54 protein-coding genes and 2 pseudogenes (2 of these 56 running past the window's edge) are annotated in these 55,333 nt (G+C 62.7%); 19 read left to right on the top strand and 37 right to left on the bottom strand.

Annotation, left to right across the window (positions count from 1 at the left end; translation table 11 throughout):
• The 4 genes from BCCGELA001_RS15595 to BCCGELA001_RS38835 all read right to left on the bottom strand — a co-directional run.
• On the bottom strand, positions 1-715 hold the 5' portion of the coding sequence (locus BCCGELA001_RS15595; RefSeq protein ID WP_008552950.1) for an HlyD family secretion protein. 395 nt of this gene lie to the left of the window's left edge; only the first 715 of its 1,110 coding nucleotides appear in the window; the start codon lies at positions 713-715; the stop codon falls past the left edge of the window.
• Between the two features lie 80 nt (positions 716-795).
• Entirely contained in the window at positions 796-2,226 is a 1,431-nt protein-coding gene (locus BCCGELA001_RS15590; protein WP_060735725.1) for a DUF1254 domain-containing protein, read from the bottom strand.
• Positions 2,227-2,341: 115 nt separating this feature from the next.
• A complete protein-coding gene (locus BCCGELA001_RS15585; RefSeq protein WP_236840873.1) occupies positions 2,342-3,010 on the bottom strand; it encodes a hypothetical protein in 669 nt (222 codons plus the stop codon).
• A gap of 238 nt (positions 3,011-3,248) precedes the next feature.
• On the bottom strand, positions 3,249-3,494 hold the full coding sequence (locus BCCGELA001_RS38835; RefSeq protein ID WP_236840898.1) for a helix-turn-helix domain-containing protein: 246 nt from the start codon (positions 3,492-3,494) through the stop codon (positions 3,249-3,251).
• A 411-nt stretch (positions 3,495-3,905) separates the two neighbouring features.
• Here BCCGELA001_RS38835 and BCCGELA001_RS15575 point away from each other — a divergent pair, with 411 nt between their 5' ends.
• A complete protein-coding gene (locus BCCGELA001_RS15575; RefSeq protein ID WP_008552957.1) occupies positions 3,906-4,907 on the top strand; it encodes a helix-turn-helix transcriptional regulator in 1,002 nt (333 codons plus the stop codon).
• Between the two features lie 75 nt (positions 4,908-4,982).
• On the opposite strand, the pseudogene BCCGELA001_RS39440 reads toward BCCGELA001_RS15575, so the two are convergent.
• From BCCGELA001_RS39440 to BCCGELA001_RS15555, 5 genes and pseudogenes are all read right to left on the bottom strand, one after another.
• Positions 4,983-5,077 (bottom strand): annotated as a pseudogene (locus tag BCCGELA001_RS39440) (YunG family protein); the annotation flags it as partial.
• A gap of 374 nt (positions 5,078-5,451) precedes the next feature.
• Complete coding sequence (locus BCCGELA001_RS15570) at positions 5,452-6,540, bottom strand: TRAP transporter substrate-binding protein (RefSeq protein WP_060735723.1); 1,089 nt, start codon at positions 6,538-6,540, stop codon at positions 5,452-5,454.
• 164 nt (positions 6,541-6,704) lie between these two features.
• On the bottom strand, positions 6,705-7,793 hold the full coding sequence (locus BCCGELA001_RS15565; protein ID WP_060735722.1) for a TRAP transporter substrate-binding protein: 1,089 nt from the start codon (positions 7,791-7,793) through the stop codon (positions 6,705-6,707).
• A gap of 206 nt (positions 7,794-7,999) precedes the next feature.
• The gene (locus BCCGELA001_RS15560; protein ID WP_060735721.1) at positions 8,000-9,136 is read right to left on the bottom strand and encodes an Mrp/NBP35 family ATP-binding protein; all 1,137 of its coding nucleotides are present in this window, start codon (positions 9,134-9,136) and stop codon (positions 8,000-8,002) included.
• Between the two features lie 53 nt (positions 9,137-9,189).
• Complete coding sequence (locus BCCGELA001_RS15555) at positions 9,190-9,627, bottom strand: VOC family protein (protein ID WP_060737667.1); 438 nt, start codon at positions 9,625-9,627, stop codon at positions 9,190-9,192.
• Between the two features lie 198 nt (positions 9,628-9,825).
• Between BCCGELA001_RS15555 and BCCGELA001_RS15550 the strand changes: the two genes are divergently transcribed.
• The 5 genes from BCCGELA001_RS15550 to BCCGELA001_RS15530 all read left to right on the top strand — a co-directional run bounded on the left by BCCGELA001_RS15550 (position 9,826) and on the right by BCCGELA001_RS15530 (position 14,862).
• Positions 9,826-10,698: an NAD(P)-dependent oxidoreductase gene (locus BCCGELA001_RS15550; protein WP_060735720.1), complete on the top strand. Its 873-nt coding sequence runs from the start codon at positions 9,826-9,828 to the stop codon at positions 10,696-10,698.
• Positions 10,699-10,798: 100 nt separating this feature from the next.
• On the top strand, positions 10,799-12,274 hold the full coding sequence (locus BCCGELA001_RS15545) for a sodium:proton antiporter (RefSeq protein ID WP_083543349.1): 1,476 nt from the start codon (positions 10,799-10,801) through the stop codon (positions 12,272-12,274).
• Between the two features lie 161 nt (positions 12,275-12,435).
• Positions 12,436-14,031, top strand: coding sequence for a sensor histidine kinase (locus tag BCCGELA001_RS15540; protein WP_060735719.1), 1,596 nt, complete (start codon positions 12,436-12,438; stop codon positions 14,029-14,031).
• Between the two features lie 44 nt (positions 14,032-14,075).
• Positions 14,076-14,279, top strand: coding sequence for a DUF1289 domain-containing protein (locus BCCGELA001_RS15535; protein ID WP_060735718.1), 204 nt, complete (start codon positions 14,076-14,078; stop codon positions 14,277-14,279).
• Positions 14,280-14,307: 28 nt separating this feature from the next.
• The gene (locus BCCGELA001_RS15530) at positions 14,308-14,862 is read left to right on the top strand and encodes a TIGR02281 family clan AA aspartic protease (protein WP_008553000.1); all 555 of its coding nucleotides are present in this window, start codon (positions 14,308-14,310) and stop codon (positions 14,860-14,862) included.
• Between the two features lie 6 nt (positions 14,863-14,868).
• Here BCCGELA001_RS15530 and dusA read toward each other — a convergent pair whose 3' ends face one another.
• From dusA to BCCGELA001_RS15490, 8 genes are all read right to left on the bottom strand, one after another.
• On the bottom strand, positions 14,869-15,828 hold the full coding sequence (dusA, locus tag BCCGELA001_RS15525) for a tRNA dihydrouridine(20/20a) synthase DusA (RefSeq protein WP_060735717.1): 960 nt from the start codon (positions 15,826-15,828) through the stop codon (positions 14,869-14,871).
• A 335-nt stretch (positions 15,829-16,163) separates the two neighbouring features.
• Complete coding sequence (locus tag BCCGELA001_RS15520; protein ID WP_060735716.1) at positions 16,164-16,628, bottom strand: hypothetical protein; 465 nt, start codon at positions 16,626-16,628, stop codon at positions 16,164-16,166.
• Entirely contained in the window at positions 16,612-17,529 is a 918-nt protein-coding gene (locus tag BCCGELA001_RS15515) for a DUF2950 domain-containing protein (protein ID WP_060735715.1), read from the bottom strand. The genes BCCGELA001_RS15520 and BCCGELA001_RS15515 overlap by 17 nt, the downstream gene beginning before the upstream one ends.
• Positions 17,526-19,205 carry a DUF3300 domain-containing protein gene (locus BCCGELA001_RS15510; RefSeq protein ID WP_060735714.1) on the bottom strand — a complete coding sequence of 560 codons (1,680 nt, stop codon included), beginning with the start codon at positions 19,203-19,205 and terminating at the stop codon, positions 17,526-17,528. Before BCCGELA001_RS15510 ends, BCCGELA001_RS15515 begins: the two co-directional genes overlap by 4 nt.
• Positions 19,206-19,423: 218 nt before the next feature.
• Positions 19,424-21,358 carry a sensor histidine kinase gene (locus BCCGELA001_RS15505; RefSeq protein WP_236840872.1) on the bottom strand — a complete coding sequence of 645 codons (1,935 nt, stop codon included), beginning with the start codon at positions 21,356-21,358 and terminating at the stop codon, positions 19,424-19,426.
• A 79-nt stretch (positions 21,359-21,437) separates the two neighbouring features.
• Positions 21,438-21,815, bottom strand: a complete 378-nt coding sequence (locus BCCGELA001_RS15500; RefSeq protein WP_008553019.1) for a hypothetical protein — start codon at positions 21,813-21,815, stop codon at positions 21,438-21,440.
• A gap of 56 nt (positions 21,816-21,871) precedes the next feature.
• Entirely contained in the window at positions 21,872-23,107 is a 1,236-nt protein-coding gene (locus BCCGELA001_RS15495) for an HlyD family secretion protein (RefSeq protein WP_060735711.1), read from the bottom strand.
• On the bottom strand, positions 23,100-23,525 hold the full coding sequence (locus BCCGELA001_RS15490) for a hypothetical protein (RefSeq protein WP_008553022.1): 426 nt from the start codon (positions 23,523-23,525) through the stop codon (positions 23,100-23,102). The genes BCCGELA001_RS15495 and BCCGELA001_RS15490 overlap by 8 nt, the downstream gene beginning before the upstream one ends.
• A 164-nt stretch (positions 23,526-23,689) precedes the next feature.
• Between BCCGELA001_RS15490 and BCCGELA001_RS15485 the strand changes: the two genes are divergently transcribed.
• Both BCCGELA001_RS15485 and ppk2 read left to right on the top strand, forming a co-directional pair.
• Positions 23,690-24,142, top strand: a complete 453-nt coding sequence (locus BCCGELA001_RS15485) for a hypothetical protein (protein WP_008553024.1) — start codon at positions 23,690-23,692, stop codon at positions 24,140-24,142.
• A gap of 21 nt (positions 24,143-24,163) precedes the next feature.
• The gene (ppk2, locus tag BCCGELA001_RS15480; RefSeq protein WP_008553025.1) at positions 24,164-24,964 is read left to right on the top strand and encodes a polyphosphate kinase 2; all 801 of its coding nucleotides are present in this window, start codon (positions 24,164-24,166) and stop codon (positions 24,962-24,964) included.
• Between the two features lie 43 nt (positions 24,965-25,007).
• On the opposite strand, the gene BCCGELA001_RS15475 is transcribed toward ppk2, so the two are convergent.
• The 5 genes from BCCGELA001_RS15475 to BCCGELA001_RS15455 form a co-directional block, all read right to left on the bottom strand.
• A complete protein-coding gene (locus BCCGELA001_RS15475) occupies positions 25,008-25,442 on the bottom strand; it encodes a hypothetical protein (protein WP_060735710.1) in 435 nt (144 codons plus the stop codon).
• 23 nt (positions 25,443-25,465) lie between these two features.
• Positions 25,466-27,166 (bottom strand): aspartate:alanine exchanger family transporter, encoded by a 1,701-nt coding sequence (locus tag BCCGELA001_RS15470; RefSeq protein WP_008553034.1) that lies wholly within the window; start codon positions 27,164-27,166, stop codon positions 25,466-25,468.
• An 18-nt stretch (positions 27,167-27,184) separates the two neighbouring features.
• A complete protein-coding gene (locus BCCGELA001_RS15465; RefSeq protein ID WP_060735709.1) occupies positions 27,185-29,938 on the bottom strand; it encodes a decarboxylase in 2,754 nt (917 codons plus the stop codon).
• Positions 29,939-30,074: 136 nt separating this feature from the next.
• Positions 30,075-31,778, bottom strand: a complete 1,704-nt coding sequence (locus BCCGELA001_RS15460; protein WP_008553045.1) for a SulP family inorganic anion transporter — start codon at positions 31,776-31,778, stop codon at positions 30,075-30,077.
• A complete protein-coding gene (locus BCCGELA001_RS15455) occupies positions 31,775-32,455 on the bottom strand; it encodes a YoaK family protein (protein WP_008553047.1) in 681 nt (226 codons plus the stop codon). Before BCCGELA001_RS15455 ends, BCCGELA001_RS15460 begins: the two co-directional genes overlap by 4 nt.
• A gap of 132 nt (positions 32,456-32,587) precedes the next feature.
• Here BCCGELA001_RS15455 and BCCGELA001_RS15450 point away from each other — a divergent pair, with 132 nt between their 5' ends.
• From BCCGELA001_RS15450 to BCCGELA001_RS37095, 3 genes are read left to right on the top strand one after another with little or no spacing between them, the layout of a single operon-like run.
• The gene (locus BCCGELA001_RS15450) at positions 32,588-34,276 is read left to right on the top strand and encodes an aspartate:alanine exchanger family transporter (protein WP_008553050.1); all 1,689 of its coding nucleotides are present in this window, start codon (positions 32,588-32,590) and stop codon (positions 34,274-34,276) included.
• Between the two features lie 10 nt (positions 34,277-34,286).
• On the top strand, positions 34,287-35,174 hold the full coding sequence (locus tag BCCGELA001_RS37100) for an alpha/beta hydrolase family protein (protein ID WP_060735708.1): 888 nt from the start codon (positions 34,287-34,289) through the stop codon (positions 35,172-35,174).
• 23 nt (positions 35,175-35,197) lie between these two features.
• Positions 35,198-35,779, top strand: coding sequence for an invasion associated locus B family protein (locus tag BCCGELA001_RS37095; RefSeq protein WP_008553054.1), 582 nt, complete (start codon positions 35,198-35,200; stop codon positions 35,777-35,779).
• Positions 35,780-35,792: 13 nt separating this feature from the next.
• Here the strand turns inward: BCCGELA001_RS37095 and BCCGELA001_RS15435 are convergent, their stop codons facing one another.
• Both BCCGELA001_RS15435 and BCCGELA001_RS15430 read right to left on the bottom strand, forming a co-directional pair.
• Entirely contained in the window at positions 35,793-36,161 is a 369-nt protein-coding gene (locus BCCGELA001_RS15435; RefSeq protein ID WP_008553055.1) for a response regulator transcription factor, read from the bottom strand.
• A 179-nt stretch (positions 36,162-36,340) separates the two neighbouring features.
• Positions 36,341-36,964, bottom strand: a complete 624-nt coding sequence (locus BCCGELA001_RS15430) for a response regulator transcription factor (RefSeq protein ID WP_008553056.1) — start codon at positions 36,962-36,964, stop codon at positions 36,341-36,343.
• A 306-nt stretch (positions 36,965-37,270) separates the two neighbouring features.
• On the opposite strand from BCCGELA001_RS15430, the gene BCCGELA001_RS15425 reads away from it, so the two are divergent.
• Positions 37,271-37,954: a helix-turn-helix domain-containing protein gene (locus BCCGELA001_RS15425; RefSeq protein WP_060735707.1), complete on the top strand. Its 684-nt coding sequence runs from the start codon at positions 37,271-37,273 to the stop codon at positions 37,952-37,954.
• Positions 37,955-38,213: 259 nt separating this feature from the next.
• On the opposite strand, the gene BCCGELA001_RS15420 is transcribed toward BCCGELA001_RS15425, so the two are convergent.
• A complete protein-coding gene (locus tag BCCGELA001_RS15420; RefSeq protein WP_060735706.1) occupies positions 38,214-38,663 on the bottom strand; it encodes a potassium channel family protein in 450 nt (149 codons plus the stop codon).
• A 427-nt stretch (positions 38,664-39,090) separates the two neighbouring features.
• Between BCCGELA001_RS15420 and BCCGELA001_RS15415 the strand changes: the two genes are divergently transcribed.
• Positions 39,091-39,951, top strand: coding sequence for an alpha/beta hydrolase (locus BCCGELA001_RS15415; RefSeq protein WP_060735705.1), 861 nt, complete (start codon positions 39,091-39,093; stop codon positions 39,949-39,951).
• 201 nt (positions 39,952-40,152) lie between these two features.
• On the opposite strand, the pseudogene BCCGELA001_RS15410 reads toward BCCGELA001_RS15415, so the two are convergent.
• Positions 40,153-40,302: pseudogene (locus BCCGELA001_RS15410) on the bottom strand (ABC transporter ATP-binding protein); the annotation flags it as partial.
• Between the two features lie 62 nt (positions 40,303-40,364).
• Between BCCGELA001_RS15410 and BCCGELA001_RS15405 the strand changes: the two are divergent.
• On the top strand, positions 40,365-40,568 hold the full coding sequence (locus BCCGELA001_RS15405) for a hypothetical protein (RefSeq protein ID WP_063921151.1): 204 nt from the start codon (positions 40,365-40,367) through the stop codon (positions 40,566-40,568).
• Between the two features lie 31 nt (positions 40,569-40,599).
• Here BCCGELA001_RS15405 and BCCGELA001_RS15400 read toward each other — a convergent pair whose 3' ends face one another.
• The 10 genes from BCCGELA001_RS15400 to BCCGELA001_RS15355 form a co-directional block, all read right to left on the bottom strand.
• A complete protein-coding gene (locus BCCGELA001_RS15400) occupies positions 40,600-41,601 on the bottom strand; it encodes a formate dehydrogenase subunit gamma (protein ID WP_008553074.1) in 1,002 nt (333 codons plus the stop codon).
• A 39-nt stretch (positions 41,602-41,640) separates the two neighbouring features.
• Positions 41,641-42,237 (bottom strand): formate dehydrogenase FDH3 subunit beta, encoded by a 597-nt coding sequence (gene fdh3B, locus BCCGELA001_RS15395; protein WP_008553076.1) that lies wholly within the window; start codon positions 42,235-42,237, stop codon positions 41,641-41,643.
• 13 nt (positions 42,238-42,250) lie between these two features.
• Positions 42,251-45,193: a formate dehydrogenase subunit alpha gene (locus BCCGELA001_RS37930; protein WP_060735704.1), complete on the bottom strand. Its 2,943-nt coding sequence runs from the start codon at positions 45,191-45,193 to the stop codon at positions 42,251-42,253.
• 13 nt (positions 45,194-45,206) lie between these two features.
• Complete coding sequence (locus tag BCCGELA001_RS15385; protein WP_008553089.1) at positions 45,207-45,416, bottom strand: twin-arginine translocation signal domain-containing protein; 210 nt, start codon at positions 45,414-45,416, stop codon at positions 45,207-45,209.
• A gap of 30 nt (positions 45,417-45,446) precedes the next feature.
• Complete coding sequence (locus tag BCCGELA001_RS15380) at positions 45,447-46,223, bottom strand: molecular chaperone TorD family protein (RefSeq protein WP_008553091.1); 777 nt, start codon at positions 46,221-46,223, stop codon at positions 45,447-45,449.
• Between the two features lie 150 nt (positions 46,224-46,373).
• Complete coding sequence (locus BCCGELA001_RS15375) at positions 46,374-46,985, bottom strand: DUF3306 domain-containing protein (protein WP_008553093.1); 612 nt, start codon at positions 46,983-46,985, stop codon at positions 46,374-46,376.
• Entirely contained in the window at positions 46,982-47,497 is a 516-nt protein-coding gene (locus BCCGELA001_RS15370; RefSeq protein WP_008553095.1) for a DUF3305 domain-containing protein, read from the bottom strand. Before BCCGELA001_RS15370 ends, BCCGELA001_RS15375 begins: the two co-directional genes overlap by 4 nt.
• Entirely contained in the window at positions 47,494-48,501 is a 1,008-nt protein-coding gene (locus BCCGELA001_RS15365) for a DUF6352 family protein (RefSeq protein ID WP_008553097.1), read from the bottom strand. The genes BCCGELA001_RS15370 and BCCGELA001_RS15365 overlap by 4 nt, the downstream gene beginning before the upstream one ends.
• On the bottom strand, positions 48,498-49,037 hold the full coding sequence (locus BCCGELA001_RS15360) for a DUF6505 family protein (protein ID WP_008553098.1): 540 nt from the start codon (positions 49,035-49,037) through the stop codon (positions 48,498-48,500). Before BCCGELA001_RS15360 ends, BCCGELA001_RS15365 begins: the two co-directional genes overlap by 4 nt.
• Positions 49,034-49,765 carry a biotin/lipoate--protein ligase family protein gene (locus BCCGELA001_RS15355; RefSeq protein WP_008553100.1) on the bottom strand — a complete coding sequence of 244 codons (732 nt, stop codon included), beginning with the start codon at positions 49,763-49,765 and terminating at the stop codon, positions 49,034-49,036. Before BCCGELA001_RS15355 ends, BCCGELA001_RS15360 begins: the two co-directional genes overlap by 4 nt.
• A gap of 173 nt (positions 49,766-49,938) precedes the next feature.
• Between BCCGELA001_RS15355 and BCCGELA001_RS15350 the strand changes: the two genes are divergently transcribed.
• Positions 49,939-51,918, top strand: coding sequence for a 4Fe-4S binding protein (locus BCCGELA001_RS15350; RefSeq protein WP_060735703.1), 1,980 nt, complete (start codon positions 49,939-49,941; stop codon positions 51,916-51,918).
• A 36-nt stretch (positions 51,919-51,954) separates the two neighbouring features.
• Positions 51,955-52,254 (top strand): hypothetical protein, encoded by a 300-nt coding sequence (locus tag BCCGELA001_RS15345; protein WP_236840871.1) that lies wholly within the window; start codon positions 51,955-51,957, stop codon positions 52,252-52,254.
• A gap of 7 nt (positions 52,255-52,261) precedes the next feature.
• Here the strand turns inward: BCCGELA001_RS15345 and BCCGELA001_RS15340 are convergent, their stop codons facing one another.
• Entirely contained in the window at positions 52,262-53,548 is a 1,287-nt protein-coding gene (locus BCCGELA001_RS15340) for a c-type cytochrome (RefSeq protein WP_060735701.1), read from the bottom strand.
• A 463-nt stretch (positions 53,549-54,011) separates the two neighbouring features.
• Here BCCGELA001_RS15340 and BCCGELA001_RS37925 point away from each other — a divergent pair, with 463 nt between their 5' ends.
• From BCCGELA001_RS37925 to coxB, 3 genes are all read left to right on the top strand, one after another.
• Positions 54,012-54,266, top strand: coding sequence for a hypothetical protein (locus tag BCCGELA001_RS37925; RefSeq protein WP_008553106.1), 255 nt, complete (start codon positions 54,012-54,014; stop codon positions 54,264-54,266).
• Positions 54,267-54,752: 486 nt separating this feature from the next.
• Positions 54,753-54,875: a hypothetical protein gene (locus BCCGELA001_RS39280; protein ID WP_257721962.1), complete on the top strand. Its 123-nt coding sequence runs from the start codon at positions 54,753-54,755 to the stop codon at positions 54,873-54,875.
• A 100-nt stretch (positions 54,876-54,975) separates the two neighbouring features.
• Positions 54,976-55,333: the start of a cytochrome c oxidase subunit II gene (gene coxB, locus BCCGELA001_RS15330; protein ID WP_236840870.1), read on the top strand. Its footprint extends 641 nt past the window's final position; 358 of the gene's 999 nt are visible here — the first part of the coding sequence; its start codon is at positions 54,976-54,978; the stop codon falls past the right edge of the window.

Here is a 55,333-nt window from a genome sequence, read left to right as displayed (position 1 = left end):
CTGCACGGTCACCGACGGACAGTGCCATGACGGCGACATAGCCATCGCCTGGGGCGCGAATGGTCGTCTGGTCGAGCTCCCACCTGGCCTGGTCGAGCTGGGCCTGGATTTGTGCCACCGTGGTATTGACGCCGCCGATTTCGGCATCCATCGCGAGTTTGGCGCTCTGCTGCGCTGCCTTGGATGCCAGTAGTTGCGCGCTGACGGTCTCCTGCTGCACCTGCGTGTCTTGCAGCCGAAATTCACTCTGAGCGCCATCACCTGCCATCTGCACGTAATCGGCGAGCCGCTTGTCGTGATAGGCGAGCTGCTTGGTCAGCCCCTCGACGTTGGCGCTCGCTTGGGCGTAGCTGGCCTTGAGTTGCAGCACCTGCTGCTTGGCTCCGGCGAGCGACGCCTCCAGCTGGTTGACCTTGAACCTGAATGGTGCCGGATCAATCCGGAACAACATGGTCCCGGCCTTCACCGGCACGTTCGGCTTGACCGCTATCTCTGACACCTCACCTGAAACATTGGGCGTAACCTCGACGACGCGCGAGATCACCACGAAGCTGCCTGACGGAGTGAGGTAGTTGAACATCGCCAGGAACGTCGCAAGAATGAATCCGCCGAAGAGCGCAGCGACAGTGCCGGACCCCCACCCCCATTTTACCAGCTTCAGCTTGGAGAAGATGAGCCACACCAAGACGAGATAAAGGGTCAGGATGATAAACATGAAAGAACCCCCAGCACCCAAGGTCCCTTGCCGGCGGTTTGGTCAATCGAGGATCGGACCGCCGGCAAGGACTCTTATTCTCAGGCCCCGGCTTTCTTGACCGGTGGAATCGTCCATGTGCCGTTAATAATGGAGGGGTCCGTTTCCTGCGGCCAATACATGCGCAGCATGAGAATGAACTCTCCCTCGGGCGCGGGAAGCCAGTTCGACTCTTTGTCTTTACCTGGAGAATCCTTCTGAATGTACAGATCGGTCGAGCCGTCCGCGTTTTCCTTCAGATCTTCGCGGGCGCTGATCGAGTAGCGGTCGATCGGGTTCTTCACGAAGAAGTAGCCGCTGTCGTACATGGTCAGCGACCAAAATCCATCGGCAGGAGGCAGATGGCCTTTCGGGAACCTCATAACGTATTTGTTTGCACCATTGTACTTGTGGCCTTCTCCATCCTTTTGCGAGACCGGATAAATTGCATCTTGCGGCCGGTTGCAGCCAAGTCCGATAGCAGTAATCAAAGCCCGCATCAGATAGTCGGTGCCATAGATGCCGCCTTTGGTCGTGTAGGCAAAACCATTCTCGTCCTTCATGGCCTTATTGATTTTAAACTGAAGCATGATCCTGTCGAAAGACAGCTCCGGCACGCGCTTCAGGAAGTCCGCTTTGAGTTTACTCTCGTCAAAATCCTGCCCTGGGACGATGCCGATCCGGGCAAATTTGGCAAGCTGATGCTTGTCTGCTTCATATGGCGGATTGGCCTTCATCAGCTCACACAACAGCTTGAAATACGACACCGCGTCCATGCGATTGACCTGCTCGCGGACCGCCGTTTTCATGTCGACCGACGGATCGACTTTTCCTGGTGCCGGCGTGTACGCCTTGCCATAGGCGCTAAGCGGGACGAGCTTGCACTCATCCTGCAGCTTGTGCACGGCGGCGTAATCCTCAGGCGTGCCCATGCAATAGATGCGGCCGAGCAGCCAGACGATGTTAGTTTGCGATTTATATTCCTTCACGCCGGCCGGCAGCGTGCCTTTCCATCCGGGGCCGGTGATCGCGTAGGTCTGCGCACCAGTGCCGGTGGTGCGCTTTCCCGGTACCTGAAACACGGTCGTCCAGCCGTCCAGCATTGGCATTAGGAAGTAGCGACCTTTCATATCCGGAATGCTGAGCACCCAAGGCTCCTTGCCGACGTCGAAGAAGGAACTCGTGTACAGCGTGTCGGCGTTCGGGGCCGTGACATCTCGGTACGAAGCGTCCGGGTATTGGCGCATCTTAATCATCTGACCCATTGGCGCTCGCGTCCCGACGGGGTCGGCAACGTTGGAAATGACGCGGCGCGTCATCTCCATTGTCACGAGTGGATAGCCGAAGATGTAGGCGTCGCTCGCGAGCCAGAAGTCCTCCAGGCCTTCTCCCACTCCGAGAAAGGAATCTTGCGCAAGTGCCGACCTTGTGGCAGCGGCTCCGGCGAGCAGCCCCATTCCAGCAACTGCGAGGGATCGACGGGTGATGTTCATCGTTATCTCCTTCCTGATACAAGACGAATGACGGTTCAATTTGCGGCTCACGTCTTTTAGGAGGAGCCGTTCAGAGCATTGCGGCAGTAGGTGGCTGCGGCGCCGCCGATGGTCGTCAATAGCAAGGCGGATATGGGTAATATCCGCATCGCGGAGCGTAATAAGGATACGCCGCAGCGCCGGCCACAGCTGCCGCTCCTGCGAAGGCTGCGCCGCGATAGAACGCTCCGCGCCACGCTGTCCGGCGGGCGACGCCGGCAAACGACATTGGCGTGAATGGCCGACCAATGATGTCAATAAACACCGATGCTGGTCCATCCGCTCCTGCGAGGTCGCCTTCGAGTACGTCTACGTCGAAGGTCAACTTGTCGCCCTCAAGCTTGGGCGATTTCAGCACAACGACGGCGTCGACTACCGATGATCCATCCTTCTTGAATCCGGACACCGTGGCGTTGGGAGGATCTTTCGCGAAGTTGTCGCTGCCATTGCCCCAATCCTCGACAATTCGTGACGTCAAATCGTGCCCGGCGGCGCGAACCGGTCGATCGGCAAACACGATCGCGTTCGGTGAAATTCCCGTCAGCACCAACTTACCTTCCTTCAGGCTGGCGCCGCGCGAGTTGAGGACAAAAAGCGACGGAACAACTTCAGGCTTCGCTTGGCCTATGGATTTCTCGAGCGGAATATGCGGCTTATTCTCTGCCACGGACTGAGCAGAAAGCTGCTGCGAGAAAGCCACTACAGCAGCTGCGCAAAACGCGATTCGGGAGAGACGAACGATCATAAAATCTTCTCCTTCAGGTATGGCTATCGGAATTGGATTTGCTTAATGCTCGCTTAGATAGAAGAGCGCACTGGCGAATACCGGCCACACTTTTCAACTCTCGCAACGTCGCCATTGATTTGGATCAACGGTAAGCGCCTCTTCCGCTTCCATGCGCCTTCACCGCCGCAGCGCTCTCCGCATTTCGCGCCAATTCAAGTCGCGCGTCTTGCCATTTCGCGCCAATCGTCTGGGATGCTCAGAGCTCAATCGGGTGAGAACGTCGGCGAGGGTGCAACCGATCATGCTCGCGGCCCCGTTGCTGCCGCCGATAAGCGACAGGTTGAATTTTCATCAAACGCGCAAAGGAGCGGCTGAAGCTGCTCGCGTTGGCGTAACCGAGGAATTTCGCGATTTCTTCCAAGCGCTTATTCGAATCGGCGAGCAAGCGGCAGGCGATCTCCAACCGGACTGCGGCCAGCATTTTGCTGTGGCTTGTGCCCATACGTTCGAGATGACGCTGCAGTGTGCGGCGACTGATTTTCAGCGCATCGGCAGCGCTATCAAGGGTTGCGTCACCCTGCCGCAGTGACGCAAAAATGGCGGCGTGGACCGCCCTGGATGAAGGCAAGCGGACGGCTCTCATCGGTTGACGTGAGGCGCGAAGCCCATGCTCCCTCAAAGGAATTCGGTCAGGACACTACGACCACCAAGGAAGGTGCATCTGGCCATCAGACGCCAAAATTCTCGTCAAATGGAATTGATGAGACCTGCAATCTCTGCGGGACGATCATCCGCGGCAAAAAAATACAGCAAGGAATCTCCCTGAACTGGTAGTCTGGGCCCGAGCAGGGAGCAGCATCCTGCACCTAGCGAACTCGTGTTAGTACGCTTTCAGGCTTGTCGCGGTGCTTCAATGCCGAAGATTCATTTGACGCGTTGTCAGCACCTTAGTCCTTTCGCGAACATTTTGAACGATGTCGGCGCGCCGACTGCTTCGCTGCTGGAAAAGTTTCGGCTACCCGCTTCGTTGGAGGAAAAGTCCGATCACTACATCCCGATTTTACCTGCGATAGAATTTGCAGAGTTCGCCAGCAACTCGCAGGGCATCGAGGATTTCGGATTCCACGCTGCCCGAACGCTGCATTTCGGGCACCTCAGTGAAAAGATCCGAAATCTAATCAGTCATTCTCCGACGTTGCTTGTCGCGCTCGAACAGGCATGCAAATGGGCATCGCTCGAAGACTCAAACCTGAGTAATTGGCTTGAGCACCACGGCGATCATGTTCGCTATTGCAGCAGGCTTGCGGGCACCAAGGGACTTCAGCATCTCGAGCATTCACAGTGGCTTCAGAACGTTTTTCCGATCTATATCGTTCGCCAGTTCGCTGGATCGGGTTGGGCTCCGGCGACTATCGCCTTTGAAGCTCGGTACACGCCAGGTCCAGCATGTCAGTCTTCCTGGCCCACGTCTCAATTCCTGTCCGGTCAGGAAGCATCGTGGATTGACGTACCTGTTGCGCTCCTGGGCCTCCCTAACCGGGCGAGCGAAAGTCCTCCTAATCTCTATGGCGACCACCTCGAATGTTCGAATGTTGACTTCGTACAAACACTGAAGCTGATGCTTCCATCATATCTCGACGAGCGGCTTCCGGTGCTCGCCGAAATCGCGGAAATGGCAGGCGTGAGTGCGCGCAGTCTTCAACGCAAGCTCTCTCGCGTTGGCGTTACGTATTCGGGGCTGCTGGATGCCGTAAGGTTCGAGAACGCCAGGAAGCTCTTGCGAGACACGGACTCCAAGATCATCGAGGTTGCGTTCGCTTCGGGCTACGCAGATCCAGCCCATTTTACCCGTGCCTTCCGCAGGGTTGCCGGCATCACACCAGGGCAGTTTCGCGAGCAGTGGAGGCCTCGATAGCAGAATATGAACCCCTGCGTCGGCCTGGTTGGCGGGCAAATCCATATAAGCTACCGGCTGGTCGAACTGGCTCGCCGTGAAGTCGTACCTCACGCCTGCGATCCGATTATAGAAATGGTCTCCGGCCGGCAGTGGGGTCTTCAGCAAATCGCACCGAAGAGCTCGTGAATGAGCAGCGAGGTGACGTTGCATTGCCCTGCCGCCGGGTTGCTCGCCGTCCATTAGCTGGCCGTCGACGCCGACCATGCTTTGCGAAGTGCCGTTTGAACTTCATCGGGATCGAAGTGCATCGGGGCCCTTATGGCTTGTGGCACGATTTCGGATTAGGCGATGATCCATGTCTACCCCTGTTTTGCCCGACGGGTCAATAAACTCGGGATTTCAGCGGGCACTGATAGTGACAGTGGCAAGTCCTTGATAATGCTGACGCCGTTTACTGTGCATGGGGTTGTTTTCGAGGTTTGTTTCGACACCCTCGCGAATGCTGCAACGACAACGCCCCGGAGCCTTCGCTCCGGGGCGGTGCATGCGAGAGGTGGCGTGATCAGCTTTGCGAGCGCCGCGCCATGAAGATGTCGTAGCCGACCTCGGCGACCTGGAACCAGGCGTAGCCGTCGCTCGTGAACTTGGCGAGGGAGTCGTGGACCTTCTTGAAGTTGGCGTTACTCGCGCCGACTTCGGCATGCAGCTCCTTGGCGGCCTTGTAGCAGGCATCCATGATCGCCGGCGAAAAGGCGTGCAGCTTGGCGCCGCCTGCGAGCAGCTTCTTCAGCGCCAGCGGATTGGCGGCGTCATAGCGCGCCATCATGTAGTTGTTGGCGTAATGGCCGGCCTGCTCGAGCACGCTCTGGTAATATTTCGGCAGCGCGTTCCACTTGTCGAGGTTGACGAAGGCCATCAGCATCGGCCCGCCCTCCCACCAGCCGGGATAGTAGTAATGCGGCGCGATCTTGTAGAAGCCGAGCTTCTCGTCGTCATAGGGGCCGACCCATTCGGCGGCGTCGATGGTGCCCTTCTCCAGCGCCGGATAGATGTCGCCGCCTGCAAGCTGCTGCGGCACCACGCCGACCTTCTGGAGCACGCGGCCGGCGAAGCCGCCGACGCGGATCTTCATCCCCTTGAGATCGTCGGGCGTGTTGACCTCTTTCCTGAACCAGCCGCCCATCTGGCAGCCTGTGTTGCCGGCGAGCAGTGAGATGACGTTGTAGCTCTTGTAGAACTCGTTGAGCACCTCTCGCCCGCCGCCCTGCATGTACCAGGCCTGGTTGATGCGCATGTTGGGACCGAACGGCACCGCCGAGCCGAAGGTGAATGTCGGGTCCTTGCCGAAATAATAGTAGGACGCGGTGTGGCCGATCTCGCAGGTGCCGTTCTGCACGGCGTCGAGCACCTGTAGACCCGGCACGATCTCGCCGGCCGCGAAGATCTGGATCTGGAATTTGTTGTCGGTCGCTTCCGCGACCATCTTGCACATCGTCTCCGCGCCGCCAAACAGCGTGTCGAGCGATTTCGGCCAGCTGGTCGGCATGCGCCATTTGATTTCCGGCATCGACTGCGCGATCGCGGGCGCCGCGAGCGTGGCGGCACCGGCCGCACCAAGTCCTGTGACCTTGATGAAGTCTCTTCTCTTCATGATTTCCTGCCCTGATGGATCTGATTGTGGAGCCTTCTTGCCGAGGCTTGAGGGCAGCATGGAACATCACGGGACAGAACGCCATCCCGATCGCACCGCAGTCAAAGAAAAAGCCCGGCCTCCCTGGGGAGGCCGGGCTGAAGGTCTTCCGACCTGAGCATCAATCAGCCGCGGGTGCGGGACCGGATCATGAAGCTGTCGTAGGTATATTCGGCGACCTGCCACCACAGATACTCATCCGAGCGATAGGCCTGCATGGCGTCGATCGACTTCTTGAAGTCGGCGTTCTTGCCGGAGATCTCGGCCCACAGCTCGTTGGTCGACTTGAGGCAGGCTTCCAGTACTTCGTTGGTGAACGGACGAAGCTGGGTGCCGCCCGCGACCAGACGCTTCAACGCCGCCGGGTTCTGCATGTCGTAGCGCGCGGCCATCCAGGTGTTGGCATGGGCCGTCGCGTTGGTGAGGACCGCCTGATAGTTCTTCGGCAGCGCATTCCACTTGTCCAGATTGGTGAAGGCGTGGACGGTCGGACCGCCCTCCCAGAAGCCCGGATAATAGTAGTACTTGGCGACCTTGGCGAAGCCCAGCTTCTCGTCGTCATAGGGGCCGACCCACTCGGCGGCATCGATGGTGCCCTTCTCCAGCGCCGGATAGATGTCGCCGCCGGCGAGCTGCTGCGGCACCACGCCGACCTTCTGGAGCACCTGGCCGGCGATGCCGCCGATGCGCATCTTCAAGCCGGAGAGATCGGCAACGGTCTTGATCTCCTTGCGGAACCAGCCGCCCATCTGGGTGCCGGTGTTGCCGCAGGGGAAGCCGACCACGTTCGACTTCTTGAAGAACTCGTTGGCGAGCTCGTTGCCCCCGCCCTGATAGAGCCACGAATTCTGCTGGCGCGCATTGAGGCCGAACGGCACCGAGGCGAAGATCGCGAAGGTCGGGTCTTTGCCGACATAGTAGTACGAGACGGTGTGGCACATCTCGACCGTACCGTTCGAGGTCGCGTCGAGCGCCTGCAGGCCGGGGACGATTTCGCCGGCCGCGAACACCTGGATCTGGAACTTGTTGTCGGTCATCTCGGCGACGTACTTCGCCACCTGCTCGGCGCCGCCATAGATGGTGTCGAGCGACTTCGGGAAGCTCGAAGTCAGGCGCCACTTGATCTCGGGCGAGGACTGCGCGATCGCCGGCGAGGCCACCGCGGTTGCCGCCGCGCCTGCGGCCGACACTTTAAGAAAGTCACGACGCTTCATCTTCAGGTCTCTCCTTGCTGGGGCGTTTTCCCCTTAACTTCTCTTCTTGCCGCCGCACATTCCGGCGACGCGTTAGGCGCGCCGAACCGAAGGGGGCTTGACTGCCGTGGGCGTTTAACACGGAAGCCCCGCTTGCGGAACGCGACAATGGCATGACGGGGCTCTACGAAAGTCGCATGTCCCGAGCGCTTGCCGCGCCGACCGCTTCAAGCCGTGGCGAGGGCACCCTTAAGCTGGTCCCGGACCTGGCCTGCAATGGCGCGGTAGATCGCCGCATGAGGGCCGTCCGGCTCGCTGTCGACGACCGGATTGCCGGCGTCCGAGGTGGCGCGAATCGCCATGTGCAGGGGGATCTCGCCCAGGAACGGTACTCCGAGCTTCTCGGCCTCGTGCCGCGCCCCGCCATGGCCGAAAATATCCGACTTGGTGCCGCAATGCGGGCACTGAAAGTAGCTCATGTTCTCGACGATGCCGAGCACCGGCACGTTGACCTTCTTGAACATGGCAAGCCCCCGCCTGGCGTCGATCAGGGAGAGGTCCTGCGGCGTCGAGACGATCACCGCGCCCTTCAGCGGCACGTTCTGCGCCAGCGTGAGCTGGGCATCGCCGGTGCCCGGCGGCATGTCGACCACCAGCACGTCGAGCTTGCCCCATTCCACGTCGCGCAGCATCTGCGTCACCGCCGACATCACCATGGGACCGCGCCAGATCATCGCGGTCTCCTCCTCGACCAAGAAGCCGATCGACATGATGGCGAGGCCGAAGCGCCGAAGCGGAATCATCTTGCGCTCGTCGTTCAGCTCCGGCTTGTCGTGCAGACCGGTCAGCCGCGGCACCGAGGGGCCATAGATGTCGGCATCGAGCAGCCCGACCTTGAGGCCGAGATCGCGCAGGCCGAGCGCCAGGTTGAGCGCGGTGGTCGACTTGCCCACCCCGCCCTTGCCCGAAGCAACCGCGATCACCGCGGCAACGCCTGGAATTTCCGACTGCCGCGCCATCGGCGACCCGCCGCCCTGCGGCGGCTTGTGGGCGTGGGCCGGCTGCACGCCGGGCGTGCCGCGGCTCGGCTGCGGGGGTGGCGGCGGCGTAGAGCCCGGCTTGCGCTCGGCGGTCAGCGCCACCATCACGGTGGTGACGCCTGGAATGGCACGGACGGCAGCCTCGGCTTCGGCCCGGATGGGCTCCCAGGCCCGCGCCTCGGTGGCATCGACGTTGATCGAGAAGAACACCTTGCCGTCGGAGGCGCTGACCGCGCTCAGCACATTGGCGTTGGTGAGCGCGACCCCGCGGGGCGACTTGATCCTGGCGAGGCTGTCGAGAACCTGTTGCTGCGTCACGCTCAAAGCGCATCTCCTAGAGTTGAGGATGCCCCATTAGAGCGGAAACGCCCAAAAGGCTACTGCCTGCCGATATCGTCGGCCATCTCCGCGGGCGCTGCCCCCTGCTCCCTGACCGCCTCGTAATTCAGCTCGATCATGACCCCGTTGGGGTCGTGCACGAAGATCTGCCAGAGGTCGCCGCCGGGCACCTGGCGGGAGTCGAACTTCATCCCCTTCGACGTCAGGCGCTGCTTCATGGCCTCGAAGCCCCGGCTGACGAAGGCGACATGGTGGACAACGCCGGAATCCGGCTTTTGTGGCTCGGCGGTCGGCGAAATATCGACCAGGTGCACCACCGGCCTGCCCTCGCTGTACATCCAGGCGCCCGGGAAGGCGAAATTCGGCCGGGCGCCATTTTCCAGGCCCAGAACGTCCTCGTAGAAGCGGACCGTCTCGGCCAGCTTCCGGGTCCGGATGTTGAAATGATCGAGCACGCCCACGCTCACGCCGCCCAAATCCACACCCATGCCTTCGCTCCCATTTTTTGAGGTTCTTGAGGTCCGCAATCTTAGCACAGGGGAGCGCTAAACGAAGCCGTTGCCCTCCGGCCTTAAGGGTTTATGGTGCGGCCCAATCCGTCTCCAAGGCGGAACCAGGCGCCCTGCTCGCCCGGGCAAGAACCGTAAACCCAAACTACGGACAAGGTACCATACATGGCTAAAGTCGCTTTCCTCGGTCTCGGCGTCATGGGCTTCCCGATGGCCGGACACCTCGTGAAAAAAGGGGGCCATGAGGTCACCGTCTACAACCGCACCGCGGCCAAGGCGAAGGAGTGGGCGGACAAGTTCGGCGGCAAGACCGCACCGACCCCGAAGGCCGCGGCCGAAGGCCAGGATTTCGTGATGTGCTGTGTCGGCAACGACAACGATCTGCGCGCGGTCACGATCGGCCCCGACGGCGCGTTTGCCGGCATGAAGAAGGGCGCGACCTTCGTCGACCACACCACCGCCTCGGCCGAAGTCGCCCGCGAGCTCGATGCGGCCGCGACCAAGACCGGCTTCAAGTTCGTCGACGCGCCCGTTTCCGGCGGCCAGGCCGGCGCAGAGAACGGCGTGCTGACCGTGATGTGCGGCGGTGCGCAGGATGCCTATGCCGGCGCCGAGCCGATCATCACCGGCGCCTATGCGCGGATGTGCAAGCTGCTCGGCCCCGCCGGAAGCGGCCAGCTGACCAAGATGGTCAATCAGATCTGCATCGCGGGCCTCGTGCAGGGTCTCTCAGAGGGTATCCACTTCGCCAAGAAGAGCGGCCTCGACGTCGCCGCAGTGATCGAGACCATCTCCAAGGGCGCGGCGCAGTCCTGGCAGATGGAGAACCGCTACAAGACCATGAACGAGGACAAGTACGATTTCGGCTTCGCGGTGGAATGGATGCGCAAGGACCTCTCGATCTCGCTGGCCGAAGCCCGCCGCAACGGCGCCAACCTGCCGGTGACTGCACTGGTCGACCAGTTCTACTCCGAAGTGGAGAAGATGGGCGGCAAGCGCTGGGATACGTCGAGCCTGCTTGCGCGCCTGCAGCGCTGATCTATCGGCGCTCGCAGCATCAAACTTCGTCGCGACTTCGGCCGCGACGAAGTTCTAAGCGGGCGTAACAACCATAGCATTCGGGGGAGTCTTGCTTAGCATGATCGCTGCTATCCTTGTCGTTGCTTTTGTCGGTGTCACCGGACATAGGGTCTTTCAGCGGCGCTCTCTCTTCCTCACGAGCCTAGTCTGCCTTGCTATTCTGATCCTGGTTGCGTCGCCTTCGCCGGCGCTAGCCGCATCGCTCGACGGCGCCAGCATCGGCCCGCAATGGGCGCTCCCATTCGCCGGCATGCTCCTGTCGATCGCGATATTTCCGCTCGCAGCACCGCACTTCTGGGAACAACATCAGGGCAAGATCGCCGCGATGTGGGCTGCTCTCATCGTGTTGCCGTTCGCAATCTGGTATGGCCCGCTTCCGACCATCCAAGCGCTCGTTCATACCGCGCTGCTGGAATATATTCCCTTCATTCTGCTGCTCCTTGCGTTGTTCACCGTGGCCGGCGGAATCGTGGTGCGTGGCAATCTTCACGGCTCTCCGCTGCTGAACACGCTCCTGCTCGCATTGGGCACGCTGCTCGCAAGTGTCATCGGCACGACCGGCGCGTCGATGGTCATGATCCGGCCGGTGATCCGCGCCAATGACGACCGGCGGCACAACGCGCACGTCGTCATCTTCTTCATCTTCCTGGTGTCCAACATCGGCGGCTCGCTCTCACCTTTGGGAGATCCACCCTTGTTTCTGGGATTCCTGCGCGGCGTGGACTTCTTCTGGACGACGACGCACCTGTTCCCTCAGACCACGTCCGCGGCCTGGATCCTGCTCGCTTTGTTCTTTTGCATCGACGCTTATCTTTATCGCAAGGAAGGCCGCGTCAAACCCGACCCTACTCCGGATAATCCCTTGCGGATCAACGGCGGCCTCAACTTCGCTCTCATGGGGGTCATCATTGCCGCGATCCTCGTGAGTGCCAAGCTAGACCTCGGCGGGTTTGACGTCCTCGGCACGCATCTCCAGGTGCAGAATCTTCTGCGCGATGCCGTGATGATCGGCGTCGTGTTCGCATCCCTTGCGGTCACGTCGAAGGAGGACCACGACGCGAACGGCTTCTCTTGGGGCCCAATGATCGAAGTGGCAAAGCTGTTCGCCGCCATCTTCATCACCATCATTCCCGTGCTTGCGATTCTCAACGCCGGCCGATCCGGTGCGTTTGCTCCCGTCGTCAACATGGTCACCAATGCCGACGGCACACCGAACAATGCGGCCTATTTCTGGTTGACGGGCCTGCTCTCATCTTTTCTCGACAATGCACCGACCTATCTGGTCTTCTTCGAGCTTGCCGGGGGCGATGCCAATCATCTGATGACGAACGGCGCCCTGACCCTTGCCGCGATTTCGGCCGGTGCCGTGTTCATGGGCGCAAACTCCTATATTGGCAACGCCCCCAACTTCATGGTCTACGCAATTGCGCGAGCAGGTGGCGTCGCAATGCCAGGCTTCTTCGGATACATGGTTTGGAGCTCCCTCCTGCTGCTGCCGGTCTTCGCGTTGGTCACGCTCGTTTTCTTCAGGTGAAGGGCCGCGGGTCCACCGACCGCGGCGGCCCGGACGGAACATCAATTAACGCCGGGTTAACGTAATTCTTTAGCTCCTTAAGGCACCTCTTAAGGATTTCTTGCCAGAGATAGACAATGCAGAAGGCCCGCGTCCGGCGTGGGCAGGAATCGTGTTGCTTGATGAGTAACCCCGCTGAAAAGCCCGAGGTTGTGCAGCTTCCGGCGGAGCCGGTGAGCGCTCCATCGGCGAGCAGCCGAAGGGCTGCGGCGCAGCGGGTGCGCGAGGCGCGCGACAGGTTAACGTCGACCAGCGGAACCCGGCCGGCCTTCGACGCCGAGATGCTGCGTCAATACGCCCAGACACGGCTGTCAGCCTCCTATGTCGTGATGCTGCTGGTCGTCGCAACCGGCGTGCTGTTCGGGCTCTGGATGCAGCCGATCCCGGCCGCGGCCTGGACAGCAGGCATGCTCTGCTTCCATGCCGCCATGATCCGCAGCTGCCGGCGGTTCCTGACCGAACCCGCCTCTCCTGCCGCGACGCGGGCGTGGCGGACACGTTTCGTCGTGCTCGACCTGCTTTATGGCCTGTGCTGGATGGCAATCCTGATCCATCCCGTGCTCGACATGGTCACGGAAACGCTGATGATGTTCCTGATGCTGCTGGTGATCGCAGTATCGAGCATGCTGGCCGCCAATCTGCCGATCGCCGCCGTTGCCGCCACCATGCCGGTCGCTGTCGCGATGGCACTGAGCTTCGTGATGACGGGCTCGCTGGACAATTACATCCTGGCGGCGCTCGCGGTCGCGGCCGAGGGCTATTTCGTGCTGCTGGCCCACCGCCTGCACTCCTCGACCTTCGCCACGCTCGAGGCGCGCGCCGAGAAGGACGCGCTGATCGGCGAGCTCGAACAGGCCAAGGCAATCTCGGACGAAGCACGCCACCGCGCCGAATCCGCCAACGTCGCCAAGTCGCGCTTCCTCGCGCAGATGAGCCACGAGCTGCGCACGCCACTGAACGCCATCCTCGGTTTTTCCGAGGTGATGAAGAGCGAGATTTTCGGCGCACATGCGGTTCCGGTGTACAAGGAATATTCCGCCGACATTCATAATTCCGGCGTACACCTGCTCAATCTCATCAACGAGATCCTCGATCTATCCCGGATCGAAGCCGGCCGCTACGAACTCAACGAGGAAGCGGTGTCCCTGGTCGGCATCGTGGCCGACTGCCACCATTTGATGAAGCTGCGCGCGTCCAGCCGCGGCATCACCATCCACGAAGTGTTCGAGCAAGCGATGCCGCGGCTCTGGGCCGACGAGCGCGCGATCCGCCAGGTCGTGCTCAATCTGCTCTCCAATTCGATCAAGTTCACTCCGCAAGGCGGCGAGATCTGGCTCAAGGCGGGATGGACCGCTTCGGGCGGACAATATCTCTCGGTGAGGGATTCCGGCTCCGGCATCCCCGAGGACGAGATTCCGGTCGTGCTGGCCTCGTTCGGCCAGGGCTCGAACTCGATCAAGTCGGCGGAACAAGGCGCGGGCCTGGGCCTGCCCATCGCCAAGAATCTGATCGACCTGCATGGCGGCACGTTCACACTGAAATCGAAGCTACGCATCGGCACCGAGGTGATCGTCACCTTCCCGCCGGAGCGCGTGATGAGTGCGCTGGCACCGCTGTCGGACGATTCCCCGCCGCTCCAGCCGGAGAGTTCGCTCGTTCCCGATGAGAAGCGCCGGCCGCGCCACAAGCCGATCATGAGCGCAGGCACGGGCTCTTAACGAGATGCTTGCAGACATGCCCGACCATCCCCCACTATGTCCGTATGAGCAAAGAAACGCCGTGCGTGGCCGTCTGCATCATCGATCCCAAGACCAAGCTGTGCTTCGGCTGCGGCCGGACCTTGCCGGAGATCGCGCGCTGGCACGCCATGGACAGCGCGGAACGGCTGGCCGTCATGGCGCTATTGCCGGCCCGGATGAATCAGGCTGGCCTCACGCCGATCGCGGCATCGCCAAGGCGCACCTGATGGGCACGCGCACGCGCGGAGGCGTGCGATGATCCGCTTCCTGCTCGTTCTCGTCATGCTCGCAGGCACCGCAGGTGCGGTCGTCGCCTATGGCGATCCCGACCAGATCGCGCGGGCCAGCCACAAGGTCTCGCACATCTTCCGCGCGCCGACCGCCGCGCCGGCTCCCGCCGTGCATATCCCGCGTGGCCAGGGCGGCGAGTTCGCATTGCGCGCCAAGATCAACGGCGTGGCTGCACCGATGGTGATCGATACCGGCGCGACCTCGGTGGTGCTGACCTGGGAAACCGCAAAGGCGATCGGGTTGCCGCTCGATATGCTCGAATACGACGTCGACCTGGAGACCGCCGGCGGCCACACCAAGGCCGCCCGGCTCACGCTCGACCGTCTCGCCGTCGGCAAGCTGGTGGAGAAGTCGGTCCCGGCCCTTGTCGTGCAGCGCGGCCAGATGAAGACCAATCTGCTCGGGATGAGCTTCCTCGACCGTCTGGAAAGCTGGGGCGTGCGCGCGGACACGCTGATGTTGACGGGGTATCCGGAGCTCCAGCGCAGCTCCCGTCGCACACGCGCGGCGGTCAACTAGACCAACCTAGGCCGCCGCCTCCGCAGGGGCACGTGCACCGACACGCGCGATCGCGTCGCGCAGCACGGCGAGACCGGCGCCCGGCTTCACCCCCTGCTCGGCGAGATGCCGCCGGAATGCGCGCGCCCCCGGCACGGCGTGGAATGCGCCAACGAAATGCCGCGTAATCGCGTGCAGCCGGGTGCCACGCGCCAGTTGCTCTTCGATGTAGGGCATCATCGCCTCGAGCGCCTCCTGCATGGAGGTGTGCGGTGCCGTCTCGCCGAAGATGTCGTCATCGACGCCGAGCAACCGCCACGGCTCCTGGTAGGCCGCGCGGCCGAGCATCACGCCGTCAACGTGCTCGAGATGCGCCTTCGCCTCTTCGATGCTCCGGATGCCGCCATTGATGATGACGGGCACATCAGGCATCGCGTGCTTGAGACGATAGACGCGTTCATAGTCGAGCGGCGGGATGTCGCGGTTCTCCTTCGGCGACAGGCCGTTGAGCCAGGCCTTGCGCGCGTGCACGATCAGCGCATCGCAGCCGGACGCCACCACCGCACGCGCCAGCGTATCGAGCGCGACCTCGGGATCCTGGTCGTCGATGCCGATGCGGCACTTCACGGTGACGGGAACGGCGACCGCAGCCTTCATCTCCTCGACGCATCGCGCCACCAGTTCCGGCTCGGCCATGAGGCAGGCGCCGAAGCGGCCATCCTTCACGCGGTCGGACGGGCAGCCGACATTGAGATTGATCTCGTCATAACCAAACGCTTCGCCGATCCGCGCGGCCTGCGCGAGTTCGTGCGGATTCGAGCCGCCAAGCTGAAGCGCCACCGGATGCTCGCATGCGTCGAATCCAAGCAGCCGCTCCCGGTCGCCATGAATGATGGCGCCCGTGGTCAGCATCTCCGTATAAAGCAGCGCCCGTCGCGTCAGGTGACGGTGGAACACCCGGCAATGCCGGTCAGTCCAATCCATCATGGGCGCAACGGAAAAACGATTATGTCGAAATCTCAATGACTTACCTGTGATAAGAAGCTGCGGCTTGAGCATTGTTACCCGCACCTCCTAGCGCTTTGTAACACCGTCCTCAAGATCGCTTTTCCTGCGCCATCGGTTCATAGATGTCAGGCATCAGGGTGGACAATATCGATGACAGATGCTGCAGTCAGAAGAAGCTCGCACTGCCGCTCTGGCGCGGCTGCTCGTCCATGCGGTGCGTGTTCGCAAAGTTGGATTTCAAGCTCGCGAGAAGTGAAGATCCAAGGACAGTGCTCTCGACTCTCACGCTTCGGTCCGCGCACCCCTCCTGAGCCTCACTTCAAGGCGATCGTGATCTGACTGATGTTGGCCGCCAGCTCGAGCCCCGCCTTGGGGCCTTGCAGCACGATCGTCACACCCTTCTCGTTGCGGAGACGGACGCCGTTGACGCCGCCAACCAGAGCAAAACCGCCGCCGACCGAGCTGTAGGTGCCGGCGAAGTCGCCGACCTCGCGGATGCCCGAGGCCCAGCCATCGAGCCGGCCGACCGTCGCGCCGACCGTGATGCCGAAGCTCAGGCCGCTAATCTTGAACGGGTAAGACTTGCCGCGGTAGGTCAACACGCCACTGCCAGCGCCGCCGCCAACCACAAGGCCGGCCTTGACGATCTTGGCCCTGACCTGGCCGGACGCCTGCGCAAAGGATGGTGTTGCCGGCGCAGCCAACCCAAGCGCCAGCAACAGGAGCATCATCAGCCGAAGTGCGCGGTGGCGCCCGCGCCGCTCAGGGTTTTGCAGCATCGACCTTCTTCCAGGTCTCATCGGGATCGAACAGCGTGGTCCGCTCGGCGACGAATGCCGTGCGCTTGCCAAGGTCTTTCTGGTAGACGGTGCCGGCGTGATTGACCAGGAAGGTCATGATGCCTGAATTGCCATACTCCGCCGGCCAGGCGATCAGGGCAAAGCCGCCGATCATCTTGCCCTTCACGATGTAATTGAGCGCACCGCCAGGCGCATCCCGACCCTGCCCCTTGAGGATGCGGAAATAATAGCCGTGATAGGGCGCAGGACCGACGTCGCCGGCGCGATAGCCTTCCTTCGAGGCCTCGGCCGCCAGCGCGCCAAGCGGGCTCGGATCGTTGTCGTCACGCCAGAACAGGCCGTCCTTCTTGCCGGGCGAGGAGACGATGCGCTGTGCGTAGATGCCAGCGCCCTCGCCGCGGTCCTTGTCGGCATATTCATTCTGCGCGTCGACGAAGGCGAGCGCGGTCTGGATCGCGTCGAGCTCGTTGCGGCCGATGCGACGGCGCAGCACCTCGATGCGTCCCTCGGCGGTGTCGAATTCCCAGCCGCTCTTGGTGTTGACCAGCGGAATCGGGAACGCGAAATCGTCCGGCCCGAGCATCAGGGTCGCGGTCTTGTTGCCCTCGGCCTTGATGGCGTGCTTGGCGTCATACATCGAAGTGAAGCGCTGGCGGATGTCGTTGTCGGCGATCTCGTCGCCGGAGGAGACGATGTCGTCCGCGGCCCTGCCCAGCACTTTCAGGATGTCATCCGGTCCGCTCTTGACCGCCGCCGCGAGCGCGGCGGCCGCGTCCTCCGGCGTCTTGAAGGACTGCTGCGCCTGTGACGCAGAGCCGAGCAACGCCAGCGCCACGATACCCGGCAACATTGCGCGACGGAATGATTTCAAGCCGGTCATGGCGTCGCCTCCGCAGGGATCTTCGCGCCGCCGGCGAGCCAGTCGCCATAGCTGCGGAATGTCAGGCCGAGCTTTTCGTAATAGACGCGCAGATATCCATCGCTGCCGCGGGTTACTGCGGCTGGCATCACCTGCTCGACCTCCTGCGCCATGACGCCGACATAGGCCTTGTCGCTGCCGATATAGCTGAAGCGATAATAGCCGAGGCCGTTTGAGAGTTGACCGAGCAGGACGACGTCATGCTTGAGCGCCATATCGGAACGCCGGCCACCGCCGCCACCACCCCGGAAGCCACCACCGCCGCCTCCACGCATTGCCATTCCGCCACCGCCGCCGCGGCCGGCAAAGCTCGGTCCACCGCCGCCACCGCGTGGCATGCTGGCCATGCTGGCGCGACCACGCGCGGACGCTGCGGCTGCCGAGCGGCCGGAGGAGACATTCATGGCACCGCCGCGATTGCCGCCGCCGCGGTTGGCCGCAGCACCGCCGCCGGCGCGGTTGGCGGCCTTGGCGCGATCTCCGCCGCCTTTGTTTGCAGCCTTGGCCCGGTCACCACCACCCTTGGCACGATCGCTGGACCCAGCGCGATCGCCGCCGCCGGGCCGATCGCCCCGGTTGCCGGCACGATCACCCGCGCGATCTCCTGCGCGGTCACCGGGACCACCACGATCACCAGCGCGGTCACCGGCGCGATCGCCTGCCCGATCTCCTGCACCTTGATTTGGACGCAACACCTGGTTGCCGTCACGGCCGCGGAAATCCATCCGATCCGACACGCCGGCCTTCAAATTGTTGTTGCCGAAACGCTGCTGAACATTGCTGTTGTTATAGCGCACGCCACCACGATGCGCCGGATTGTGCTGCCAGCCGTTGCCGATGTTGGTGGTACGGTGATTGACGTAAACGTTGCGATTGCCCCAGTTGCAGCCGCCGCCCCAGTAATTGCCCCAGCGTCCGATCGCCCAGGCCGTGCCGAACGCCAGGCCGGCCGCGACCATGCCGGCACCGATATAGGACGGGTAGCCCCAATAATAAGGCGGATATTCCGCATAGGGCCAGCTGCCGTAGACGGTCGCTGGATCGTAATACGGCACATACATTTCCGCAGGATTGGCCTGCTGGATCACGACGACCTGCTTGCCCTCCTGAGACTGGACGCTGACCTTCTGCTGCTTGGTGGTGACCAGCTTCTTGTTGTCATAGGCCTTGTTGCGCAGGCGCTGGATCGCATCCATCACGTCGGGCTGCTGAGCCAGAAAGGCGTCGCCCAGCTTTTTGGTCCAGTCGAGCTGATCGCTCATCATGGTCAGAACATCGGCAGTGCTGGCCAGCGCCTTGATGCTGTCATCCCAGGTCTGCTTGTCCACCTCCGTCTTCAGCGCGTCACCCTTGAGAGTCTTGCGCTCCTTCAGCCAACGATCAGCCTGCACCACCTCAAGCGGATAGGTCGAGGCCGCCAGAACGTTCGCAAGGAGTTCGTCCGGATAGAGCGCGATCGGCGCCACGAGAGCCTCGAGCTGCTCAGGCTTCAGAAGCTCTGCCGACGGCGCGGGCGGGCTCGCCGGCTGCGCCTGCGGAATCGGGGCCGCAGGCGGCGTTGGGGTCTGCGCCGTCGCAGCGACCGAAGTCGCCATTATGAACGCAAGCGCCATCAGGATCTTGCCGCAGCGAAACATCACATCCTCCTTCGGACTTTCAGCTTCGGAAGATCGAGCCGGATCGGACGCGTTCGTTGATCAAGATCAACGAAACGAAGTCGTCGAGACTGCTGCAGCGCGAGAGCAGAGCATCATTCGATCAGTTCCGCATCTATCAGGAGCTGACATCATGCAACTGCGAAAGAGAGACGATCGCGGCCATCGAGAGGCTTGATCAAGATCAAGGTACCGCCCGTTCAGCGCGCGATCGGAAGCCGGATCGTGAACAGGGCCCCGCCCGCGGCATGGTTTGCCGCGGCGATATCGCCCTGATGGGCCTCGATGATGGTCTTGACGATCGCAAGTCCCATTCCCATGCCTTGCGGCTTGGTTGTGAAGAACGGATCGAAGACTTTGGCAAGGTCGGTCGCGGCTATTCCAGGTCCGGTATCGGTGATCCTGATCTCGGCGTGATTGCCGGCACGAACGGTTGAGACGCTGACTTCGCGCTTATCGGCATTTGCATCGGATACCGCATCCATTGCGTTCATGATCAGGTTGAGGATGACTTGCTGGAGCTGGACCGGATCCCCCTTGACATCAAGGTCAACCAGGACAGGCGTGTAGATCAATGCGATGCGGCGCCCATCCGCCACGGCTTTCACGAGCCCGATCGCTTCGCGGACGGTGTCGTTGAGCTCGATCTCCTTGACCTCGAAAGGCGTCTTTTTCAAAACGGAGCGCAGCCTGCGGATCACCTCGCTGGCCCGTTGATCGTCGCGCCTGATGTCGGCGAGAATCTGACGAACCTCGCTGATGTCGGGTGAGTTGGCGCGCAGCATGAGCTCCGCCGTTTCGGCATTGGTCAGAATCGAGCCAAGCGGCTGGTTCAGCTCGTGGGCGATCGACGTGGTCAACTCGCCGACGGCGGAGTAGCGATTGGCGTGAGCGAGTTCGGCGAGGCGCTGGCGCGACTCAACCTCGACAAACCGCCGCCGCCGCCGCTCGTGCAGCAGCCCGCTGATGAGACCGGCCTGCACCAAAAATACGGCCGCGATCATCAACATCTGCCAGCGATAACGTTGCCAGATGTTCGGCTCCCGAAACAGGATGGCGCTGCCGGGAGGCAAACGGCTCTCGCTGATGCCCCAGCGCTGCAATTCCCGCCAGTCGTATCGGGGCGCAGCAAAGCCGATAGGCTCATAATTGATGCTTCCCGGCGTCGCGCCGCCGAGGATACCGATCGCGGCGCTAACGGTCCTTGAACTCGTTTCTGTAATCAACTGCATCGGTCCGCCGACGGTGCTGTCACCGAAAAACGGCTCCGCATAGGAAAAGATCGGAGCATTCGCGACTGCATGCAGACTTCGCAGAGCGATGTCGCTCTCGTGAACGATCCCAGCCGCATCGATCGACATCAGCCCCCAGAATATCGCGGTGTGTGCGGGGAGCTTTGCTGCGCGCTTCAGTATGTCCTCGAATGACAGATCCGAATACCAGACCAACTCGACCCGCGCGTCGAGAGGCTTCAACTCCCGTTTCACCTCTTCCAGCCAGAACTTCTCCAGGGGCGAGGCTCCGATCACCACTGCAACCGATTTGGTGTCCGGCAGAAGCTGCAGGATGTGCTCGAATGCGATCAGGAAATCGTTGCGGATCGCCACGATCACGTCGTTGTCGCCGATATCGGCGCGGTTGACCAGGCGATGTTCGACTGCGGCAAGAATGAGCGGTGTGCCGGGAAACAGTTGTGCGCGGTACTTCTGCGCAAACCGTGCCGCAGGCGCGCCGATGCTCAACACGATGTCGGGCAATGCGCCCTGATACAGCGAGTGCAGATACTCGACGAACGGCGTCTCGGGACCGGGATTATTGAATCGCGCCGTAAGCAACGCGTGCTCCTGGATATCGAGGGGCCATGGCGATTGCCGCTCGAGTTCGGTCTTGATGTCGCGCGCATACTCGCTCCAGGGCCGGAACTCGCGGCCGAAGGAGTGCAGGATCAGTACCCGTTTGAGATCGCCGCGACGGCTTCGCTCGACGGCGTCGGCGCGCACAGGTGGCAGGCACACGGCGACGAAGAGACCGAGGCACAACAGCGCGGCCGCGGCTCGCCACGATCTGCCTGAACCAGTGCACATACGCCCGCTCGACCTCCATTCCCGCAGCTTCGACGACTGCTTCCAGGGCATTCTAGCGGGAATCACGACACGCCGACAGTCCGCAACCCGACACATGTTGAACATGTGTCAAGACCAGCGCATCTTCCCGCTACTGAGCCGGGCAACGGTGATAGCGGATTTCCATATCTTCCATGCCGGGGAACTGCCGAACGAGGCTGTTTGCATCGAGCTCTTTCAGGCTGAATTGGACGCTGGAGAGCATCATATCCGTGGCGCAGGCGGCGATCAGGTTGACGTTCGGACCGCTGTCCTTCCTCGCCTTGATCCGGCAGCGTGCGAATTTTCCGATGATCTGATCACCATCGACAATGAAGCCGCCGCCGTAGACATCCGACATGTCGGTGAAGCCGAGCTGGGCTCCCTTGCGCGCGAACACCTTGGGACAATTGTCGGCGCCGGTTGCCCATGCGCCGTTGAGATCGAGCGCATTTGCGCTGACGACCGTGACGAGGAGCGCAATCAACATCGCAGCAAACGTAACCCATCTCCTCGAACCCATCTGGTCCGTCCTTCCTTTGCCGTTCAATGCCCGCTGAGCACGAGCGTCTTGATCGGCAGCAGCAACGCCTGGATGCGCAGCAGCAGCGCGTGGACGAGGCCGACGCCGTCCACGACATGGAGCGCGATCTTCCGACTGGTGGACGTGTCCTTGGCTGAGATCTCCTCGTGATTGCTGGTATAGGCGTTGACCATGCAGCTGCTGCCGGGCGTGACGCCGTTGAGCCCGCCCTTGTAGAGCGGCTCCAGGAACACCAGGATGGTGCCAGGCCTCACCGCATTCTGGGCTTCGAGCAATTGCTGCCCACCCTGGAACTGACCGGCAGCGATGTAGTCCTGCACCGTCGTGATCACCATCGGAATAATAACCCACGGCTTGGAGATGCAGGTTGCCTCCGCGACCATACCCGGTTTCATCACCTGAGATTCGATTTGACCGAAGCCGGCCTGCAGAACGTTTCTGCCGGCACCATCCGGGATGAGAACTCCTGCCGGCCGCAACAGCTGATTGACGACGTCGCCGGTACGCAGCAGGAACTGTTCGACCCGCCCGTCAACACCGGCGCGGATGACGGTCTGGTCCAGATTAACCTGCGCCTCGGCCAGCGCGGCCTCGGCACTCGCCTTCTCGGCGGGCAAGAGCGTTGAGACCCGCAAGACCGCCGATTCCTTGCTCGCATTTGCGGCGTCCACGCCGGATTGCCGCTGGTCTACGAGCACCTGCAATTTGTCGATGTCTCGTTGCGGCACAATGCCGGGATTGCGGCGCTGCAACTCGCTCTTGACGTCCAACTCGTCCTTGGCCTGCTGAAGGTTAGCTTTGGCCTCGCCGATTTGCGCCTCGGCCTTCGCGACGTCTGCCTTCGCTGCCATTATCGAAGCATCGACCTCGGCGATCTTTCGCTTGGCCGTCTCGACGGCAGCCTCCTGCTTGGCGCTATCCAGCTTGAACAATACGTCTCCTTGCTTCACCGCTGCGCTGAAGCCGACGTTCACTTCGGCCACGCGGCCAGCGACTCCGACCGGCATGACCGGGACCGTGCGGTAATAGAGGGTTGCGCTCGAGCTCGAAGGGTGGAAGTAGAAGATCATGGTGATCAGCGACACCGTCAGCATCAGGCAGGCGGTGATGCCCCAACGCAACTCGTACCAGATCGAAAAGAAGTTGATCTCCTTGCCGAGGCGCTTGCCCTGGACATAGCGGCGGTAGAGATAGTCCGGCAGGATCGTAACCAGGGAGCAGATCAGGAGCTCAAGCATGGCTGGGCTCCTTCTCCTTTGTCGGACCCGACTTGTCCGTCGGAGGCGGTGCGGTCACGGCCTCGATCCGAACCCGGTCATCCTCGGCGGCCGGCGTCGCCTCCGCGATCTTCTCTACGGAGCCGGCAATGCTGCGCAGCGGGGTGCCGAAATCGGGCAGATCGATCATCGCGAGCAGCAGCCCGGCAATCCAGAAGATGTGCATGTGCGTGAACAGCGAGATCAGGCCGAGCACCGCGACGAGCTCGAATTGCAGCTTCTGCGACTTGTGCGCCATCCGCTCGGGCAGGCTGTGCAGCTTCCAATAGAGCGTACCGACCCAAAGTATGGTGCCAATCAGGAAAAACCCCATCACGACCATCAGCGTGTCGGTGCCGCTACCCGGCGCGAGATAGAACGGCAGATGGTGCGGAGCCATTGGATGAAGCTGGTCGCTCAAACGTCTCTCCCGATCAGCGAAAATGCACTTTTGGTACTCTGTTCGGGCAGTCTCGCTGTTTGCTTGATTTGAATCAAGAGAACGCCTCGTGCCCGACCTAGCGTTTTCCCTTGCTAAATGGATAATCATCAGGAGCCGCAAGCATGCCGGGCCTCGACGATCTCATCCCCAACGCCGCACAGATTCGAAAGGAAGCTGCCCTCAAGGAGGCTGAAAAAGCGGACGAATATGTCCGCCTCGCAGCAGCGGCCGACGCCGAGAAGCGCGCGCTCATCGAGCGCCTGAGCAAGCCGTCCGGCAAGAGCGAGGAGGAGAAGATCAAGCTCGCCTCAACTATCATTCAGCGTGCCGTGCGAAACGGCCTGACGGAAGTGCTGGTCTATCGCTTCCCCAACTCGCTTTGCACCGACAAGGGACGGGCCATCAATCAAATGGAAAAGGGCTGGGAGAACACTCTGACCGGAATCCCCAAGGAGATCTTCCAGCTCTGGACCGATTATCTGAAACCGCGCGGCTATCGCATTTCCTACCAGGTGATCGAATTTCCCGGCGGTGTGCCCGGCGATATCGGCGTGACCATCTCCTGGGACGAATGAAGCGCGACAGGAGCGAATGGCATGGCCAAGGACGCGCCTGCGGAGCGGATGAAGCGAAAGGACTACGAGAAGGAGCTTGGAAAGCTTCAGGTCGAGCTCTGTCATCTCCAGGATTACGTGCGAGAGAACAAACTGCGCGTCATCGTCCTGTTCGAGGGCCGGGACGCGGCCGGCAAGGGCGGCACGATCAAAGCGATCACCGAGAAGGTCAGCCCGCGCGTGTTTCGCGTGGTCGCCCTACCCGCACCATCGGATCGCGAGAAGACTCAGCTGTTCTTCCAGCGCTACATGGAGAAATTTCCCGCCGCCGGCGAGATCGTGATCTTCGACCGGAGCTGGTACAACCGTGCCGGCGTCGAATATGTCATGAACTTCTGCACTCCCGCGGAACACGAACGCTTCCTCAACCTCTGTCCGCAGATGGAGAAATACGTCATCGACGGCGGCATCATCCTGATCAAGATCTGGCTCGAAGTCGGCATGGACGAGCAGGAACGCCGCTTCAAGGCCCGGATCGACGACCCTGTCCGGCAGTGGAAGCTCAGCCCGATGGACCTGGAATCATTCCGGCGTTGGTATGATTATTCACGGGCGCGCGACCTCATGCTGAAGAAGACGAGCACGAAGGACGCGCCCTGGTACATCATCCGGTCCGACGACAAGCGCAAGGCGCGGCTGAACTGCATCGCCCACCTTCTCGGCGCCATTCCCTACAAGCGCATCAAGAAGGACAAAATCAAGCTGCCCAAACGATCCGACAAGGGTCGCTACGACGACCAGGCTGGCCTGAAGGACATGAATTTCGTGGCAGAGCGCTATTGAGACGCAGACGGGCTGCGGTCACGCAGCCCGTCGCTCCTTCGGTTCACTTGAGTCGGATCGTAACGCCGCCGACCGCAGCCGATACTTCCGCGCCGACCCTGGGGCCGCTGAGCTGAAGGATCACACCATTGCCGTTCTGCAGCTGAACGGCACCGGCCCCCGCGGCGATCGCCCCACCGGCTCCGCCTACCGCATAGGAGCCTTCGATAGATGCCGGCCCCTTCAGATTGAGCGCCCGACCGACGAACTTCGTCGTTGACGCCCCGATGGTGAGACCCACGCTCATGCCCGAGACCGTGAACGGGTATTTCTTGCCGCGGTAGAGCAGAACGCCCTCTCCGCCACCGGCCCCGACGATGAAGCCACCCTTGGTGAAGACGACCGCAACCTGGCCGGTATCGGCACGCGCCTGCGTGCTGATACCGAGAGTTGCCGTCGTCAAGGCAATCAGGACGGCACCGATGGCAACTTTCCTCATGATGTTTCTTTCCCCTTTTGTGGTCATTGCGCCAGGATCATCGCGAAGTAGCCGAAGATCGTCAGGAGGATGCCCGAGACGGCATAGCCGACCGGGAATCCGATCCAGGGCACCGAGCTCTGAATCTCGACTGCGGCTTCGCGGCACGGGCCGGAATGCGACCGCGCGCCGGCGACGCCGCCCATCAGCACGGCGGGATTGATCTTGAAGACGTGGAAGCCGATCGCCCAGACGATGAACGGTGGGATCGTGCAGGCGATGAAGCCGACGATGAATATCTTCAAGGCGATGGCCCCAGTAAGCTGCGACAGCAGTCCTGCGCCGGCATTGACGCCAACGATGGCGACGAAGACGACGAGGCCGAGATCCTCCAGCACGTTCCGCGCCGCGTTGGGCGTGTTGCCGAAGAAGCGCAGCCGCGACACGATCGAGGACACGATCACGCCCGACAGCAGGAGGCCGCCGGCATTGCCGAGACCGATCTTGGCGCCGAATGCCGGAAACTCGATCATGCCGATCAGGAAGCCGATGATCATGCCGACGGATAGAGTCAGAAGATCAGTCGACGTATTGGCGCGCGCAATCCGGCCCCACTTCTCGCCGAGCTCGTTGACTGCTGATTTCAGGCCGACCACGGAGACGATGTCCATCCGCTCCAGTTTGGTCTTGAGGCCGGCCGGAATCTGGACGCCACCGCGCTCAACCTTGGTGACCTGCAACTGGCCCGCGATCGCCGTGTCGCGGAAGGACTCGAATGTCCGCCCCACCATCTCCTTGTTGGTGACGAGGATATCCGCCTGGTCCATGGGAATGCCCAAGGTCTTGGCATCCGCAACCTCCGGGCCAATAAGACCCATCTTCTCGGTGAGATGCTCGGTCGAGCCGCCGAGCGCGACGACGTCGCCCTTCTGCAGCACCAGGTCGGCATCGGCTCCTTGAGGCTCACCGTTCCGTCCCACATTGACGATCCGGTACTCGGGATTGATTGCCCGGAATTTCGCGATGCTCATCCCCACGGTGGCCGGGTTCTCCAGCCGGTACGCTCGCAGGCCGAACTGACGATAGCCGGTCAGGCCGCCGCCTTCGAGATCCTTGACGCCATATTCCCGCTCATACTGCTTCGCGGCAGCCTTGGCGTCGACGCCCCACCAGCGCGGCAGGTATTTGCAGATCAGGATGATGCCGACGGTGCCCCAGATGTAGGTGATGCCGTAGGAGAGCGCGATCATGCCGGAGGCTTCCTCGGGCTTCATGCCCTCCGGCAGCTTCACGACACCTGAGGTGACCGCCTGCTCTGCCGAGCCGATCGCCGCCGACATGGTCTGCGATCCCGCGAGCATGCCGCCGGCAGCACCTGGCGGCAGGGCGAAGAGCTTTGCACCGAGCACCACCAGTGTCAGGCCCACAACGCTGGACACGACTGCGAGGAACACGAACTTGATGCCATCGCCTCGCAGGCTGTTGATGAAGGACGGACCTACGCGCAAGCCCACGCCGTACATAAAGAGGTAATAGAACAGGCTCTTGACGAAATTGTTCAGCTCGAGCTTCACACCGTAACTGGATGCCCAGACCGAGAGGCCTGCTCCCACCACGATGGCGCCGGCAACCATGCCGAGGCCATAACCCTTGACGTTGGCCCGGCCGATATAGACGGCGAGACCGACGACGAAAAACAGCAGCAGATACGGATACTGCCGCAAAAACTCGAAGAATGCCTGCATGTTAGTCCCCTCCAAGCCTTAGGATGCGGCCTTGAGCTTCGGCTTCGCGTCGGTCTTCGGTCGGCCGAGTTTCGCCAAAGCTTCCGTGCGCACGAGCTTCAGGCCTTCCTTGGCGTCGTAGCCATGGATTTCCTTCACATCCAGCTTGCGCATGAAGTCGATGGTCTCCTGCGTGATGACCTGGCCCGGCACCATGATCGGGAAGCCCGGCGGATAGGGAATCACGAAGTTCGCCGAGACGAGCTCGGGGCCGGCCTTTAGCCGCTGATCGATCTCGGGATCGTTGAGGCGGATGTGCTCGCATCCGGCAACGTCATAGGCCGCGTAGAAGCCGCTGCGGATGTCGCCTTCATTGGTCTTGGTGCCAGCATCGCCACGGAAGCTCGGGTGGAAATGCGAGAAGTTCGGCAGATCCGGCACATCTTTCATCAGGCTCGTCACCCGTGCCTCGAAGGTCTTCCGAGCATTAGCGCCGCCCTGGGCAAGGCCGCGATCAATCTCGCCCGCGATTTCGGCGAGCACGCGGACGAGATGCGCCACGTCGCTGCGGGTGTTGTTGATGTTGGACTGGACCAGGACCGAGTTGCGGGAGGTCTTGTTGACCTGGATGTTGTATTCGTTGGCGAGAATGCCTTTGAACTGCGTCCCGTCATAGCCGGCCATGCCGCACACTAGCGTCATGCGGGTCGGATCGAGGCAGAACTCGTCGTCGTCCAGGCTCTTGAGTGTATTCGCCCAGTTGACGCCGGGAGCGAGGAAGTCGGTGAAGCCGCTCTGGCGGTATTGCGCCGGCACCATGGCCTCAGCACCGAGGATACGGAAATATTTCGAGATCAGCGGATTGCTGTTGACTGCCTGGCGGATCGCGAACGCGATCTCGATCGCATTGGCGACGAGGCCATAGCCTTCCAGCTCCATCTGCCGCCGCGAGATGTCGAGGCTGGCGATGAGCTGCTGGTTCGGGCTGGTGGAGGCGTGGGTGAACACCGCCTCCTTGAACTGCTGCTCAACCGTGTGGAATTCCACATCCTTGACCGACAACATCGAGCCCTGACGAATCGCTGACATCGACTTGTGGGTCGAATTGGTTTGGTAGACCCGGAGCCGGATCTGGCGCGGATCCGGGATCAGCCGAGTCTTGAGCAGCACCTCGTTGGACGGGCTCTTGCCGAGCTCGGCCTGCTGCTTCTCATAGACCGCGACCGACTTCGGATCGCGCATCCAAGCCTCGATCTCGTTGGCGGCGCCAAGGCCCGTGCGACGGCGCAGGAACGGCGAGAACCGGGCAAAGCCGAACCAGGCTTCGTCCCAGAGGAAGATGAGGTCAGGCTTGATGGCAAGGCATTCCTCCATCACCCGGCGTGTGTTGTAGATGTGACCGTCGAAGGTGCAGTTGGTGAGATCGACCATTTTGACGCGGTCGAGCCGGCCGTCCGCCTTGGCGCCCAGCAGCGCCTGCTTGATCGTCTTCAGCGGTACCGCGCCGTACATCGAATATTCCGTCATCGGAAAGGCTTCGACATAGAGCGGCTGCGCTCCGGCCAGCACCATGCCGTAGTGATGCGACTTGTGGCAGTTGCGGTCGACGATCGCGATGTCGCCGGGCGCGAGCAGCGCTTGCACCGCCATCTTGTTGGACGTCGAGGTGCCGTTGGTGACGAAGAAGACGCGGTCGGCGCCGAGCGCCCTCGCCGCCTTCTCCTGCGCCTTCTTGATGTTGCCGGTCGGCTCCAACATGCTGTCGAGCCCGCCGGTGGTGGCGCTGCTCTCGGCCAGGAACAGGTTCGGGCCGTAGAACTCGCCCATGTCGCGGATCCAGTCGGATTTGAAGATCGACTTGCCGCGGGCGATCGGCAGCGCATGGAAAGTGCCGATCGGGCGTTGGGCGTATTTCTTGAGATTGTCGAAGAACGGCGTGTCGTAGCGATCCTGGATGCCTTCGAGGATCGACAGATGCAGCTCCAGAAGCTCTTCGACGGAATAGAAGATGCGGCGAACCACGTCCGCCTCGGGATTACCGGCGAGCTCCTCCACGTCGCGGTTCGAGATCATGTAGAGATCCAGCTCGGGCCTGACTCGCTTGATGATGTGGGCGAGCCGGAGCGCTGACGCGTCAGTTTCGTCGTTGAGGCCTGCCGTCGCCATGATCGAGCGCAACACCGGTGCATCATGCCGCGAACGCAAGCCGAAGCCCTCGTTGATGATGACAGCACCGATGTTCGGATTGAGCATCGTCGCACAGAACGCATCCTCCAGGCTGCCGACGATGACAGGTTCATAGATGAAGGCGTCGACCGGGCGCCGCAGCTTGCGCCATTCGGCCGCCAGCGCCGGCCATTGGCCCGGCGACACGCCGGTGACGATCAGGGTCTCGAAATAAGGCCGGCGTGCCACGTGGGCACCAAAGCTCGGCGGCACCAGTTCGGGCGCATCGCCGTTGCCGTCGTCCTGTGCGCTCCAGTCACCGGCGTGCTGGCGGAAGGACCGCGTTGCCAGCGCCTGGGCGATCTTCGTGGCAAGGGCGAACGAGGCCGCGCCGTCGCCGGCTGCCGCGGCTTCCCGCAGCGCCGCCATCAGCTGCATACCGGGATAACCGTGAAATTCCTCAGTGATCGAGAGATCGGCGAGTGCCGCGTCAAAGGCCGCGCGATTGCCGACCCTGGCCCAGGTCTTGGCGGCCTCGACCAGATCGCGCCAGTCGTCTGCCCGCGCTCCCGGCCCGGAAAAGAACTGGTCGATGCGCTTTTGCGCGGCCTTGGGCTCTTTGGACATGTGTCTCTCCCGATCCATGAGGGCAAAGGTGATGCGGGATCGTGAGTGCGGCCCCGGTCCCTCCATTGATCCAAGTCAACGGTCGCATGCATTCTGGCTCGCGATGCCAGGCCGCCCGCAGCGCAACAGGGAGGGGTCAAGCCGTTCGTTGCGCTGAGTGCGTCTCGTCGTCGCTGAGCAGGCTATCGAGCGACCGCAGCCACTGGTCGCTGTCGGTCTTGCCCGCCAGCCCCTCGGCACGCAGGAGGTCACGGAGCTGCGCATGCGCACCGACGACGCAGAAGGTCACCCCGCGTGATGCAAGCTCGTCGTGGAGATCGTGCAGCATGCCCGCACCCGCCAGATCGATGTAGGGCGAAGCCGAGAGGTCGCAGACCACCAGCCGGACGCCCGACGACCTGCGCAGCGCCGTCAAAACGGTCTCCAGGATGGTCTCGGCATTGATGTAAAGCAGCGATGCTTCAGGCCGGAACGCGATGATGCCGACCAGCGGCTCGACGCCCTCGTGCCGCGCACTGTCCGAATACCGACCGCTGCCGGGCAATCGGCCCAGGAACGCGACATTCGGCCGCGAGGCCCGCGCCAGTAGCAGGAAGATCGACGCGATCGAAGCCAGCAAGACGCCTTGGAGAATGCCGAGCAGCAGCACGGAGATCAGTGCGATGGCCGCCGCGTAGAAATCGATCCGACTGACCCGCCACATTCGAAGCAGCGCTCGAACATCGACCAGCCTGTAAACGGCGGCGAAGACGATCGCCGCGAGCACCGCCTTCGGCAGGTTGGTCAGCAGCCCCGTGAAGAACAACAGGCACAGACCGAGCGTCACCGAGCAGATCACCAGCGCCAGCGGCGTCCGCGCCCCGGCGTTGTCGTTGACGGCCGATTGCGACAGGCCACCGGAAACGGGATAGCCATGGCCGAAAGCAGCGGCGAGGTTCGCTGCGCCCAGTCCCAGGAATTCCTGACGGACATCGAGGGAATAGCCGTGCTTGGCAGCGAAGCTGCGGGCCGCCGACACGCCTTCGATATAGGCAAGGAGCACGCAACCTGCGGCGAGAGGGAATAGATCGTCGAACTCCAGCAGGCCAAATGTCGGGACCGCCAGCGCCGGCAGCCCTTCCGGTATCTTCCCGGTAACGGGCACACCTAGGGCCGGCAGGCCCAGCAGCGTTGCCAGAGCGATCGCAAGCGCAACGACAGTGATGCCGACGGGTTTTCCCGGCAACAGCCGTTCGCCGAGCAGAAGCAACAAGAGCGCGACCGCACCGATGCCTAACACCAGCGGATCGACGCCGCCGAGCTGCCCGAATAGCTTGACAGCCCGATCGAAGAAATTGTGGCCGCCACCGGCCACCCCAAGAAGGCTCGGCAATTGGCTCATGATGATGGTGAGCCCAGCTCCCGCCTTGAAGCCGACCAGGATACTGTCGCTAACGAGCCGGACGAGAACGCTGAGCTTGAACAGCCAGGCGATCAGGCAAAGCACCGCCACGGAAAAGGCCGCGAGGCTCGCGATCTGCGCGTAGCGTACCGCATCTCCTCCGGCCAGCGCACCGACGGTCCCTGCAATCATCAGGGAAATCGCTGACGTCGGCCCGATCGCGAGCTGCCGCGACGACCCGAGCAAGGCGTAGCCGATGCCTCCGAGCATGTAGCCATAGACGCCGATCTGCGGCGGCAGGCCGGCGAGCGCGGCATAGGCGAGCGAGACCGGAATGGCATAAGCGGCCAGCGTGACGCCGGCAATCGCGTCGGACGGCAGCCATTCGCCGCGATAGGCCGCAAGCCAGCCTGCCGGCGGGAAGAAACGCCACCAACCGGCATCGGACGGTGCGCTCATCGCCCTTGCTCCTGATGGGGCGCTTCGCAGCGCAGCAGCACAATCAGCAGCGCGACGACCGGCAGGCAGAGCGCGAGATCGGGGATGTTCTTGGTCGCAAAAGCACCGGCGGCGGCCCCGAAGCCAAACACGGCACACAATGCGAAGAAGATGCCCGACTTGCGCAACGTCCCGAGCGGAGCCCCGCCATACACGACCGAAAACATGTTCTCGATGGCTTGACGCATATTGCCGGTGATCATCACCGTGCTGCAAACGGTGCCCTCGACCCGGGCGAACATGGACGATTGCATGGCTGCGACCACGGAGATGCCGAGCGTTCCCGCCAGGTCCGGCAACCGGTTGTGCAGGACACCAATCACGATCAACAGCACGATCTCGATGACAGTGCTGATCGCCGCGGCGCGCCCGCCGGCGACACGACGCAGCCAGGCAGCGATCACGATGCCGACCGCGAAGGCGAGGATCGGTGGCACGAAGTGCGACGCCCTCGCCCAGTTACCCGCCATCCCGTAGGCCCAAAGGAAGATCAAATTCGCGGTCTGAGCGTTCGCCAGCACGCCGTGAATGATCCAGGTATAGGCATCGATGAAGCCGCCCGCGAAAGCGAGCAACAATACGATCTCGACCGTCTCGTCGCGGCGGATCGCGCCGGCTGCGACGTCCAGGGTACTCATCTCGGAAATACGGGCTGCCGCAAATACTCCATTCCGTCATAGGCATCCCGCCGTCCCTGCCGAGGCTTGATCTGGATCAAGCAAGATCCCCGGGACGCCAATCAAATCCCGTCAAAGCGTCGGGGGAATGCCATGGAAACCGTAAGGTGGATCATCGCCACCGCACCGGAAATATTCCTGCTGCTCGCCATCGCGATCGGCACCGTCCTTGGCCGCATCAGGATCCGTGGCTTCTCGATCGGAACGACTGCCTGCATCCTGATCGTAGCCGTTCTGATCGGCCAGCTCGGCAGCTTCACGTTTCCGCCGATCCTGCGCGCGATCCTGTTCAGCCTGTTCGTGTTCACGATCGGCTACCGGTCGGGACCGGAGTTCTTCGCCTCCTTGAGCGTGCGGACCCTGGCGCAAGTCGTGCTGGCGCTGGTGATCGGAGCGACCGGGCTCGTGATCGTGCTCATCTTTGCCCGCGTCTTCACACTCGATACTGGGACAGCAGCGGGCCTGGCCGCCGGCGCGCTGACCCAGTCCTCCGTAATCGGAACAGCCTCGGGCGCGCTGGCGCAGCTCGGGCTCCCAAGCGAGGTGTTGAAACAACAGGAAGCCAACATCGCCGCGGGCTACGCGGTGACCTATGTGCTCGGCTACATCCTGACGCTGCTGTTCGTGCCGTTCGTTGCGCCAAGGCTGATGCGCATCGATCTGAAGGCGGAGGCGAAAAAGCTCGAGGCCGAACTCGCCGGCGGCGCGCCGCCGAAGACGCAAAACCTCTCATACCGCAAATTCCAGGCTCGGGCCTATCGCGTCTCAGCGGGCGCGGGCCGTGCCATCGGTGCGATCGAAGCCGAGATCGGCAGCCGTACGGTGGTGGAACGCATCGTGCGCCGCGGAGCCGACATCAAGGTGCAGCATGACACCGTGATCGAGGCAGGCGACGACATCGTCATTGCCGGTCCGACCGCTGCGATCGTCGCGGCCAAGCCCATCATCGGGACCGAGATCGATGCGGGGGAACTGCTGAGCAGCCTGCCGGGCAACGTAGTCGAGGTGCTCGTTGAAAACCGTCAGTTGCACGGCCGCTCGCTTCGCGAGATCGTCGAGCGGCTGGGCGACAATGCGCGCGGTGTATTCCTGCGCGCGCTCACGCGCATGGGTCGGGAGGTGCCTCTCGGTCCCGACACGCGGATCTATATCGGCGACGTCATGACGCTGGTCGGCAGCACCGGCAACATCGCGCGGGCAACGGGGCGTGTGGGACATGCCCTTAATACCAGCGATCGGACCGACATCGCCTTCGTTGCTGCGGGCATCGCGGTGGGTCTGCTGGCCGGTCTTGCCAGCTTCAAGGTCGGCGCCGTCGCGCTTACGCTCGGTGGCGGTGGCGGTGCGTTGATCGCGGGGCTCGTCTGCGGCTGGCTGCGGACGCGCAGGCCCGGCATCGGCGCGATGCCGCCGGCAGCGCAGCAAACCTTGAGCGATCTCGGGCTCGGCGGTTTCATAGCGGCCATCGGACTCGGCAACGGGCTTGCCGCCTGGTCTGCGATTCAGGCGCACGGTTTGCTGCTGGTCGGCATGGGCATCGTCGTCACGCTGATTCCGATGACGATAGGAACGCTCGTTGCCTATTACCTTCTGCGCATGAACCCGGTAGTGACCTGCGGCGCGCTCGCCGGCGCCATGACGGTCGATGCCGCCGTCACGGGGGCTTGTGACGTTGCCGAGAGCCAAACCCCGGTGCTCGGCGTCGCCGTGCCCTACGCGGTCGGCAATGTCGTCCTCACCGTCCTTGGCCCGATTGTGGTGGCCGCCACGTTCACAGGGTAAGGAGGCCGAGATGCGAACGCCTCTCCCGGCAATCGGCCAAATCTTCGCAGTCATGCTGTCCATTCTTGGCACGCTTGCCGCGCCCGCACGCGCCGAAGACCAAGTCCGCGTCCAGGAGGAAGTCTGGGTGTTGCCACTGCCGCTGCCGATGTTCGCCTATCTGGTGCGCCCGGTCGGCGATGGTCCCTTCCCTCTCGTGATCATGAATCATGGCGTGTCGCTCAACCCGACCGATCGCAGCTTCTTTCCGCTCGTCGAGTTCCGGGACGCCGCCAAATGGTTCGCCCAGCGCGGCTACCTCGTCGTGGCTCCGGTCGGCACCGGCTATGGTGCAGCAGCCATCGACATTCCCGAACGTGGCATCTACGGACCGTTCTTCTCCAAGATCGGGAACTGCACCAATCCCAACTTTCGTGACGCAGGGCTCGCCGTTGCGAAGGTCGATCTCGAGATTATCGACTATCTCGCCGCCGAGAAACGCATCATCCCCCAGGACGTGATCGTGGTCGGCCAGTCTGCCGGCGGCTGGGCCTCGATCGCCTTATCGAGCGTGAACCCGCCGCCGGTGAAGGCCATCATTACTTTTGCCGCAGGCCGTGGCGGGCGCGTCGGCGGCAAGCCGAACAACAATTGCGCGCCGGACAAGCTGGTTGAAGCCACCGCGGGTTTCGGGCGCACCTCGCGGGTGCCGATGCTGTGGATCTACATCGAGAACGACACGTTCTTTGGGCCCGACCTGTCCAAGCGCATGCATGCTGCCTTCACCGCTGCCGGCGGCCGGGCCGAATATCATCTGATGCCGCCGTTCGGCGGCGAGGGGCACTTCTTCATCGGTTCGCCAGACGCAATTCCGCTCTGGTCGCCCTTAGTGACGAAGTTCCTCGATGCGCAGAAATAGGTGGCCGATCCGGAGGCGCGACTATGCCCAACATCCGTGACTGCCTTGCAGGCCTTCTCATTGCTATCGTCGGGACCGCAACGTCGCTTGGCGGCGTCGCGCCGGCGGAAGCCCAAGCCGACAAGCCGGCCGAAGTCGCGACGCGCGGTCAGCGTGAAGCAGCGGACATCAGCTACGGCGGTTGGCAGAAACTATGTTTCAGGCCGGGAGGTGCGCCCACGCTGTGTCGAACCTCGATCACAGGTCGATTCCCGACCGGACAGATCGCCGTGCGGCTTGATCTGATCGAACGCGAGGGGTCCGAAACAGTGCGTTTGCAATTGTTCGTGCCCGTCGGCATGTATCTTCAACAGGCGCCCAAATTGACGATCGACCAAGGCTCCCCCTTTCGCCTGCCTTATACCTGGTGTCTCACCAACCTCTGCATAGCAGCCGACGTGGCGGCGCCGACGACCATCGAGGAGATGGCATCAGGCAAGGCGCTGACGCTTGAACTCGTCGATTCGAACCTCCTGGCGCTGACGACCTCGGTGCCGCTGGCGCAGTTCGCGGCCGCCTACAAAGGTGCGCCGGCGAAGACGCTGGAGCAACATGTCGAGGAGTGATCGATGCGGGGGCCTATGCAGCAGCCGCACGCGTCACGGGCCCGATCAGGGCTTCTGCAGAAAATGGCTTGGTCAGATAGGCGAGGCAGCCCGACGTGATCGCCGCGGTGCGGTTCGCCGGACTGTCGTTGCCCGTAATGTAGATGACCGGGGCGGTGACGCCCTTCTCCGTCAGGCTCCGGCGCAGGTCGATGCCGGAACTTCCGTCGAGATCGATGTCGAGCACGATGCAGATCGCCCCTTCCATTCCGCCATAGTCCAGCAAGGCGCCCGCCGACTCGAACAGCGTCGCAACGAAACCGTGCGCACGCAATAGCCTGGACATGCTCGTCCGGACGGACAGATCGTCATCGACGATGAAGACGGATTGGTGTTTCGGCACGGCGACCTCTCAAGGGTCCCAGCGGTGGTGGTCTGCGGCTGAGCGCGTTATGGCCCGGCCTTCCATCGCGCATTGGGAAATTGGGCACACTCGTCTGCATGGCAGCATCGCCAACGTCTTTTCAATTGTCCCTTCGGGAAGTCACATCAAGGGAACTGTGCGAACTGAAAGCAGGTGCGCTATTTGCCATTCACATCGAGCATTCCCAATCGTTCCGCGATCGAAACGAGTTCCGCAAGCGAATGGACCTGCATCTTCTCCATCACCTGGTGACGATGCGCTTTCACGGTCCGTTCTGTGGTCCCGAGCTCATGCGCGATCTGCTTGTTGATCCGGCCGCGCACGATGAGATCGAACACCTGCCGCTCGCGGTGTGTCAGGGAGGCCAGATGACTTCGAAATACATCGAGCCTGCTGCGCTGGGCGCGTGACACCCGCTGGCTCGCCAGCGCGCGCTCGATGGCATCGATCAACTGCTCGGAGGATATCGGCTTGGTCAGGAAGTCTTCCGCACCGGCCTTGATCGCTCGCACGGTGGTTGGAGTATCCGCATATCCCGTCAGGAAGATGATCGGCAAAGTCGAACCGGACGCGGCCAATCGGGTCTGTAACTCGGGCCCGCTCAATCCCGGTATCCGCACGTCGAGCAGAATGCACCCCGCCTCCTCGTCGTTCGGCGCTGACTCCAGCAGCGCTTGTGATGACGCATAAGTGGCAACATCGTAGCCCGCGAGCTTCAGCCGGCGCTCGATCGCCGTGCGAAAGGACTCGTCGTCATCGACAATGTGAACGAGGCCCGGCACCTTCCACCTCTCGCGCAATTCCTACGGGGACCATTGAAGTCCCCTCAAGCCGCAGAATCATCTTCAACAATTGGGGTTCAAAATATCTGTCATGCAATCAGCCAGATTCCCGCAGCGCCTGCCAACTTCTCATCCTGCGCATCCAAGCGGCTGCCCTGTCCCTTGGTACAATGAACGTTGGGCCAATGGATTGAACCACCAGCATACTCGTAAATCTACTTGGGCGGGAGTGGGATAGCGCGGCGCATTTCCGGCTACAAATTTCGTCTGACGGACCAATTCGGCGTTGAGCTGAGGAGTTGGCCTATGTTTGTTCGAATCACAACGGATTCCGCCTTACGCCCCAATTCACTCCGTGACCTCGGCATGAAAAGTGAGTCAAATGCGTTGGTCAGTTTAAGCGAATTTTCCTACCGAAAGGGATCCGAGATCTACGGGGAGAAAGAGCCGGCGGAATATGTCTACCAAGTCAAGTCCGGAGCGGTACGAAGTTACAAGCTGCTAACGGACGGCCGGCGCCAGATCGGCGCATTCCACCTCGTCGGGGACATCTTCGGGCTCGAAAATGGTAGCGAGCACCGGTTTACGACCGAGGCGATCGTCGACACCACCGTGCGCCTTGTGAGGCGGCATAGTCTCGAAACGGTCGCCCAGACCGACGCAATGGTGGCTAGAAATCTCCTGAGCATGACCACCAACAATCTCCAGCATGCCGAGGACCACATGTTGCTGCTAGGCCGCAAGACCTCGCTGGAGCGGGTCGCGGCTTTCCTGCTGGAGATGGACAAGCGTCTGACGGCTGCGGGCGTCATGGCGCTGCCGATGTCGCGGCGCGATATCGCGGACTACCTTGGCCTGACGCTGGAAACCGTCTCGCGCGCTCTCTCACGCCTGCATGAGCTCGGCGTTCTCGGCTTCGTGGGCAACACTCAGCGGCAGATCGTTCTGCTCGACCGGCAGCAGCTCGCCGGTCTCGATCTGCAGTCTTGACCTATATGGTTCGATCGCACCTGGATCAGCGACGATTAGACGGCGCCTGACGCGCCGTTCAATGGCGATTGCGCGACCTTCGATACGCCGATGACGATGATTTGAATGCCTGCAAAGCAACAGGAATACTGACATTTCGTCACCAACCCCAGTGCCCTCCTCGCCTGACGGCATCGGGATTTTTAGCCGACGTTCTGTCGGCTTCGGCGCGCTGTTCGCGATTATCATATCACTACGCTGCTCCACTGCGGTGCTCGAATTACCCCGAAGCTGATCGAGGCGCCTTGGCGGCTTCGAGATGGTCGAGCGTCTTGCGAAGGACCTCGAACAGCACGGCCGCCGACCATCCAAACAGCAGCACCCCATTCATGGCTGTCAGCGGGCCAATGAGCCGCCACTCGCGCACAGGTGTGATATCGCCGTAGCCGAGAGTCGTATAATTGACGAACGCGAAATAGAGCAGCCCGTCTTCAGCAGCTGCAGCGCCGACGATGCTGTAAGTCGCTGCCCACACGAGGACTTCCAGTACATGAGCGACCATCAATACCACGGCCGTGGCCATCATCACGCCCATCAAGTGCGATCTCGGCCGTGCCGTGTGACGCAAACCCGCGCTGCGGGCGATACTGACCGCAACGACCGTCACCAGTGCGTGCAATCCGATACAAGCCAGGCTAACCAGCGTGCCGACGAGAAACGGAAGCATCATAGCGTCCACCGCATTGCAACTGGCTCGTTGTCTTTGGTCACGGAGTTCCGAGACGGCTGTGTCGCCGCAGCTGCATCAGGTCAGCTGCTCGGCTATGCGCAGCTGGACGCCGCCGGCAGGAGTCGTGATTGATCCACGTCAATGGTGGATCGCAGTGGTTTCGGAATTGGCAGATTAGATATCGTCAGACCACACAGGCTCGCAGACAACCAGCGACGACATGGCATGGTCTGCTGGACAAATGAGCGCTTGATGCATCATCGGATCAACGCTCTGATAGAAGGCTTCAGCCGCGTCCATCGCCTTTCAGCTGTTTTCCCGACAATCCGGATTGACAGGTGCATGGCGCGCGGGCATCGCGATGCCGCGGTTAGATTGCAACTGAGGTGGGGGACAAGAATGCCTCCAGGGCCGTATCGGAGAGATTATGGTTGAGAATGCTCCTTCGACAGGTCGGCCGCTCGATCCCCGTTCCGCATGGTCCGGGCTGTCCCAGGCGGAACGCGATGCTGCCTATGATAACAACGCAGCCGTCAAGAACAGCGCGGCCCTGATCGCCGAACGGAACGAAGCCTCTGGCCGGCTGCGAGGCACGCGGAAATCCCACCTCGATATGGCTTACGGTCAGCGAGCGAACAACAAGATCGATCTCTACCCGGCTGCCAGGCCTGAGGCGCCATGCCTGGTGTTCCTGCATGGCGGTTACTGGCAGCGCAATTCGCGCGAGTTGTTCGCCATGCTCGTCGATGGCATCGCCGCCCATGGCTGGTCGGTTGCCATTCCCGGCTATTCGCTGGCGCCGGAAGTGTCCCTCACCGACATCGTCGCCGAAGTCCCGCGCGCGCTCGACTGGCTCGCCGCCGATGGCGCGTCCTATGGCGCTGCCGGACCGGTCGTTTTGTCGGGATGGTCCGCCGGCGCCCATCTCGCAGCGATGGCGCTGGACCATCCGAGTGTCCATGCGGGACTGGCGATCTCAGGCGTGTATGAGCTCGCGCCCATCCGCGATACCAACCTCAATAACGCGCTGAAGCTCACCGATGAGGAAATCGCCACGCTGTCGCCGCTGCGCCTGCCCCCCACGCCGAAGCGGCTCGACATCGCCTATGGCCGCAACGAGCTGCCGGCGCTGGTGTGCGATTCCATCAATCTCCACGACAAGCGCACTGCGGCGAAGGCGCCCGGCAAGCTCATTCCGGTCGAGGGCGCCGACCATTTCACCATTCTCGAGGCCCTGCGGCGGCCAGACGGGGTCCTCGTCGACGCCGTCCGCCGGTTGCTGGACTGAGCTGCGAAAACAACCCCATGCACAGTAGAGATGTCTTTGTTTTCAAAGACGAATTTTACAGTCAGGTCGGCACCATCGAGCCTTTGACACGTCGGGCAAAACAGAAGCAGGATGCCATCATCGCGGCGCTTGTTGCTCCCGCGCGTCCGGTGACGCCGCTGTACCCACACGCCATGTCCTGGACCTCAAGCACGTCCCCCTTCATGCGAGATAGGCTTCGATGACTGCCGGATCGTTGCGGATCTCGTCGGACGGCCCTTCCGCGATGATGCGGCCGTAGTTGAGCACCACGAAGCGGTCGGAGACCGTCATCACCATCGGCATGTCGTGCTCGACTGTGAGGTGGCCCACATCGCGCGAGACAATCTCCGTGTATCCATCGTGTCGGGTGGACATGGCAAACGGAGATGCGCATGAAACGCCTCATGCTCTCGCTCATTGCAGCCGTGCTTCTCGCCGGTGCGGCCACCAGCGTGCTCAGATCACATGTCCTGTTCCATTACGGTCGGAGCGGCATGCCATCCATCGAGGAGCTGCAGGCAGGGCAGGCCAACAAGCTTCCTGAACAGGAGATGCAGGACCGCTCGGTCTTGTTTGCGAAAGAGACCGCACGCTAGAGCAGGCCGTCTCCCTTTTAGGCTCTTCGCGCTACTCGGCCGCCGCGGTCGCAGGTTGAGGCTGACTGTCGTTTGGACCCGTTCGCGCCTTCTGCTGCTCGAGCCAGAGGCTATGGTGCTCGCGGGCCCAGTTGACGTCGACTTCGCCGGAGCCCATGGCCTCGAATGCACCTTCCATTCCGATGGTGCCGATATAGATGTGCCCGATCATCGCTGCGACGAACAGGACCGCGACGATGGAGTGGACGATCTGGGCCAGTTGCATGCCTTCGATGCCCGTGCCGTAGAACGGGAACATCAGCGCATAGCCGCTCGCGGCGACGAGCCCACCGCCGATCACGACGATCCAGTAGATCATCTTCTGGCCGCCATTAAAGCGGTAGGCCGGTGGATGGTCGTGCCCGATCAGGCCGCCACCGCGCTTGGCCCATTCGATATCCGCCTTGCCGGGAATGTTACCGCCGATCCACATCAGGAAGATCAGCACGACCCCAAGAGTGAACGGGAAGCTCAGATAATTGTGGGCGTATTTCGCCCATTGCGACCATTCGGAGAAGGCCTCGAAACCGATCAGCGGCAAAAGCAGCTGCCGGCCAAAGGTGACGTTGAGGCCGGAGATCGCCAGGATGATGAAGCAGGTTGCCGTCATCCAGTGCACGAAACGCTCGAAGCCGTTGAAGCGCACGATGGTGCGGCCCGAGCGGCCGCTTTCCAGCCGAACCATGCCGCGGGTGAGATAGAAGATCATGATCAGGGCGATCATTCCGATGATGGCAATGCCGCCGATCCAGGGCAGCGTCACCATGCGGAATTCCCGCCATTCCCGTCCCTGCGGCTGCTCGAGGACGCCGGACCGCTGATCCGGGATGCTGACACGCCCTTGAATCCGGTTCAGCTCCTGCAGAAGTTGCTGCTCCCTCACCGAGCTTGCAGTCGGATTGACCTGTTGGGCGCTCGCGGGCGCCGCCATCACCAAGAGAAGCAGCGTGCAAACGCCGAAAACCAGGCGAATGAACCTTCCAAATGACGCCATCACGTCCTCCCCGGTCTTGCGCGCCCTCAGCTGCCTATCTCAAGATTCGATCGACTCGCGATAGGCGGTCTTCCAACCCCATGCGCCCGAGCCATAGCCGCGCTTCATGACGCGCTCCTTGTAGATCTGGGCGATGATCTCGCCGTCGCCCGCAAGCAACGATTTGGTCGAGCACATTTCAGCGCAGAGCGGCAGCTTGCCTTCGGCCAGCCGGTTCGCGCCGTATTTCTCGTACTCCTCCTTGCTGCCGTCGGCTTCGGGGCCGCCGGCGCAATAGGTGCATTTGTCCATCTTGCCGCGCGAGCCGAAATTGCCGACCTTCGGGTATTGCGGCGCGCCGAACGGACAGGCGTAGAAGCAATAGCCGCAGCCGATGCAGAGGTCCTTGGAGTGCAGCACCACGGCATCCGCCGTGGTGTAGAAGCAGTTGACCGGGCAAACCGCCGCGCAAGGCGCGTCGGTGCAGTGCATGCAGGCCATCGAGATCGATCGTTCGCCCGGCTTGCCGTCGTTGATGGTGACGACGCGGCGCCGGTTGATGCCCCAGGGCACCTCGTGCTCGTTCTTGCAGGCGGTGACGCAGGCGTTGCACTCGATGCAGCGGTCAGCGTCGCAGAGAAACTTCATTCGAGCCATGTTCGTTGCTCCCTCAAGCCGCGACGATCTGACAAAGCGTGACCTTCGGCTCCTGCATGCCCGTTGCAGGATCGTAGCCGTAGCTCGTGATCGTGTTTGCGCTCTCGCCCAGCACAATCGGGTCAGTACCGGCGGGATAGTTCTTGCGCAAATCGACACCGCCGAGCCAACCGCCGAAATGGAACGGCATCCAGGCGACGCCCTTGCCGACGCGTTCGGTCACCAGCGCCTTCATCCTGGCCCGCGAGTTGTTCTCGGCGCCGCTCACCCAGACCCAGCCGCCGTCCTTGATGCCGCGATCGGCGGCATCGGCCGGGCTGATCTCGATGAACATGTCCTGCTGCAACTCGGCGAGCCACGGATTGGTGCGCGTCTCCTCGCCGCCGCCCTCATACTCCACCAGACGACCCGAGGAGAGGATGAGCGGAAACTGCTTCGCGATCCCCTTCTCGACCGCCGCCTTCTGCACCGAGAAGCCGATATTGGGCAGACGGAACTGCCTGGCGTCGGGCAGAGTCGGATATTTTTCCACCAGATCGACGCGCGGCGTATAGATCGGCTCGCGATGCACCGGGATCGGATCCGGCAGACCGAACGCATTCATGCGCGCCTTGCCGTTGCCGAACGGCACGCAGCCGTGCTTCAGCGCGACGCGCTGGATGCCGCCCGAGAGGTCCGTCGCCCAGGACACCGCATCCGGATTGGCCGGATTGACCCTCTGGATAGTTGCCATCTCGGCCTCGGTGAGATCCGTGTCCCAACCGAGCTTCTTCAGGCTCGCCAGCGTGAACTCGGGGTAGCCGTCCTCGATCTCCGAGCCCTTGGAAAAGGACTTGTCGGCAAGCAGGCTCACTTTCCGCGTCGTCCCGTCCGGCAGCTTTTCCTCGCGCTCGATGCCGAACCGGGGCCGGAACGCGCCGCCGCCGTCCATCACGTGCAGATTGTTGTTGTAGAGCAATGGCGATCCCGGATGCTTCACCTCGGGCGAGCCCCAGCACGGCCACGGCAGACCGTAATAGTCGCCGCCGACCTCCGGATCGTCTTTTGGCGCGCGCATCGTCACCAGATCGAACTTGTTCTGGTTCTTCATGTGCGCCTTGATGCGCTCAGGCGACTGGCCGCAATAGCCGGTCGACCAGCTTCCGCGGTTGATCTCGCGCAGCACGTCTTCAGCGAGGGGAAGATTGTTCTCGACCTTGATGTTCTTGAACATCTTGTCGGCGAAGCCGAACTTCTTCGCCATTAGATAGATGATCTCGAGATCATCCTTGGACTCGAAGATCGGCTTGACGATCTGCTCGCCCCACTGCATCGACCGATTGGAGGCGACGCGCGATCCCGCGCATTCGAACTGCGTTGCCACGGGCAGGATATAAACCCCGTCCTTGCGTCCCGCCTCCACGGCCAGAGACGCCCAGGTCGTCGGGTGCGGATCCGCGATCACCAAGAGATCCAGCGCTTTCAGACCCTTCATCGACTCCGGAATGCGGGTGATGCTGTTGCTGGCGTGGCCTTGGACGAAGACGGCCTTGACGTTGTCCTTCTGAGCGACATCCGCCTTCGGCAACAGCGCGGCATCGAACCAGCGTGTCAGCGGGATGCCTGGGGTCTCCATCTGCTTCTTCTCGTCGAAGCGGGAGACCAGATATTCGTAGTCGACCTCCCACACGCGCGACCAGTGCTTCCAAGCGCCCTCCGCAAGGCCGTAGTAGAACGGCAGAGTCACGATATCGAGACCGACGTCGGTCGCACCCTGCACGTTGTCATGGCCGCGCAAGATGTTGGCGCCGGCGCCGGCCTTGCCGACATTGCCGGTCATCAACAGGGCGATGCAGCTCGCCCGCACATTGGCGGTGCCGACCGTGTGCTGAGTCTGGCCCATGCACCAGATGATGGTCGCGGGCTTGACCGTCGCAAACATCTTGGCGACGCGCTCGAGCTGGGCTGCCGGCACGCCGGTAACGCGTTCGACCTCCTGCGGATTCCATTTCTCGACTTCCTTGCGCAGGTCGTCGAAGCCGTAGACGCGTTGCGCGATGAACTCCTTGTCTTCCCAGCCGTTCTTCAGGATGTGCCACATCATTCCGTAGAGCACGGGAATGTCGGTGCCGGGGCGGATGCGGACATATTCGGTGGCGTGCGCCGCGGTGCGGGTCAGGCGCGGATCGAAGACGATGAAATTCGCCTTGTTGAGCTCTTTGCCTTCGAGCAGGTGCTGCATGCTGACGGGATGCGCTTCCGCCGCGTTGCTGCCGATGAACAGCATCGTCTTGGAGTTGCGCATGTCGTTGATGCTGTTCGTCATCGCGCCATAGCCCCAGGTGTTGGCGACGCCGGTGACGGTGGTGGAGTGGCAGATACGGGCCTGATGGTCGGTGTTGTTGGTGCCCCAGAACGCACCGAGCTTGCGGAACAGGTAGGAGCCTTCGTTCGTCATCTTGGCCGAGCCGAGCCAGTAGACGGAATCGCTGCCCGACTTCTCGCGGACCTGGAGCAGCTTGTCGCCGATCTCGTTCACCGCCGTATCCCACGACACGCGCGTCCATTGCCCGTTCACGAGCTTCATCGGATAGCGCAGACGGCGATCGCTGTGCACGAGCTCGCGCACCGAGGCGCCCTTGGCGCAATGCGAGCCGCGGTTGATCGGCGAATCCCAGCTCGGCTCTTGCCCGACCCAGACTCCGTTGAGCACTTCCGCCGTGACTGTGCAGCCCACCGCGCAGTGCGTGCAGATGCTTTTCTTGACGACGGCGCCGGCGGCGAGCGGGCCGGCTGCGGCCGCTTCAGCCTTGCGCACACTGCCGACCGGCAAGGTCCCCAGTGCGGCAAGAGCGCCGCCGGCAAGGCCCGACCTGCGCAGGAACGTACGGCGATCAAGTCCTCCGCCCTGGCCCGCAAGGGACTCGGCAACGGAGCCGCGGCGATCGGAACGCTGATGTGTTCGCTTGATAAGCACGGCAGCCTCCCTCTCAGGCCGGATAACGATTGACGCGGTAGAACGTCTTCACGTGATCGGATTCCTTGTAACGCGCCTTGCGCTTCTCATCGTTGTTTTCACTGTCCGCCTGCGCCGACCCGACCAACGGAGTCGCAAGCGTCGCGCCGGCGCCGACTGTGCCGATGCCGACCTTGCGAAGGAAGTCGCGGCGTCCGACCTTTGCTTTCGTCTCGTCACTCATCGCATTTCTCCCAGGACCGACGCGCGTCGATCAATTGGCGAATGTGAATGCTTCCGTCTCGATCTCGATGAAGGTGCGACCGAGCGCACCAACCGCGCGATAGAATCGCGCATTGCCGGCGCCCTCCATGTCTGCGAAGAGCCGCCCCATCCAGGGCGACACGTGTTTGTCGAAGAAGGCGCGCTGAGCCTCGGACGGAGCATCCAGGCAGCCATCGGCAAGGCCCGACATGATCTCGCACAGGATCGCGGCGTGATCCTCAGGCTCGGAATTGTTGGCAATCCGCTCGATGCCGAGTTTCGTCAGGTCGGCGCGCAGACGCGACAGCGGCCGTTCGTTGAGAAATCCGGTGAGGTAGTAGGAGGCGTAGGGCAGCAATTCGCCGCGACCGAGCCCCACGAACAGATCGAAATATTCGCGCTCGACCTCACGCGGGATCGCTCGCGCGGCGGCGTCGGCGAGCGCCGCGTGCGCGCGTCCGAGCGGTGTTGCGTCACCACCCAATGCCGCAAGCTGGTCGAGCAATCGCTTCGACGGCGGCACGGACAGCAACGTCGCCAGCAGGGCATATTCCTGCGCCCGCGCGGCATCGATGGGATCGACAGTATCTGGGGGCATCGCCTGTTCGTAGAGATCGGGCCGCAGGTCGTTGCGAGGAACACCGGTGGCGGCTTCAACTGCAACCACCCGTTGTGCGGGCACGCGGGACCAGGTCGAGACGGACGGCTGACTGATGCCTATTTTGCGCGCAAGCTGAGCGATGCCGCCTGCGGCATCGATCGCGCGTTCAAGCCCGTCATCACGCACGTGGACCTCCCATCCAAGAGTCCCGTCTGCTGAATATTGTCATTTTTTACAAAGCACTAGAGCAAGCGTAATCCTGGTTCCCCGAGCCGTCAATTGCTCGACCATAGCCGCAGCCTATAGCCTTTGGTCTACGGCTCACCGGGCTGCTGTTTAACGCGGCAGTGCACCACCGTGGGTACGTGGCCTGACAGGTTCGGCAAGCTCCGCCCATGTGTCCGCCACCGTTGGCTGCACTGCAACAGGGATCGTCGCGCGTTCCGTCTCACCCAGCGGCTCCGTGACATCCGTCGGGTCGGGAGCATCGGCTTGATGAAATTGTGCGGAAGAATCCGTTGTTTCAATCGACGCTTCGGCGAGGGACTGCGCCGCCTCACGTACGCCGCCGACAATCCGATCGACGAGCGCGGCCAGTTCCTCGGAGGAACAATCCAGTGGCCCGAACCCCGGCATCGCAGTGGGATCGTTGAAGTCCCAGGCGTTCTCCGCGAGACCGACGAAATCGCGAATGGCGGGATCGGCGGCCCAAGCGCGGCGAAGAGCCGCACGACCCAAGTCCTGTGGAATACCCTTGCGCAGGAACGCGGTGATGTCGGTCGCAGCATCGATCTCGTCGATCGACGGCAGGCTGGAGAGATCGATCTTGCTCGCGTCGTCATCGACCTCGGACGGCGGCGCGGGCTCAGCCACAGCAGGCTGCGCCGGCTCCGCTCGCGCCTCGCGCTTGCGGCGGGACCAACGGGCAAGGAACTCCTCCTCACTCATTCCTGTCCGCCCTCGTGTTCTCGCCGCGCCAGCGCCTCCGGGTCGGCACGGCGCCGCTTGCGCTTGACGAATTCCCGCTCGACATGGTGCTCGGCGACGAAGCTTTCAATTGCCTCGCGCAGCACCTCCGGCATCGGCACGGCCTCGACGAGATTGTCCGCGGCTTCAGTGAAGCCCTCGCCTTCCGCCGGATCGGCAGTCACCGCGGCAACGGCATAGGGCGGGGCGGCTTCCGAAGGCGACAGCACGATCCATACGCTCGGATTGCCTGAGGCGAGATTGTCGCGATAGCGCGCCGTCTCGGACGGATAGAGATCCACGGTCGCACGTCCGGCGTAGAACAGCGTCGTGCCGTCCTGCTCGCGAAGCACTGTCCAGGGGCGTGTGGCCGGCTCGTCCGGCAGCACGGCAACCCCGCGCCAGACGAAATCGACCCAGGGCGAGCCTGCCTTGCGCCGCTCGACCACGACACCGACAGCAATGGAGAACAATGGGCGCGCCGCGGGACTCATGTCGCCATCTCCAGCCCCTTCACCGGCAGCCCGGTCAAGAGATTCTGCGGCTTCAATCGGAGCTTCTGGTCCGCCGTCATCGACAACATCAAGTAGACCGGCTCGCCCCTGACATCGTCAAGCGCGCGGCTTGAATCCGCAAAGGTTAGCCGGAATAGTGCGAGCACCCGATCGGCGCTGCGCTGGTCGAGCTCCTCGCCGTGCCAGAGGCGGTCGCCCAGCCGGGTGGAGTCGGCATCGAGCCCGACATACCAAGTGAGCTTCTCGTCCTGAAGGGCGCGCAGCGGTTCGATCATGACGTCGACGGCAAGGAGATGGGAGATCCAGCGCGTCATCACCTGTGCCAGCGCAGTCGGTCCGCGTCCGCCGGCCGTGAGGTCGAGGGCCATGTCGAACTGGTCGCTGCGCTGCCAATAGGCTGCGGCGCTCTCTTCGCTCAACACATCAACAACGGCGTCGGTGGTGGCCCCCAGCATCGACATCAGGGACAGCACCGGCGTCGGAGTCCGGCCGCCGACGATTTCCTCGTCGCCGAGCAGCACGGCCTGTTCATGCGGCAGGACCCGCTGGATCCGGAAGAACAGCTCGGCCGCGCGCAGCACGAACGGATCGTCACAGCCATCGAGCGCATTGCGCAGGATGACGTGCACAAGCTGGTTGACGAAGAGCGGCGGCAGGTCACTCGCGCCCGATCGCACCGATGCGAGATAGGCGGCTTCGAGCGTCGGATGCCGCAACAATAGATCCCGAAAGGCCAGCACGAACTGCCAGTTCTCCCGGGCGTCGGGATCGGCAAGGGATGCAATCTCGTCCGCGCCGACCGCCTGGCGCGGGTCGACGAGCAGTTCGCGGTGCAGCCGGCGTTCGACCGGGCACGCATCCTCCGGCGGCATCAGCTCGGGGCGGGCAAAATAGGCCTTGAGGAAGTCGTCGGTGACGCGCAGTCCACCGCCCTCGTCCCGATCGAGCAGGTGATGGCCGCAGGCGATCCAGAAATCGTTCATCTGACTGACGGTCCCCGGCCGAGATCCGCAAGCCTGAGACTGCCGTCAGGCTCGAGGTCGTCCTCCATTTCCATGAACGAGAACGCCTTGCTGTGCCCCTGCCCCTCACGAAGTTGCAGCCTGCGGAACGACTCGCGGACCTCGCCGTCGCTCACTGCCCGGTGCACCGCAACAAGCGAGCTGATCGGGTGGCTGCAGAGCGACTGCGAGAACGCCACCTCCTCTTCGGCGGCCGCCCTCGCGGTCGCCACGTCCGGCGCACCGAAACGATCGACGAGTTGCTTCGCCAGGAGATCGACCAGGCCATGGTAATCATCCGCAGTCGCCGGAACGATCTGCGCCAGCGTCGACCAGCCCCAGGATTGCACCCCGAGGAAACCGCCGCGAAACGCCGCGCGCGCCTTGCCCTCGAGCGACGCCGCGTCGCAATCCCAGAAGCGGAAGGCACCGGAGACGGCCCATTCGCCCGGCTCTGCCGCCACGTCAAATACGAATGTGTCGGAGGGATCGAGCGCGATGGTCCGCAGGAGCTTCACAGCCGTGGTCCCCCGAGTGCCGGATCGAACCAGGACGGCGTCGCAAGCGCCTGCATGAGGTCGCGACGTTCGATCGCGCCCGCGCCAATCCAGCGCGTGAGGAGATCGCCGTCATCGTCGATGCGCTGGACGGACTGCCGTTCGCGCGGCATCCGGGAGAGGTATTCACGCGCAACACCGTCAAAGCCGTCCGCCCGCCAACCGTCGAAGGCCAGCATCAGGTGCCGGGCAAAGCTCTCGGTGATCTGCGCCGCGCCGGCCTCGCCGAAGCCCTCCTGGTCGAGCGCCGAGGCAAGCGGATGGACACCCGGCTCGTCGTCAGTCATGGCCACCGTCCGGATCATCGCGCCGAAGACCAGCCATGGCGGCACCTCCTCCTCATTGGCGGCGAGAGGCCATCCCAGGCGGCCGCCGCCAATCAAGCCTCCGTCGATCCTGACGGCGTCCGGCCAGCCGATCGTGATGGGCTTGCTCGGCGGCGCGTAGGCGCGCAGGGCATCGGTGAGCGCGACCATGCCGGCGTAGAATGCGCGCCGCGCGCTGCGTAACGGCTCGGTCGGCTCGAGCACCACCGCGAACTCCGCCAGGTCAAAGCGGCCGACATAGACCAGCGTGCCGGCGCCGCTCTCCGGTGCAATGCGGCATGCATGGACAAAAGCGTCACCACCCTCGCGGAGCCGCAGCAATGTGAACGGCGGCGGCAGGTGGATCAGTTCCGCCAGGGACACTTGGCTGATGGGGGTCGACGGCAGGCCGTCCTCCGCTTTCCTTTTCTTCCCGATGGATAATGTCTATACGAGGCGAAGGGCCGGCGCGAGTCCGTCGTCGTCGTCCAAATGGCGGAGGGTTTAACCTGGAGCAGCCATCGAAGACCGTCCTGATCTGCTCGTGCGAAGACACGATGCGGCTCGACATGGCCACGATCAAGCGCGGATGTTCCAACGGCGAGATCAGAGGTTTCCGCCATCTCTGCGGTACCGAGCTCGATCACTTCCGCAAGTTCGCCGCGACAGACGCAGCGCTTACGGTCGCCTGCACGCAACAGGCGACGCAGTTCTCGGAGGAGGCCGGCGAACGGCCTGATCCGATCAGCTTCGTCAACATCCGCGAAACGGCGGGATGGTCGAGCGACGGCGCCCGGGCCGGTGCAAAAATGGCTGCCCTGCTCGCATCCGCCTCCATCCCGGCGCCGGACTATCCACTCGTCACCTTGTCGAGCGAGGGCGTGGTCCTGATCTACGGGCGCGATGAGGCCGCGATCGAGGCCGGCCGCCTGCTTGCCGATCACCTCGACGTCACCGTGATGCTGAAGCAGCTCGGCGAGACGATCGCGCCCGCTGCTACGGTCTTCCCGATCGTGCAGGGCACGATCCGCTCCGCCAAGGGACATTTCGGCGCCTTCGAGCTTGCCATCGACGATTATGCGCGTCCCCGCCCCTCCTCGCGCGATCGCTTCGTGCTGGACGCGCCGCGAAGCGGGGTCACCTCGCGCTGCGACATCGTGCTCGATCTTTCCGGGGGAATGCCGCTCTTTCCCGCCCACGAGCTGCGCGACGGCTATCTGCGCGCCGATCCGAACGATCCCGCGGCGGTGCTGCGCGCCGTGCTGAGCGCGCGTGACCTCGTCGGCAGCTTCGACAAGCCGAAATATGTCGACGTGACGCCCAGCATCTGCGCCCATTCGCGCTCGAAGCGGACGGGATGCCATCGCTGCCTCGATCTCTGCCCGACCGGGGCCATCACGCCCGCCGGCGATCATGTCGCAATTGATCCGAACATCTGCGCAGGCTGCGGCCAATGCGCCGCCGCCTGCCCGACCGGCGCGGCGTCTTATACGCTGCCGCCGGCCGATACGCAGCTGCATCGAATTCGAGCCATGCTGCTCGCCTACCATGCGGCCGGTGGCGCGGATGCGGTGCTGCTCTTTCATGACAGCCCGCACGGCACGCCGTTGATCGACGCCCTGGCGCGACATGGCGACGGCCTGCCCGCGAACGTGCTTCCCTTTGCCGTGAACGAACTCACGCAGCTCGGACTGGAGGCGATCGTCGGCGCCTTTGCCTATGGCGTCTCGGCGGTGCGGTTCCTGCTGCGGGCAAAGCCGCGCCACGACGTCACCGGGCTGCTGCAGACGATCGGCATGGCCGAGGCGATCCTTGGCGGTCTCGGATTTGCCGGCCGCCGTCTCGCCACCATCGAAACGGACGATCCCGATGCGCTCGGCGCGCATCTGACGGCCATCGGCACGCTTGCCGCCGTCGCAACGCCGGCGACCTTCAGGACCGTCGGCACGCGGCGCGACCTTCTGCGCTTCGGACTGAGCGAGCTGCACCGCCTGGCGCCACAGCAGGTCGACGTGATCGCGTTGCCGCCGGGCGCGCCGATCGGCGCGATCACGGTCGATACGGACGGCTGCACGCTGTGCCTCGCCTGCGTCTCGGCCTGCCCGACCGGCGCGCTTCGTGACGATCCCGACCGCCCCGTGCTGAAATTCATCGAGGATGCTTGCGTGCAATGTGGCCTGTGCCAGAGCACCTGTCCGGAGAAAGTCATCAGCCTCAAGCCGCAAATCGACTTCCGCGCGACCCGCGCGTCCGCCGTGACCATCAAGGAGGAGGAGCCCGCACTCTGCGTCCGCTGCGGCACGGCCTTCGGCGTCAAGAGCACGATCGACCGCATCGCGGCCAAGCTCGAAGGCCGGCACTGGATGTATCCAGCCGGCGACAAGCGGGTCGCGGCCCTCAGGATGTGTGCGGACTGCCGCGTCATCGTCATGAGCGAGCAGCAATTCGATCCGTTCAAAGGCGTTCCCGAACGAACGCCACCGCGCACCACGGACGACTATTTGCGCCAGCGCGAGGTCAAGGACAACAACGGGTAATTTCGCAGGGTCGGAAACCAAGGAAGCATCATCACCATGTCTCGTTTCATCGCAGCTCTGTCGACGTGCATGATTTCGGTTGCTGTCGCCGGCGGATCGGCCGAAGCCGCCGCTCCTCCCCTCACCAAGGCGCAGAAGGTTGCCGTGAAGCAGGCGATCGTCGCCTGCAAGGCCGAAGCCAAGGGCCAGAAAATCGCGTGGCTGTCGCGCCGGAAATACGTCAACCGCTGCGTTGCGGACGCGCTGAAGGAGCATCCCACCATCGACGTCATTCAGATCCTCAAGCAGCATCCGGAGATGAGGGATCTTCCGATGGACTATTGGGACTCGATTTGAGAGGCGGCTATCGCGACGTCGCGCGGCCAAGGAAGTCGGTCAATGCGCGGCGGTCCTCGGCTGAACCGATGCGCTGCTCCGGCATCTTGGTCCCGGGCGTGTAGCTGTTCGGTCCGACTTCGAACAATTTTGCGACGGTCTCGGGCGTCCAGACGATGTCCATGGTCTTCAGCGCCTCGGAAAAGCGATAGCCCGGGAGCGATGCGATCTTGCGGCCATACAGTCCCGCAAGCGTCGGGCCCGCGCGCTGAACCTCTTTGTCCGACAGCGTGTGACAGGCAACGCAGGCGCGAAACACTTCTGCACCGTGGTCGCCGGCATAGACCGCCAGCGGATCAGCCGACTTGCCGGATAGAACAGAGCTGATCGGATCGCCCGTTCGCGCATTCCAGCGGCGGATCTTGCCGTCCGCACCGCCCGTGATCAGCGTCTCGCGATCTGAAAGGAAAGCGACCGACCAGACCGGCAGCCCCGGGCCGATCAACGTGCGGAGCAAGCTGCGGGACTTGCGGTCGATGATGGCTACCGTGCCGCCGATGCCGGCCGCCGCGATCAACGCGCCGTCTGCCGAGATCGTCACGGCCACCACCTGTGTCGGGCCAGCGGCAACCTCGCCGCTGACCTTGCCGTCTGCGGTCAGCATGCGCAGCATGCCATCGACAGCGCCCACGACGATTTCACCATCCGGCGCCACGCTCACGGCGTTGAGCGGCGCCGGCAAGGTCATGATTTCGGGCTGGCCATCCGGCAGGCGCCAGATGCGCAACGTCAGATCATAGCCGACGCTGACCAGCGATTGGCCGTCCGGCGTGAACGCGACGCCGTTGACGTTCTGCGTATGCCCTTCCAGCACGCGCGAGGCACCGTCCGATAGCGACCACAGCCGCACTGTCCGATCCCATGAAGCCGATGCGAGAAATGCCCCGTCGGGAGAGACTGCGAGCGCGACGATCGGAGCGAGGTGTCCCTCGAGCACACGCTCCGGCTGCTGCCGGCCCGCGGTCCACACCGCAATCCGTGCGTCGGCACCGGCCGTCACCATGCGGCCATCCTTCAGGAAGACGACCGCGTTAACGGCATCGGCATGGTACCGCAGCACTTGCTCCGCGGTATCAGTCTCCAGCGACCAGCGAATGGCGGCCGTATCGAAGCTGCCGGACAGGAGGCGGTTTCCATCTGGCGAAACGGCAAGCGCCCGTATGGGGCCGCCATGTCCCACCATGTCGGCGCGCACGGCTGAAACTGCGACGATGACCCACAGGGCCGCGGCAAGTGCGCAGAAAGGTAACCTCATCGCCCCTCACCGGCCCTGGTCACGTTCACGCCCTCGAGAATGCCAGAACAGTCGGCGGAGATAAATTACCGATCTACTTCGCCGGTGCCGTCGTGACCTTGGATGATCCCTCGGGCGCGGGCTGCATTCCCGGCGGACTCTGACCCTGAGGACTTTCGGGGGGCGCGCCGCCCGAGCCCGTGTTGATCGGACCCGTCCAGCCTTGTGGCTGGGGTTGGCCCTTGTCCTCCGGAGGTGTCTGCGCGGCAGACGAGTTGGGTTGCGCGGTCTGGGCGGAGGCACTCTCGAAGAGGCCAAGTGCTGCAAAGCACAAAATCGTCATCAGCAGTTTCACGGCAGATCCTCCGGTGCACGTACCAAACGAATTGCCCCCGTTCTACGTTCCGGCAGGTGCGCCGCGACAGACTGACCTTGCATCCCGCTTGAACGGCGGGGGTCCGGGCACTACGCTCGGGCTAGTCTGGTGGTCAAGGATGACGGCGTGCAGGGGCGAGCGCGGCCATTTCTGCAGATGCTGGCGCGACTGCGCGCGTTGCGTCCGCTCGACGGATCGGATGATCCCGATGCCGGGCGCGCCTCGCCCTTCCTGATTGTCGTTGCCGTCGTGCTCGCGCTCCTTTTGGCGATCCTGGCAATCGACCTGAATCATGCCGCGCTTCAGTCTCTTGGCCTGACGGGCTCTGCGTTCTCCGCCGACCCCATCTTCAAGAGCCCGTAGGACTGCTTGTGCCCTGATGCAATCAACGCGTTGGCTCGCGGCCAGCCGTATCGTATAAACAGCTTGATGTTTGTGCGGGAGGCTGCGGATGAAAGCGTTTCTTCTTGGCTGCGTCGCGTCGCTGGTGATTGCGGCTGCGGGCATGGTGCTCTTAAATCGGGTTCAGGAGCCCGTCGCTCACGCGTTTGCGACGACCGGGGTACGTCTCTAAGGCGTCCAAATCTCACTGGGCGTGAAGCCCCGTTTGGTCGGCGCGCTTCTCCTCGGTTTCCCGCGCAACGACCTGACGATCGTCCTGGCTGTCCTTGTCTCGCGATCGACTTCGTGTATCCGCGACTTAGGAACCACGGCAGCCCGCTGGCATTGCCGGCACGTGCAAGCGGAGCACATAGATCGGACATTTGGAAAGACGTCTCGGTCACGGCAGCCTTGCTCCGATCGGTCCGGTCCATCAATTCGAAGCAAAATGGTCGAAACACAAAGCCAATGCTTGAAGACCTTCGCGCGATCACCCAGCCAGGAGCGATGATAGCCGTCTTGATCGTCCTGCTGCTGATGGCGGTCGCCGATGCGGCCATCTTCATCGCGGCCAGAGGATGGCCGTTCTGATGCGCCTGTAAAACCGCGACTTCGCGCGGATAGGAACCTTCATACGATTGACCGGTTCGCCCTTCCACAGGGGAGCACGGCGAAATCGATGAATGTCCGGATGCGAACGGCTCTGGTGCCATTTGCGACCTTGCCGCTGGCCGCTTGTGCGGGCCGCCAGTCCGTGCTCGACCCGCAGGGACTTCAGTCCGACCAGATCCTCCGGACCTTCTTCATCTTCCTGATCGTTGCGGCCGTCGTCTGGATCGCCGTCGTGATCGTGCTTTGCGTGGGCATGCTGCGCCGAAAGCGCGCGGCCGGTCAACCGCTGGCGCTGCACCAGTCCTTTGAGCGGACCAGTGGCCGTGTCGTCTTCGTGTTGGGGGTCGCGACCCTGGTCATCGTGCTCGGGCTTTCGATCGTCAGCTATGCCGGTCAGCGCACCGTCTTCGCCAAGGACGAGAACGCGCTCACGCTCA

Origin of the sequence: Bradyrhizobium sp. CCGE-LA001 (assembly GCF_000296215.2) — a bacterium.
GTDB lineage: Bacteria > Pseudomonadota > Alphaproteobacteria > Rhizobiales > Xanthobacteraceae > Bradyrhizobium.
Note: the sequence above shows the minus strand (reverse complement) of the source record. Positions and strands in the feature narration are given on the sequence as shown.

What these genes read in the sequence shown, in the direction of transcription:
- BCCGELA001_RS15590 (WP_060735725.1), bottom strand. Translation starts at nt 2,226, where the DNA reads ATGAACATCACCCGTCGATCCCTCGCAGTTGCTGGAATGGGGCTGCTC.
- BCCGELA001_RS15585 (WP_236840873.1), bottom strand. Translation starts at nt 3,010, where the DNA reads ATGATCGTTCGTCTCTCCCGAATCGCGTTTTGCGCAGCTGCTGTAGTG.
- BCCGELA001_RS38835 (WP_236840898.1), bottom strand. Translation starts at nt 3,494, where the DNA reads ATGGGCACAAGCCACAGCAAAATGCTGGCCGCAGTCCGGTTGGAGATC.
- BCCGELA001_RS15575 (WP_008552957.1), top strand. Translation starts at nt 3,906, where the DNA reads ATGCCGAAGATTCATTTGACGCGTTGTCAGCACCTTAGTCCTTTCGCG.
- BCCGELA001_RS15570 (WP_060735723.1), bottom strand. Translation starts at nt 6,540, where the DNA reads ATGAAGAGAAGAGACTTCATCAAGGTCACAGGACTTGGTGCGGCCGGT.
- BCCGELA001_RS15565 (WP_060735722.1), bottom strand. Translation starts at nt 7,793, where the DNA reads ATGAAGCGTCGTGACTTTCTTAAAGTGTCGGCCGCAGGCGCGGCGGCA.
- BCCGELA001_RS15550 (WP_060735720.1), top strand. Translation starts at nt 9,826, where the DNA reads ATGGCTAAAGTCGCTTTCCTCGGTCTCGGCGTCATGGGCTTCCCGATG.
- BCCGELA001_RS15545 (WP_083543349.1), top strand. Translation starts at nt 10,799, where the DNA reads ATGATCGCTGCTATCCTTGTCGTTGCTTTTGTCGGTGTCACCGGACAT.
- BCCGELA001_RS15540 (WP_060735719.1), top strand. Translation starts at nt 12,436, where the DNA reads ATGAGTAACCCCGCTGAAAAGCCCGAGGTTGTGCAGCTTCCGGCGGAG.
- BCCGELA001_RS15535 (WP_060735718.1), top strand. Translation starts at nt 14,076, where the DNA reads ATGAGCAAAGAAACGCCGTGCGTGGCCGTCTGCATCATCGATCCCAAG.
- BCCGELA001_RS15530 (WP_008553000.1), top strand. Translation starts at nt 14,308, where the DNA reads ATGATCCGCTTCCTGCTCGTTCTCGTCATGCTCGCAGGCACCGCAGGT.
- dusA (WP_060735717.1), bottom strand. Translation starts at nt 15,828, where the DNA reads ATGATGGATTGGACTGACCGGCATTGCCGGGTGTTCCACCGTCACCTG.
- BCCGELA001_RS15520 (WP_060735716.1), bottom strand. Translation starts at nt 16,628, where the DNA reads ATGCTGCAAAACCCTGAGCGGCGCGGGCGCCACCGCGCACTTCGGCTG.
- BCCGELA001_RS15515 (WP_060735715.1), bottom strand. Translation starts at nt 17,529, where the DNA reads ATGACCGGCTTGAAATCATTCCGTCGCGCAATGTTGCCGGGTATCGTG.
- BCCGELA001_RS15510 (WP_060735714.1), bottom strand. Translation starts at nt 19,205, where the DNA reads ATGTTTCGCTGCGGCAAGATCCTGATGGCGCTTGCGTTCATAATGGCG.
- BCCGELA001_RS15505 (WP_236840872.1), bottom strand. Translation starts at nt 21,358, where the DNA reads ATGCCCTGGAAGCAGTCGTCGAAGCTGCGGGAATGGAGGTCGAGCGGG.
- BCCGELA001_RS15500 (WP_008553019.1), bottom strand. Translation starts at nt 21,815, where the DNA reads ATGTTGATTGCGCTCCTCGTCACGGTCGTCAGCGCAAATGCGCTCGAT.
- BCCGELA001_RS15495 (WP_060735711.1), bottom strand. Translation starts at nt 23,107, where the DNA reads ATGCTTGAGCTCCTGATCTGCTCCCTGGTTACGATCCTGCCGGACTAT.
- BCCGELA001_RS15490 (WP_008553022.1), bottom strand. Translation starts at nt 23,525, where the DNA reads ATGGCTCCGCACCATCTGCCGTTCTATCTCGCGCCGGGTAGCGGCACC.
- BCCGELA001_RS15485 (WP_008553024.1), top strand. Translation starts at nt 23,690, where the DNA reads ATGCCGGGCCTCGACGATCTCATCCCCAACGCCGCACAGATTCGAAAG.
- ppk2 (WP_008553025.1), top strand. Translation starts at nt 24,164, where the DNA reads ATGGCCAAGGACGCGCCTGCGGAGCGGATGAAGCGAAAGGACTACGAG.
- BCCGELA001_RS15475 (WP_060735710.1), bottom strand. Translation starts at nt 25,442, where the DNA reads ATGAGGAAAGTTGCCATCGGTGCCGTCCTGATTGCCTTGACGACGGCA.
- BCCGELA001_RS15470 (WP_008553034.1), bottom strand. Translation starts at nt 27,166, where the DNA reads ATGCAGGCATTCTTCGAGTTTTTGCGGCAGTATCCGTATCTGCTGCTG.
- BCCGELA001_RS15465 (WP_060735709.1), bottom strand. Translation starts at nt 29,938, where the DNA reads ATGTCCAAAGAGCCCAAGGCCGCGCAAAAGCGCATCGACCAGTTCTTT.
- BCCGELA001_RS15460 (WP_008553045.1), bottom strand. Translation starts at nt 31,778, where the DNA reads ATGAGCGCACCGTCCGATGCCGGTTGGTGGCGTTTCTTCCCGCCGGCA.
- BCCGELA001_RS15455 (WP_008553047.1), bottom strand. Translation starts at nt 32,455, where the DNA reads ATGAGTACCCTGGACGTCGCAGCCGGCGCGATCCGCCGCGACGAGACG.
- BCCGELA001_RS15450 (WP_008553050.1), top strand. Translation starts at nt 32,588, where the DNA reads ATGGAAACCGTAAGGTGGATCATCGCCACCGCACCGGAAATATTCCTG.
- BCCGELA001_RS37100 (WP_060735708.1), top strand. Translation starts at nt 34,287, where the DNA reads ATGCGAACGCCTCTCCCGGCAATCGGCCAAATCTTCGCAGTCATGCTG.
- BCCGELA001_RS37095 (WP_008553054.1), top strand. Translation starts at nt 35,198, where the DNA reads ATGCCCAACATCCGTGACTGCCTTGCAGGCCTTCTCATTGCTATCGTC.
- BCCGELA001_RS15425 (WP_060735707.1), top strand. Translation starts at nt 37,271, where the DNA reads ATGTTTGTTCGAATCACAACGGATTCCGCCTTACGCCCCAATTCACTC.
- BCCGELA001_RS15420 (WP_060735706.1), bottom strand. Translation starts at nt 38,663, where the DNA reads ATGATGCTTCCGTTTCTCGTCGGCACGCTGGTTAGCCTGGCTTGTATC.
- BCCGELA001_RS15415 (WP_060735705.1), top strand. Translation starts at nt 39,091, where the DNA reads ATGGTTGAGAATGCTCCTTCGACAGGTCGGCCGCTCGATCCCCGTTCC.
- BCCGELA001_RS15405 (WP_063921151.1), top strand. Translation starts at nt 40,365, where the DNA reads ATGAAACGCCTCATGCTCTCGCTCATTGCAGCCGTGCTTCTCGCCGGT.
- BCCGELA001_RS15400 (WP_008553074.1), bottom strand. Translation starts at nt 41,601, where the DNA reads ATGGCGTCATTTGGAAGGTTCATTCGCCTGGTTTTCGGCGTTTGCACG.
- fdh3B (WP_008553076.1), bottom strand. Translation starts at nt 42,237, where the DNA reads ATGGCTCGAATGAAGTTTCTCTGCGACGCTGACCGCTGCATCGAGTGC.
- BCCGELA001_RS15385 (WP_008553089.1), bottom strand. Translation starts at nt 45,416, where the DNA reads ATGAGTGACGAGACGAAAGCAAAGGTCGGACGCCGCGACTTCCTTCGC.
- BCCGELA001_RS15375 (WP_008553093.1), bottom strand. Translation starts at nt 46,985, where the DNA reads ATGAGTGAGGAGGAGTTCCTTGCCCGTTGGTCCCGCCGCAAGCGCGAG.
- BCCGELA001_RS15370 (WP_008553095.1), bottom strand. Translation starts at nt 47,497, where the DNA reads ATGAGTCCCGCGGCGCGCCCATTGTTCTCCATTGCTGTCGGTGTCGTG.
- BCCGELA001_RS15365 (WP_008553097.1), bottom strand. Translation starts at nt 48,501, where the DNA reads ATGAACGATTTCTGGATCGCCTGCGGCCATCACCTGCTCGATCGGGAC.
- BCCGELA001_RS15350 (WP_060735703.1), top strand. Translation starts at nt 49,939, where the DNA reads ATGCGGCTCGACATGGCCACGATCAAGCGCGGATGTTCCAACGGCGAG.
- BCCGELA001_RS15345 (WP_236840871.1), top strand. Translation starts at nt 51,955, where the DNA reads ATGTCTCGTTTCATCGCAGCTCTGTCGACGTGCATGATTTCGGTTGCT.
- BCCGELA001_RS15340 (WP_060735701.1), bottom strand. Translation starts at nt 53,548, where the DNA reads ATGAGGTTACCTTTCTGCGCACTTGCCGCGGCCCTGTGGGTCATCGTC.
- BCCGELA001_RS39280 (WP_257721962.1), top strand. Translation starts at nt 54,753, where the DNA reads ATGCTTGAAGACCTTCGCGCGATCACCCAGCCAGGAGCGATGATAGCC.